This window comes from Kineococcus sp. R86509 (genome assembly GCF_042466365.1).
Lineage (GTDB): Bacteria > Actinomycetota > Actinomycetes > Actinomycetales > Kineococcaceae > Kineococcus.
Genome location: NZ_JAXHCE010000001.1, coordinates 1,833,589 through 1,889,637, shown reverse-complemented (window position 1 = coordinate 1,889,637; position 56,049 = coordinate 1,833,589). Strand labels below are relative to the sequence as shown.

Sequence of the window (56,049 nt, the reverse complement as noted above, 5' to 3'; positions counted from 1 at the left end):
GAAGCTGCTGCGTGAGATGGGCGCCCCCACCCACCAGGGGTTCCTGCACGCCCGGCCCGCACCCCTCGCGGAGGTGCTGCCGTGCATCCGCGAGCTGAGCGAACGGTTGCACCGCTCGGGGGACGAGTACGACGAGCCCGTCCGACCCGCCGTGTCCCCCCGCGTCGAGTCCTGACCGTTCCCGTCGCCGGACCGGCTCAGAAGTACCAGGGGAAGGGCGACCAGTCCGGTTCGCGCTTGCCGAGGAAGGCGTCGCGGCCCTCGACGGCCTCGTCGGTCATGTACGCCAGCCGGGTCGCCTCACCGGCGAACACCTGCTGCCCGACCATCCCGTCGTCGAGGGCGTTGAACGCGAACTTCAGCATCCGCTGCGCCGTCGGCGACTTCCCGTTGATCTCCGCGGACCACTGCAGCGCCGTCGCCTCGAGGTCGGCGTGGGGGACGACGGCGTTGACCATGCCCATGTCGTGGGCCTGCTGGGCGGTGTAGGGACGGCCGAGGAAGAAGATCTCGCGGGCGAACTTCTGCCCGACCTGGCGGGCCAGGTACGCCGACCCGTAGCCGCCGTCGAAGGACCCCACGTCGGCGTCGGTCTGCTTGAACCGGGCGTGCTCGGCGCTGGCCAGGGTCAGGTCGGCGACCACGTGCAGGCTGTGCCCGCCGCCGGCGGCCCACCCGGGGACCACGGCGATGACGACCTTCGGCATGAACCGGATGAGCCGCTGCACCTCGAGGATGTGCAACCGGCCGCCCTCGGCCCGGGCCCGCACGGTGTCGACGCTCTCCGCGGTGTCGCCCTCGGCGTACTGGTAGCCGGACCGGCCGCGGATGCGCTGGTCCCCGCCGGAGCAGAACGCCCAGCCGCCGTCCTTCGGGCTCGGCCCGTTGCCGGTGAGCAGGACGCAGCCGACGTCGGGGGTGCGGCGGGCGTGGTCGAGGGTACGGGCGAGCTCGTCGACCGTCCCCGGCCGGAAGGCGTTGCGGACCTCGGGGCGGTCGAAGGCGATGCGGACCGTCCCGCGGGCCGGGCCCTCGAGCACGCTGCGGTGGTAGGTGAGGTCCTGCAGGTCCTCGAACCCCGGCACCTCCGCCCAGGACGCGGGGTCGAAGGTCTCGCTCACACCGTTCAGGGCCGACACCCTCCGCACCCTAGGCCCACCCCACCCGTGATCCCGCTGGGAATCCCGGCAAGATCACGGATCGGGGGTGGGGGAGGGGGATGCTGGGGACGTGAGCGACCTGCCCCCCGCGTGCCCGCACGCCGCCGACGCCGGCCGGGTGGTCCGGGTCGTCGTCGTGGACAACGAGGCCCTGGTGCGTTCGGGTCTCACCATGATCCTCCAGGCCGGGGGAGACGTGGAGGTCGTGGGGGCGTGCACGGGGACGGAGGCGGTCGACCTCGTCGACCGGCAAGCCCCGGAGGTGGTCCTGCTCGACATCCGGATGCCCCAGGTCGACGGGCTGAGCGTCCTCGCGGCCCTGCTGTGCCGCCCCTCCCACCCCGCGGTGGCGATGCTGACGACCTTCGACGGCGACCAGCACGTGGCGCAGGCGATGCGGGCCGGGGCCGCCGGCTTCCTGCTCAAGGACACCGACCCCCGGCAGTTGGTCCAGGCCGTGCGGACCCTCGCCGCGGGCGGGGTCGTCCTGTCCCCGCGAGCGGCGCGGCAGCTGGTGGCCGAGCACGGCGAGGCGAGCGGGGTGTCGGGGGAGCAGATCGACCGCCTGACCTCGCTGACGGCGCGTGAGCGCCAGGTCCTGGGCCTGCTGGCCGGCGGTCTGCCCAACGCCGAGATCGGGGTCCGCCTCGACCTGGGGGTGGGGACGGTGAAGGACCACGTCAGCTCGATCCTGGCCAAGCTGGGGGTGCGCAGCCGCACGCAGGCGGCCCTGCTGGCCCACCGGACGCCGGTGGAGGAGGCGACGTGAGCCCCGCCGTCCCCGCCGTGCTGACCTCGCCGGTGCAGTGGTTCCGCAGGCACCCTCGCGTCACCGACGTGGTGGTCGTCGTCCTGGCCGCGGCCGACGCCTGGTTCACCTGGCCCGGGCGGGGTCCGCTGGTCGTGGGCTGCACCGTCCTGGGTTTCGTCGGGTTGCTGCTGCGCCGACGGTGGCCGCTGCCCGCCTTCCTGCTCACCCTGCCCGCCGTGCCGGTGAGCGGGGTGCTGGTGGCCGGGGTCGTCGTGCTGTACGTCCTCGCCGAGCGGACCCGCGACCGGCGGATCCTCACCGGCTGCGTGCTGACCTGGGCGGTCCTGGCGAGCGTGCCCTGGGAGGGCGGGCGGTCGTCCTGGAGCGACGACGCCGTCTCCCTCGTCCTCTTCGCCTACGCGGCGGCCACGGCCGCGGCACCCGTCCTGCTGGGCCAGCTGGTCCAGGCCCAGCGCGAGCTCGCCCGCCGGCTGGTGGAGATCGAGCAGGTCACCGCCCACCAGCAGCAGCTGTACGCGGAGAAGGTCCTGGCCCGGGAGCGGACCCGGCTGGCCCGCGAGATGCACGACGTGGTCTCGCACCAGGTGACCCTGATCGTGGTGCACGCCGGCGGGTGGGAGGCGACCGCTCGCGAGGAGGACGTCCGGCAGGCGGCCGGGGTGGTGCGGCGCCTCGGGGTCCGCACCCTGGAGGAGCTGCGCACGATGGTCACGGTGCTGCGGCTGTCGGGCAGCGAGGACCTCGGTCTGACCCCGTCCCCGACCCTGGCCGACCTGCGGGACCTGGTGCGCGACAGCGAGATCGAGGTGGTCCTCGAGGCCCACCTGCCGCCCGCGGACCGCATCGGCCTGCCCCCCCAGCGGGCCGTCTACCGGGTCGTGCAGGAGGCGCTGACCAACGTGCGCAAGCACAGCCCCGGTGCCCGCACGCGCGTGTGCGTGCAGCACGACGACGTGCACGTGACGGTCCTGGTCGAGAACGGTCCGCCGACGTTGCCCGCGCTGTCCCTGCCGGGTTCCGGGACCGGGCTGGTGGGGCTGCGGGAACGGGTGGAGGTCCTCGACGGCCGCTTCGAGGCGGGCCCCGTGCCCGACGGCGGGTTCCGGGTGCGGGCCGTCGTCCCGCTGCAGTCGCCCTGACCCCCCTGACCCCCCTGATCCCCCTGACTCGCTGAACCCGTCTCGCACGGGTGGCCCGGAGTGGCCTGTGCCGTACCCCGGTACGACCTGGGGATGATCGACCCCCGCCGTCGGTAGGGGGCGACGGACCCCGTGATCCCGTACTCCGGTCTGATCCCCCGCGGGAGCCGTTGCGGCACGCTCGATCCGACGCTGTTGGTGAGGGGGAGGACGACGTGAGCACGGTGCAGGTGGTCAGGGCCGGGGAACCGGTGGTGCGCTCGGGGGAGGCCTCGCGCCGCACCCAGGACGGGAACCGGGCCGGGGCGCGGGTGCGGGGCATCGCGGCCCGGGTGGTGACGTGGGTCTTCCTGGTCTCGGGTCTGCTCTCGCTGGCCATGGCGGTGCACGCGCCCCTCTCGGACCGGGCGTACTCGGCTCCCCCGCTGGTCGTCGACCTGGTCTTCGCGACGAGCTGGCCGAGCCTGGGCTACGGGACGGTCCTGCTGCTGCTGGCCCGTTCCCTGGCGCGGCGCAAACGGGCCGCGTGGTGGACGGCGGTCGTGGTGACCGGCCTCAACGCCCTCTTCAACCTGGTCTGGGACGCGAGCGCGGTCGGCGTCCCGGCGCTGGGTCTGCTCGTCCAGCAGGGCGTCGTGCTGGCCCTGCTCGTCCTGGCCCGCCCGCAGTTCCGGGTGCTGCCCTCGCGCCTCGGGGTGCGCCGGGCGGTCTCGTGGGCCGGTGGTGCGCTCGTCGTGTGGCTGGCCGTGGGCACCGCGCTGGTGCTCGCCACCCAGGAGACGTCGGGTGCCTTCCTGTCGCGGATCTGGTACGCCGCCGCGGGCACGCTGTTCTCGGTCGACAGCTTCGTGATCTTCCCCGACGGGGTGCTCGTCCCGGCGTGGGTCGACGTGACGCTTAACTCGGCCGGCACGGTGCTCGTGCTGCTCGTGACGTGGTTCCTGTTCCAGCCGGCCGCGGACCCGGCCGCTCTCGGCGCCGACGAGGAACGGCTCCGGTCGTTGCTGGCCACCGAGGGCGAGGGTGACGCCCTCGGCTACTTCAACCTGCGGCGCGACAAGACCGCCGTCTTCGCCCCGAACGGTCGTGCGGCCGTCGTGCACCGCGTCGTCGGGGGCGTCAGCGTCGTCAGCGGGGACCCGGTGGGCAACGAGACCTCGTGGCCCGCGGCGGTGGCGGCCTGGCGGGCCCAGCTCGCCGAGCACGCCTGGGTACCGGCGGTCGTGGGGGCCTCCGAGTCGGCGGCCGCGGTCTACCACAAGGCAGGGCTGCAGGTGCTCGAGGTCGGTGACGAGGCGGTCCTCGACGTCGAGGCGTTCAGCCTCGAGGGGCGGGCGGTGCGGGGTCTGCGCCAGGCGGTGAACCGGGCCCGTCGCGCCGGGACCGAGGTGTCGATCCGTCGCCAGCGGGAGGTCCCCGCGAGCGAGCTCGCCGAGCTGGCGGCCGCTGCGCAGGAGTGGCGCGACGGGCGGGAGCGGGGTTTCTCGATGGCGCTGGGGCGACTCGGCGACCCGTGCGACCCGGACCTGCTGGTCGCGACGGCACGGACCGCGGACGGTGCCCTCACGGCGGTGCTGACCTTCGTGCCGTGGGGTGCCCGGGGGGTCTCCCTGGACCTCATGCGCCGTGACCGGGAGGCGGTGAACGGAACGGTGGAACTCGTGGTGACCGACGTGGTCGACTTCGCCCGCCGGAACGCGCTGCGCCGCATCTCGCTCAACTTCGCGGTCTTCCGCTCCGTCTTCGACCGCGGGTCGCGGTTGGGGGCCGGGCCGGTGCTGCGGCTCGGGTACCGCGTCCTGGTGGTGTTCTCCCGGCTGTGGCAGCTGGAGCAGCTCTACCGCAGCAACGCCAAGTACCAGCCGCTCTGGGTCCCGCGCTTCGTGTGCTTCGAGCGGACCGCCGACCTGCCGTGGATCGGTCTGGCCGTGGCCCGGGTCGAGCAGTTCCTGCCCCAGCGGCGGGGCTGACGTGCCTCGGTCCCGGACCCGGGTCGTCCCGGTCCTCCTCGTGCTCGCCGCCGCGGCGGTGTCGCTGCTCGTCGTGGGCGTCCTGGTCGTGGGCGGGGCGAGCCCGTCGACGGTGTTCCTCACCGCGTGGGGGTGGTTCGTGGCCGCCCTGCTGGGCGCCTCCTCCCTGCGGGCGCGGGCGCGGGCGCGGGCGCACCGTGCGGAGGTGGGTGGGTCCGGGATGCTGGGGGAGTGACCGACCTGCCCCCGCTCGCCGACCTCCTCGACGCCGCCCACGTCGTCCGGCTGCCGCTGCGCCGGCGGTTCCGCGGGATCCTCCTCCGCGAGGCGGTGCTCTTCGAGGGCCCTGCGGGGTGGGGGGAGTTCTCGCCGTTCCTGGAGTACGGGCCGGGCGAGGCGTCGCGCTGGCTGGAGGCGGGGATCGAGGCGGCCTGGCAGGGGTTCCCCGCCCCGCGCCGCGAGCGCGTCGAGGTCAACGCCACCGTGCCCGCCGTCGAGGCCGACGACGTGCCCGCGGTCCTCGCGGGGTTCCCCGGGTGCCGCACGGCCAAGGTCAAGGTGGCCGAGTCCGGGGCGCCCTTCGCGCACCGCCTCGCCGAGGACGTCGCCCGGGTCGCCGCCGTGCGGGAGGCGTTGGGGCCCACCGGAAGGGTCCGCGTCGACGCGAACACCGGGTGGAGCGTCGAGGAGGCGTACGAGGCGCTGACCGCGCTGGGCGAGTTCGACCTGGAGTACGCCGAGCAGCCCTGCGCGACGCTGGAGGAGATGGCCCTGCTGCGCCGGCGCCTGGCCGCCGCCGGGACCCCCGTGCTGCTGGCCGCCGACGAGAGCGTCCGCAAGGCCGAGGACCCGTTGCGCGTCGCCGGCCTCGAGGCGGCCGACATCGTCGTCCTCAAGGTCGCCCCGCTGTCCGGGGTGCGGACGGCGCTGGCCGTGGCGCAGGCCTGCGGTCTGCCCGTCGTCGTCTCCTCCGCCCTGGACACCAGCGTCGGACTGGCGGCCGGGACGGCGCTCGCGGCCGCGCTGCCGGAGCTCCCGCACGCCTGCGGGCTCGGCACCGCGGCCCTCCTCGCGGCCGACGTGACGAGCGATCCGCTGCTGCCCGTCGGCGGGTCGCTGCCGGTCGGCCCGGTCCGGGTGTCCCCGGAACTGCTGGAACGCCACCGCGCGCCGGCCGAGCGGGAGACCTGGTGGCGCGAGCGCCTGACCAGCGCCCACGGGGTTCTCCGGGGGTGACGAACTGTCCCATCTGTACTAGTGTTGGTGACACAGATGGGAGGCGGCCGTGATCCTCGAGATCGACCCGACGTCCGACGTGGCGATCTACCAGCAGATCCACGACCGCCTCGTCGAGGCGATCGCCCGCGGTGAACTCGTCGTCGGGCAGCAGGTCTCCTCGGTGCGGGCGCTCGCGGGGTCGTTCGGCATCAACGTCGCGACGGTGCAGAAGGCCTACGACCTGCTCCGTCGCGAAGGGCTGCTGCGCACGACGAGCAAGTCCGGTTCGGTGATCGCCCGGGGGCCGGCCAGCGGTCCCCCCGCCGACGCGGTGCTCGTGCAGTGGCGCGAACGGATGTCGACGGTGCTCGCCGAGGCGCGGGCCCAGGGAGTTCCGGACGAGGTCGTCCTGGCGCAGTGCCGGGAGGTCGTCGAAGGTTTCGCTCGAGTGCGGGAGGGATCGTGAACGGTTTCGAGGTGGGGGTCGGGCTGGCGAGCTGTCTGCTGGTCGCGGTCGTCCTGTTCCTGGTGCCGGTGCTGTCGGCGCCGACGCTGCCGCTGGGGGTGTCGGTGCCGCGGGCGCGGGTCGGGGACCCGGCCGTCCACCGGGCGGTGCGCCGGTACCGCGGGGCCGTCGCGGTCCTGTCCGCGCTCGCCCTGGTGGGTGCCGCCGCGGCCGGCTCGGTGAGTGCCGGACCGGGTGTCGTCACGGTCCCCACGTACCTGCTGCTGGTCGGCGGGATCGTGGCGTTCGTCTTGTGCCGCAAGGAGATCCGTGAGGCAAAGACGCACGGCGACTGGTACCGCGACGTGCCGGTCCGGTGGGCGGCGCCGGCCTCGCCGGACGACGTCCCCCGGGCCCCCGTCCCGATCGTCTGGTACGCCGTCGCGGCCGCCCTGCTCGTCGCCACCGCGGGTTTCGGCGTGCTGCGCTACCCCGACCTCCCCGACCCGTTCCCGACCCACTGGGGTGGTGCCGGCGAACCCGACGCGTTCGCCGCGAAGGGCTTCTGGAGCGTGTTCGGTCCGCTGGTCGTCGCCATCGGGCTCCTGGCCCTCCTGGGGGTCCTGACCCGGCTCGTCCACCTCGCCCCGGTCCGCCTCCGCGCGGACGAGGCGCAACCCCTCGCCCGGGCGGTGGCCGCCGGACGGACGGTGCAGGACCTGCTCGCCGTCACCGCGTTCCTGGTGACCGCCCTGGTCTGCACGCTGTGCGTCGACGGCTGGCTGCACCCCGCCCGCCTCGAACTCCTCGTCCCCGCCCTGGTGGTGTTCGGCGCGGGTCTCGTCGTCGCGACCGTCGTGACCACCGTGGGCGCGCGCGGACCGCGGGAAGCGGCCGCCACCGATGCCGTCGACGACGACCGGCACTGGCGCGGCGGGATGCTCTACGTGAACCGGGACGACCCGTCGTTGTTCGTCCCCAAGCGCGTCGGCGTCGGGTACACGATCAACGCCGGCCACCCGGCGGGCCGGGCGATCTCGATCGGCGTCCTGGTCCTGGTGCTCGCCGCGATCGCTCTCCCGCTGCTGACGACCTAGGCCTCCGCCGCCCGCACGTAGTTCGTGATCCGCGCCGTGCACAACCGGCGGCCCTCCTCGTCGGAGATCACCACCTCGTGGCTGGTCAGCGTCCGGCCCAGCGAGATCGCCGTCGCGACCCCGGTGACGATCCCGGAGCGGGTCGAGCGGTGGTGGGTCGCGTTGATGTCGGTGCCGAGGGCGAGGCCGCCCGGCCACACGTGCAGGAACGCGCCGACGGAACCCAGGGTCTCGGCGAGCACGCAGCTGGCGCCGCCGTGCAGGAACCCCGCGACCTGGGTGTTGCCCGCGACGGGCATCGTCGCGACGACGCGGTCGGGGGCCATCTCGAGGAACCGGATGCCCATCCGGTCCACCAGGGAGTCGGCGCTGAAGGTGGCGAGGATCTCGTCCATCGGGGGGAGCGGCTGGGTCACCCGCGGCAGGCTGCCACAGCCGACCTGGCGCACCATGGAGGGGTGAACCCCTCGACCGCCTTCGCGACGGTCCTCGTCGACTCCCTCGTCCGGCTCGGGCTGCGCCACCTCGTGCTCAGCCCCGGATCGCGCAGCGCCCCGCTGGCCTACGCGGCCGCCCGCGCCGCCGACGAGGGCCGGTTGACGTTGCACGTGCGCATCGACGAGCGCAGCGCCGGGTTCCTCGCGCTCGGACTCGCCCGCGCCGGTGAGCTCGTCGCCGTCGTCACCACGAGCGGCACCGCGGTCGCGAACCTGCACCCGGCCGTCCTCGAGGCCCACCACGCCGGGGTCCCGCTGGTGGTCCTCTCCGCCGACCGTCCGCACGAGCTCCGCGGGTCCGGCGCGAGCCAGACCGCCGACGCGCAGGCCCGGATGTTCCTGCCCTCCGTCCGCTACAGCGCCGACCTGCCCGCCCCCGTCGATCCCGAGCGGCAGGCACCGGCCTGGCGGTCGGTGCTCTCGCGCGCCGTCGCGTTCGCGCGCGGTCTGCGCGGGGACGGTCCCGGTCCGGTGCACCTGAACGTCGGGTTCGCGGACCCGCTGACCCCTTCGGCGGGCGAGGTCCCGACCGGTCCGGGACTGACCGAGGTGCACGCCGTCCCGGCGGCGCGGCCCGTCGTCCTGGAGCGGGGCCCGCGCACGCTGGTGCTGGCGGGCGACGCCCCCGACCCGGCGACGGGGCTCGCCGCGCGTGAGCTCGCCGAGGCCGCCGGCTGGCCGCTGCTGGCGGAACCCAGCTCCGGGGCCCGCGGCGGCGAACGTGCCGTCGGTCCCTACCGGCTGCTGCTCGACGCCGTCGACGAGGAGGGGCCGCTCGGCGACGTCGACCGCGTCGTGCTCTTCGGCCACCCGACGCTGTCGCGGCCCGTGACCCGGCTGCTGGCCCGCGACGACGTCGAACTCGTCGTCGTCAGCGCCGCCGGGACCTGGTCGGACGCGGGGTTCCGCGCCGCCCGGGTGGTCGCCGCCGCCGCCGTCGAGGGACCGGCCGGGGCCGCGGAGCAGGAGTTCGCCGCCCGCTGGGACCGGGCGGGCAAGCTCGCCGCCGACACCGTGCACGCGACCCTCGACGCCGAGACCGGCCCCAGTGGGCCGTGGGTGGCGCGGGAGGTCGTGAACGCCTGTGCTGCAGACGGTTCGACGCTCGTCGTGGCGGCCAGCAACTCGATCCGCGACGTCGACCTCGCGGGCCGCCCGCTGGGGGTCCGCACCGTCTCCAACCGCGGGCTGGCCGGGATCGACGGCACCGTCGCGACGGCCGAGGGGGTCGCGCTCGCGAGCGGACCGACCCGCTTGCTGCTGGGCGACCTGGCCTTCCTGCACGACGCCAACGCGTTGCTGCCGGTGCCCGGCGAACCCCGCCCGGACCTGACCGTCGTCGTGGTCAACGACGACGGTGGGGGGATCTTCGAGACCCTGGAGCACGCCGCCGTGGTCGAGCGCGCCACCTTCGAGCGGGTCGTCGCGACCCCGCACGGGGCCGACCTCGCGGCCCTCTGCGCCGCCTTCGGGGTCCCGCACTCGCGCCCCACGAGCCTCGCCGGGGCCCGCGCGGAGATCGGGACCGCACCGCGGGGTCTGCGGGTGGTCGAGGTCTTCGTCGACCGTGCCGGGGTCCGCCCGCGCCTCGAAGCGATCACCGCCGCGGTGCGCGCCGCCGTCTCCTAGGACCGGCGAGCGCCCCGGCCCGCGTGCTGGTCGGGGCGCCCGGCCGGAGCCGGCGCGGGGCGCAGGGCCGGCCAGAGGCCGGCGACCAGAGCGATCGACGCGCCACCCGACATCGTGGCGACCGCGGCGAAGCGCAGGCCGTCGGTGCCGCAGAACGTCGTCGGGAGGTCGGCCGGGGCGGCGGCGGAGCCGCAGCTCAGGCGTGCGCCCTGGATCGTCGTGGAGTGCGGCAGGAAGAGCAGCAGCACCCCGGCCAGGACGACGACGGCGCCGACCAGCAGCGTCCGGGCCCGTGCGGTCGTCACCGCGGCCGGACCTCGCCCATCGGACCCCAGCCGGCCACGTCGGGGGCCTCCACGAAGATGATCTGCGGCTGGGCGCTGACCCGGTCGGGCATCTCCGAGATGGCCTTCCGGAAGTGGTCCGAGGCCACGTGCGCGGCGCCGGCCTCGGCGTCGCGGAAGCACTCGAGCAGGAACCAGGTGTCGGGGTCCTCGGCCGAGCGCGACCAGTCGAAGGAGACGTTGCCGGGTTCCGCGCGCACCGCGGCCGTGAACTCCGCGACCAGCTCGGGCCAGGCGTCGGCCAGTTCGGGCTTCACGGGCCACTTCACGTTGATGACGATCACGGGGCGAGGCTAGTGGTGGCCACGCCTCGTGGCACCCGGTCGTGGCCGGGCTGCGAGGATGGGAGCGTGGGCACCCCGGACGTCACCAACCAGCGCGAGCTGGCCGACCTGAGCAAGCGGCCGCGGCAGGTCTCGGCCATGTTCGACGACGTCGCCGAGAAGTACGACCGCACCAACGACATCCTCTCGGTGGGTCAGGACCGGCTGTGGCGGCGTGCCGTGCTGCGGGCCATCGATGCCCGGCCGGGGGAGAAGGTCCTCGACCTCGCCGCCGGCACCGGGCGATCCAGCGAACCCTTCGCCGACCGCGGTGTCCTCACCGTCCCGTGCGACTTCTCCACCGGCATGGTCCGCACCGGCAAGCGCCGCCGGCCCGACCTCGGCTTCGTCGTCGGTGACGCCACGCGGCTGCCTTTCGCCGACGGGGTCTTCGACGCGGCGACGATCTCCTTCGGTCTGCGCAACGTCGTCGACCCCGACGCGGGCCTGCGCGAGATGGCCCGGGTCGTCCGCCCCGGTGGCCGCCTCGTCGTGTGCGAGTTCTCGACGATGCCGAACCCGTTGCTGCGCAAGGCCTACGACACCTACCTGCACCACGGGCTGCCGCGGGTGGCCAAGCTCGTCAGTTCGCACGCGGACGCCTACGGCTACCTGGTGGACTCCATCGACGCGTGGCCGGACCAGGCCGGGCTCTCGCGCAGGATCGCCGCCGCGGGCTGGGAGCAGGTGGCCTGGCGCGACCTCTCCTTCGGGGTGGTCGCGATGCACCGCGCGGTCCGCTCGGCCGGCGTCGTGACCTGACCCACACCGGGGCCGCTGACCGGGCCGGAGGGGCCGGGGGAGAACTACACTGGACGTAGCCTCGTGAAAACTTTCACGAGCCGGGGATCAGGGGTGACCGTGGACACGCAGGACGCCGACGTGCTGGTCGTCGGGGCCGGCCCGGCCGGTTCGACGCTGGCCCGCCACCTGGCGACCGCGGGACGCCGCGTCCTGGTGCTGGAGAAGTCGTCGTTCCCGCGCGAGAAGGTCTGCGGCGACGGACTCACCCCCCGCGCCGTGCACGAGCTCGACCTGCTCGGCGTGCAGACCCCCGCCGAGGACGGCTGGCGGCAGAACAAGGGCCTGCGCCTGCTCGGTGGTGGGGTGCGCCTGCAGGTGCCGTGGCCCGAGATCTCCGACTTCCCCGGCTACGGGCTGGTGGCGACCCGCGCGCGCTTCGACCAGACGCTGGCCGAGCACGCGCGCGCGGGCGGCGCCACGATCCTCGAACGCACCTCGGTGACCGGCCCCGTCCTCGACGAGCGCACCGGTCACGTCGTCGGCGTCACCGCGCGCCCCGTCGACGAGAAGGGCCGCAAGGCGGGCGAGGAGAGCACCTACCGCGCGCCGGTGGTGGTCGCGGCCGACGGCGTCGGCGGTCGCCTCGCGCTCGCGATGGGTCTGGCCAAGCGCGACGACCGTCCGCTGGGCATCGCCGTCCGCACCTACTTCACCAGTCCCCGTCACGACGACGACTGGATGGAGGCGTGGATGGAGCTGCGCGAGAGCGACAGCTCCACCGGACCGCTGCTGCCCGGCTACGGCTGGGTCTTCGGGGTCGGCGACGGCACCTCCAACGTCGGGCTGGGCGTGCTGGACCCCGGGTCCGGGGCGATCGACTACCGCGACCTGCTGCGCCGCTGGACGGCCGCGATGCCGCCGGAGTGGCGCTTCCGGGAGGAGGACCAGGTCGGCCCGATCCGCGGTGCGGCCCTGCCGATGGCCTTCAACCGCACCCCGCACTACACCCGCGGCCTCGTCGTGGTCGGCGACGCGGGCGGCATGGTCAACCCGTTCAACGGCGAGGGCATCGCCTACGCGATGCAGTCGGCGCGCTTCGCCGCCCACGCCGTCGACGACGCCCTGTCGGCGGGCGATCCGCGGGCGCGCGAGCGGGCGCTGCAGGCCTACCCGGCTGCGGTTCGCGCGGACCTGGGTGGTTACTACACCCTGGGTCGTGTGTTCGTCTCCCTCATCGGCCACCCCGAGGTCATGCGCATCGCGACGCGCTTCGGCCTGCCGCGCCCGGGGTTGATGAAGCTCGTCGTGAAGCTCCTGGCCAACCTGGCCGACCCCACGTCGAAGGACGCCGCCGACCGCGTGGTCGTGGCGCTGAAGCGATTGGCCCCTGCCGCGTGAACACCTCGCTGAACACCCCCACGGCCACCCCCACGGCCACGCCCGCGAACGGGCTCCCCACGACCGACCCCGCGCTGGAGAACGCCCTGCGCGAGGCGCTCGACGTCGTCGAGGACCGGCTGCGACTCGCCGTCGGCAACGCCGACCCGATCGCCGACGCGGCCTCGCGCCACCTCGTCGAGGCCGGTGGCAAGCGCGTCCGGCCGATGCTCACCGTCCTCGGAGCGCACCTGGCCGAGCCGGAACGCGCGGAACTGCCCGGCGAGGTCGTCGACGCGGCGATCGTCTGCGAGCTCACCCACCTGGCCTCGCTGTACCACGACGACGTCATGGACGAGGCCCCCACGCGGCGCGGAGTGCCTGCGGCGCAACACCAGTGGAACAACAACGTCGCGATCCTGACCGGCGACCTGCTCTTCGCCCGCGCCTCCAACGTCGTCGCCGGCCTCGGGCCGGAGGCCGTCCGGGTGCAGGCCGAGACCTTCGAGCGGCTCTGCCTGGGGCAGCTGCACGAGACCGTCGGCCCGCGCGCCGGCGAGGACGCCGTGGCGCACTACCTCGACGTCCTCAGCGACAAGACGGCGTCGCTCATCGCCACGGCCGGTCGCTTCGGCGCGCTGTTCGGCGGTGGGTCGGGCGAGGTCGTGACGGCGATGATCCGCTACGGCGAGGCCGTCGGGGTCGCCTTCCAGCTCGCCGACGACGTCCTCGACCTGACCAGCGACACCGACGAGTCCGGCAAGCGTCCCGGTACGGACCTGCGCGAGGGGGTCCCGACCCTGCCGGTGCTGCTCGTGCGGCGCGCCGCGGCCGACGGCGACCTGGCCGCGGCCCGGATCGTCGCGCTCCTCGACTCCGGCCACCTCGACGACGACGACGTGCTGGCCGAGGCCGTCGCCGCGTTGCGCGCGCACCCCGGCACCGACGCCGCGCGGGCCACCGCGCGGGAGTGGGCGCAGCGGGCCACGAGCCACCTGACCGCGCTGGCGGACTCACCCGCCCGCAGGGCGCTGGAGACCTACGCGGCCACCGTCGCCGACCGCGTGGCCTGAGTCCTCACCGGCCCGGACGGGGTTTCGCGACCACGCCGGCCAGGGAGGCGAGGGCCCGCCGGGGCAGCAGCCTCGTGGCCGCGCCCAGCACCTTGTAGAGCGGGCCGTCGACGACGGAGGGCCCGTCGCCCTCCAGCGCCCGCATCGTCGTCGCCACGACGTGGTCCACCGTGCGCCGGGGCAGCCCGGTGTCGGAGTCCTCACCGGCGACCTCGAAGAACGGGGTGTCCGTGGGCCCGGGGCAGACGGCGAGGACCCGGACCCCGCTACCGCGCTGCTCCGCCCACAGCGCCTCGGTGAAGCTGAGCACGAAGGCCTTCGTGGCCGCGTAGACCGCCAGCCCCGGAACCGGTTGCAGCGCAGCGACGCTCGCGACGTTGAGGATCACCCCGGAGCGGCGTTGCACCATCGCGGGCAGGAACCTGGACGTGAGGTCGACGACGGCGCCGCAGTTCAGCGGCACCTGGGCCAGCAGTCGCTCGGGGTCAGCGCTCGCGACCGGGCCGGACACCGCGAACCCGGCGTTGTTGACGAGCACGTCGATCCGCAGCCCGAGCTCCGCCACCCGTGCCTGCAGGTCCGCGCCGGCGCCGGGGAGGCCGAGGTCGGCGGGCAGGACGTCGACCCGGCGTCCGTGCGCGCTGCGGACCCGGTTCGCGAGGGTGTGCAGGGCCTCGGCCCGGCGGGCCACCAGGACGAGGTCGGCGCCCCGGGCGGCCAGCGCCTCCGCCAGCCCCTCGCCGATCCCCGACGACGCCCCCGTCACCAGGGCCGTGCGTCCTGCGTAGCTCTGCGTCGCGTCCACCGCGCGATCATGCACCCACCGACCCGGGGGCGGGCCGGCGCCGTCCTCGGAACCCCCCGCGCACGCGATCGACAGGACGCTGAACACGTTGCGAGAGCGGTGATTCACCGACGGTGAGTTCCGCGGGACCGTACCGGTGATGTCCCGCCGGGCGGTTCCGCAAGACCGTGGGACTCCGACAGGATCTCCCCGTGATCGACGGCTCCCCGCTGCCCCCGACGTCCTCGCTCGAGGACAGGGCGACCCCGATCCCCCGACCCCGCTCCGGCCGGCACCGGAGCCCGGGGCGGGCCCGCCTCGGCGGCCCCCGGCCGGCGGAACGGATCTGTCTCGCGCTCGCCCTCGTGGGCAGCGTCGTGGCGGTGGTGCTCAGCGTCCAGGGGGTGCGCGTCGCCGCCATCACCGTGGCGGCCCTCGGACTCGTCCTCGCCGTGGCGGGACTCGTCCTCGGGCGGCGCGCGGCGGACCTCAGACGCGGAAGCGGTGCACCAGTTCGCTGAGCTCGCCGGCCATGCGGTGCAGGTCGTCGGTCGCGGCGCGGGTGCCGGAGACGACGGCGGCGGTGGTCTCCGCCGAACCCGTGATCCCGCGGACCGAGTCACAGAAATGTGAGGTTTCTTGTCGACTTCTGTGGATCACCAGTGCGAAGGTGTGCGGGCTGTCGCAGGAGCGACGTGCCGCGGACGGCGAGGTGGCCGTGCGCGATGGACGACGGCCCCGAGGAACTCAACGATGAGACGTTTCACCGCACTGGCGCTCGCGGCAGCGCCGCTCGTGCTCACCGCGACCGCGGTCCCCGCCCAGGCGCAGACGCTGAAGCCGGCCGACCCCACGAGGGCCGCCTTCACCCTGGACGCCGAGGTGCAGGACGGCGGCCAGCAGGTGGTGTCCCTGACGATCGACGCGCGGGGGCTCGGCATCAACCCGAGGAGCCTGTCCGACGACGCCTTCAGCGTCCGGGCGAGCGGCACCAGCCCCGACCCCTCCGTCCCGGGCCCGGTCCTCGGCACCTTCGAGGACGTCGAGCGCCCGGTCGCCGACGTCCGGCTGGAACGTGGCGGCAAGCTCGTCATCGACCTCGAGGACGGCTTCGGCACACCGGGCGCCAGCACGCTCGGCTACTCCCTGGGCGCCGGCCGCAACGTCGAGCTCGACCTGGAGTACACCGTCACGCAGGTCAAGCCCCTCACCGCTCGCGGCGTCACCGACTTCCGCTTCGCCGCCCTCGAGCAGACCCGGGTGGTCGACGAGGAGGTCGAGGCCTTCGCACCCGGGGAGGCGAACGGGCTCGCCTACCGCCTCTTCTCCCCGCGCGAGCGCGGCAAGCGCCCGCTCGTCGTGTGGCTGCACGGCGGCGGTGAGGGCGGCCGGGAAGGCTCCTACGGCAACGACCTCGTGCTGCAGGCCAACCGCGGCGCCCTCGGCTTCGCGACGAAGGAGGCGCAGAAGGCCTTCGGCGGGGCGTACGTCCTCGCGCCGCAGGCCCCCGACTTCTGGCTCAACGACGACGCCCGCGGCTACTCCGCGCAGCTCAAGGGCCTCATCGACGAGGTGGTCGCCTCGCACCGCGTCGACACCGACCGCATCTACGTCGTCGGGGCGTCGAACGGCGGGTACATGACGGCGCAGCTCGTCGCCGACAACCCCGGCTTCTTCGCCGCGGACGTCCCCATCGCCGCCGTCCGGCAGTACGGCGAGAAGCTCGTGCTCACCGACGCCGAGGTCGCCGCGATGAGCGGCACGCCGACGTGGGTCGTCCACGCCGAGAACGACGAGACCGTGCCGTTCGAGCCCAACGGGAAGTACATCGCCGAGCACGTCGACGGCGCGCTGCTGAGCGCCTACCCGGACGTCACGTACGACGGCATCACGTACGACGGGCACTGGTCGTGGGTCTACGTCGGCCGCAACGACCCCGCGACGGCGGACGGCACGCACATCTGGCAGTGGATGGCCGCCCAGAGCCTCTGACGCCCGGTTCCTCCCGCAGGACGAGCGGCCCGCACCTCGTGGTGCGGGGCCGCTCGCTGCGGGGAGGGTCAGACGCGGAAGCGGTGCACCAGTTCGCTGAGCTCGCCGGCCATCCGGTGCAGGTCGTCGGTCGCGGCGCGGGTACCGGAGACGACGGCGGCGGTGGTCTCCGCCGACCCCGTGATCCCGCGGATCCCGTCGGCGATCGAGCCCGAACCCGCGGCGGCCTCGCCGACGCTGCGGCTCATCTCCGCGGTCGTCGCGTACTGCTCCTCGACGGCCGAGGCGATCGTCGTCTGGTGGTTGCTGATCTCGCCGATGACCTCGGCGATGCTCTCGATGGCCCGGACCGCCTCGGCGGTGTCGGTCTGGATGGAGCCGACGCGGGAGGCGATGTCCTCGGTGGCGCGGGCGGTCTGCGCGGACAGCTCCTTGACCTCACCGGCGACGACGGCGAAGCCCTTGCCCGCCTCACCGGCCCGGGCGGCCTCGATGGTCGCGTTGAGGGCCAGCAGGTTCGTCTGCTCGGCGATCGCGGTGATCGCCTTCACGACGTCACCGATCTGGGTGGAGCTCACGCCCAGGCGGGCGACGGTCTCCCCGGCGCGACCGGCGAGGTCGTTGGCCCGGGCGGCGACGGCGGTGGCCTCGGAGGCACCGGAGGCGATGTCGCGGATGGCGGCCTGCATCTCGGTCGCCCCCATCGCGACGGTCGCGACGCTCGCGGAGACGATGGCCGCGGTGTCGGCCGCGCCGGCGGCGACGGCCGCGGTCTGGCCCGCGGTGACGCCGATGCGCTCGCTGTCGGCGGCGAGCTGGGTGGAGGCCAGGGACAGCGACGCCGACGACGTCGCGATCGCCGCGACCGTCCCGCGGACGCTGGCGCGGGCCCGCTCCAGGGAGGCGGCCATCTGGCCGACCTCGTCGGTCGAGTCGACGCGCGCCTCGACGGTCAGGTCCCCGGCGGCCATCGCGTCGAGCGAGGCCGACACCGCGTGCAGCGGCCGGACGATGGAGCGGACGACGGCCAGACCCAGGGCGGTGGCCAGCCCGAGGCCCACCACCAGGCCGATGACGATGGCGTTGCGGGAGTCGTCGGCGTCCCGCTGGGTCGTCACCGCGTAGTCCTTGGCGGCCGCGTCCTCGGCGGCCTCGATGGCGTCCAGCGCGTCGGCCGCCTTGCTCACCAGCGGCTGCGTCACGTCGGCGTTCGCGCTCGCCCAGCCGGCCAGGTCGCCGGAGTTCGACAGCGGGATCAGCTGCGCGTCGCGCGCCTGGCGCCACTGGGCCCAGGTGTCGGTGAAGACCTTCCAGTCGGCCGCGTCGGCCAGCGGCGAGGCGGAGTACTTCGCGGCCCAGTCGTCGAGCTCCGCGTCGCTGGCGGCGATCTTCTCGACGACCTTCGCCTTGCCCTCGGCGTCCGGCGTCGCGGCGTGCGTCGCGACGAGCATGCGCGTCTTGAGCTCCTCCTGGTGCACGCGCCCCAGGGCGGTGAGGCCCACGACGCTGTCCGTGTAGAGGTCGTCGGCGCGCTGGCTGCCGCCGTCCAGCGCCCAGAGGGCCCCGCCGCTGACCCCGACGGTCACCAGGGCCAGCGCACCGAGCGCGCTGAGCACCTTGGTGCGCACGCTGCGGTCGGCGAAGACGCGGGTGGTGCGTGGAGCCGCGGTGCTCGACATCGGGAACCCTTCGGAACGACTGTGGCCCGGCACCCGCCGGGTCCTTCCCCGTGTCCTTCGTCCGGAACGCGCCGTTCCTTGAACGTCTCCCACTCCTTCGTCCCACCCGCCGTGATCGTGCAGGGAAACCCAGCAAGATCGTGGACGACGGAGCAGGGGGTCGGGCGGTCCGGGTCAGGATCGGGCCCTGCCCACCGCGCTCCTCGTCCCACCCCGCCGCACCGTGATTCCGCTGGGGTTCGCCGGCGGGATCACGGGTCGGGCGGGGTGGGGTCCTTGCGGGCGCGGGAGGGCTGGACGCGCTTGGGCTCCCCCGGCATCTTGGGGTAGCTCGGGGGGTAGGGGAGGTCGCCGAGACCGTTCCCCTCGTCGCGGTCGGCGAGCGCGAGCAGCGGTTCCAGGGAGTGCAGGGTCGAGCGGCGCTCGGCCCACAGGTCCCCGACGGCGGCGAAGCGTTCCGGGAACGTCGCCAGGGTGAAGTCGTCCGGGTCCACGTCCGTCCCCAGCTCGGCCCAGGTCAACGGCGTCGAGACCGTCGCGCGGGGGGTGCGACGCAGCGAGTAGGCGCTGGCCATCGTGCGGTCACGGGCGTTCTGGTTGTAGTCCACGAACACCGTCTCGCCGCGTTCCTCCTTCCACCACGCGGACGACACGAGGCCCCCGGCGCGACGCTCGACCTCGCGGGCCAGGGCGATCACCGCGCGACGGACCTCGGTGAACGTCCACCGGGGTTCGATCGTCACGAACACGTGCACGCCCCGTCCGCCGGAGGTCTTGACGAAACCCTCGTACCCGAGTTCCGTCAGCAACGGGTGCAGCACGTCGCGGGCCACCCGCTTCGCCTGCGTGAAACCCGTCCCGGGTTGGGGGTCGAGGTCGACGCGGAACTCGTCGGGGTGGTCCACGTCGGGGGCGGTGCAGTGCCAGGGGTGGAACGTGATCGCCGCCTGTTGCGCGCCCCAGACCACCGTCGCGGTGTTGGTCGGCCGGATCGCGTCCGCGGAACGGCCCGAGGGGAACGTCACGTGCACGGTGTCGACGTAGTCGGGCGCGAACTTCGGCACCCGCTTCTGGTAGACCTCCTCGCCCTCGATCCCGTCCGGGAAGCGCTGCAGGTAGGTCGGGCGTTCGCGCAGCGCGTCCAGCAGGGCGGGGGCCACGAGCCGGTAGTGCTCGACGACGGCACGTTTGGACCCCTGCTCGCCCAGTTCCGGGTAGTACGTCTTGTCGGGGGAGGTGAGCCGCACGGGGATGCCGTCGACGTCGATCTCCTCCGCGGGCGGTTTCGGGCTCACGACCTGCTCCCGGACGCTCCCGACAGCACGTCCGCGAGGTCGTAGTCGGTCGGCGTCTCGAGCTGGTCCAGGCGGCAGTCCTCGGGGGCCTTGTCCGGCCGCCACCGCAGGAACCGCGGGTTGTGCCGGAACCGGTACCCCTCGAGCTGGTCGTACTCGACCTCGCAGACGAGTTCCTGGCGGACCGGGACCCAGGAGTCGTCCACCCGCGCGTTCCACCGGTTCTTCTCGCCCTGGACGTTCTCCTCGCCGGTGCGCAGCTGCGACAACTGCTCCAGGAGTTCCGCGCGCCGGGCCGTCGTGAACGCCGCCGCGCCGCCGACGAAGGCCATCCCGTCGTCGGTGTGCAACCCGAGCAGCATCGACCCGATCCCCGGGAGGCTCTTGTGCGGGCGGTAGCCGACGACGACGCACTCGGCGGTGCGCCGGTGCTTCACCTTCGTCATCACCCGTTCCTTCTGCCGGTACGGGGCGTCCAGCGGTTTCGCGACGACCCCGTCCAGCCCCGCGCCCTCGAACCTCGTGAACCACCGGACCGCGAGGTCGGCGTCGAACGTCGCCGTCGTCACGTGGGTGCTCGGACCGCAGCCGGCGAGCGCCGCCACGAGTCGTTCCCGGCGCACCGACGTGGACTGGGCGGTGAGGTCCTCGTCGCCGAGGGCCAGCAGGTCGAAGGCGACGAACTGCGCGGGGGTCTCCTCGGCGAGCTTGGCGATCCGGCTCGCGGCGGGGTGGATGCGCTGGGACAGCAGTTCCCAGGCCAGGCGACCGCCACCGGGGCGGGGGACGAACAGTTCGCCGTCGACGACGCAGCGCGGGGGCAGTTCCGCGAGCACCGCGGCGACGACCTCGGGGAAGTAGCGGGACAGCGACTTCTCCCCGCGCGACTGCAGCTCGACCTCGTCGCCGTCGCGGAAGACGATGCAGCGGAACCCGTCCCACTTCGGCTCGTAGAGCCAGGCCGGGGGACCGTCGGGCTGGCGCGGGACGCTCTTCGCCGCCTTGGCGAGCATCGGCTCGACGGGCGGGTTCAGCGGCAGGTCCATGGCGTTCACTCTGCCGCAGCGTGACGCCCGCCACGACCCTCCGGCGGGGTCTGGTGTACTTCGGCGGGTGAGCGTGAAGACCGTCGTCCTCGACGACGACCCCACCGGGACCCAGTCCGCGACGGGGGTGCAGGTCCTGCTGGAGTCCGACGCCGACCGCCTCGAGGCGGCCCTGCGCGACGCGGACGGCGTCTACGTGCAGACCAACTCCCGTGCCCTCGACGAGGCGTCCGCCGTCGCGCTGGTCGCCCGGATCCGGGCCGACGCCCTCGAGGCCGGCGCCCGGCTGGGGGTCGAGGTGCGGTTCGTGCTCCGCGGGGACTCCACGCTGCGCGGGCACGTCTTCGCCGAGACCGGGGTGTTCGCGGGCGCCGAGGACGTCGTCCTCTTCGTCCCGGCCTTCCCGGCGGGGGGACGGACCACGATCGGCGGGGTGCACCTCGTCCGCACCGCGGACGCTGACGTGCCCGCGGGGGAGACGGAGTACGCGGGCGACCCCGTCTTCGGCTTCCGCAGTTCCGCGCTGGTCGACTACGTCGCCGAGAAGTCCCCCCGCACCGGCGTCGGGGTCCCGCTCGACGTCGTCCGCGACCCCGCGCGGTTGGCGCAGCGGTTCGCGCAGGCCCCGGCGGGTTCGGTGCTGGTCCCCGACGTCGAGACGGACCGGGACGTGAGCGCCCTCGCCGACGCCGTGCGGGGGGCCGGGCGCGGGATCGTCGTGCGGTGCGCGGCACCGCTGGCCGCCGAGCTCGCGGGGGTCGTGAGCGCCGGGTACCTGCCGCGGCCGCTGGTCGCGGACCGGCCGCGGGTCCTCGTCGTCTGCGGGTCGCACACGGCGGGGGCGCAGGCCCAGCTGGACGTGCTCGGGAAGGAGTGGGGTGCCTTCGAGCCGGTCGCGACCGGCGACGCGCTGGACGACCCCGTCTGGGCGGGTCGGGAGCTCGGCGAGCGCGCGGGACGGGTGCTGGCGCGCCAGGGGCTCGTCGCCATCGCCAGCGAGCGGGTCCGGATGTCCGACCACGGCACCCTCGCCCACGGCGAGGCCGTGATGACCGCGCTGACCACCGCCGTCGCCGACCTGCTGCCGCACGTCGACGCCGTCGTCAGCAAGGGTGGGATCACCGCGGCGGAGGTCGCCCGCACCGGGATTGGCGCGACCAGCGCGTTCGTCGAGGGCCAGGTCGCGGCCGGGATCTCGGTGTGGGTGATGCGGACCCGGGACGGCCGCGAGGTCCGCCAGGTCGTCGTGCCCGGCAACGTGGGCGGCCCGGACGCCATCGCCGACGCGGTCGCCGCCCTCGGTGTCACCGCCCGGTGAAGGGGCGGATCGCGCTGGCGGCCCTCGCGGGCCTCGCGAACGCGAACTTCCTGCTGGCCCCGCTCGTCGGGGCCCGCATCGACCTCACCACCGGCGTCATCAGCGAGCTGTCCGTCCCCGGCGAACCGGGGTCGGTGTGGTTCCGCCTCGGTGACGGCAGCGCCGGGTTGCTGTGCGCGGTGCTCGCGCTCCCGGTCTGGCGCAGCGGGTTGCGCCACGCCCGCTTCCGCGCCACCTGCCTGACCGCGTTCGGGCTGACGACGCTGGTCTCGGCGATCGTCCCGCTGACCTGTGCGCCCTCCCTCGGGGTGTGCCCGGCGTCGTCGGCGGGGCCGGAACTCCTGCACGACGGGGTCAGCGTCATCGGCACCCTCGGGGCCGTCCTCGGTGTCCTGGAACTCGCCTGGCGCGCGCGGGGGTGGGCGTTGAAACCCCTCGCGGTGCTCTCCGCGGCGGTCTCCGGCGGCGCCGGGGTCTACGAGGTCGTGACGTTCCTGCAGGGCGGCAACGGCGGCGGTGGGGACTCCCAGCGCTACCAGGTCCTCGCGGTGTCGGCGTGGGTCCTGCTTGAGGTCGTCAGCCAGTGGCGCGAGCGGGGAACCTCCCGGGAGGCCCAGGTCCCTTCACCGGTGTGACCACGAAGGATCGCAACGCCGGCCAGGGGCCGCCGGGCTTCGCCGAGTTCGCCACGGCCCGCTATCCGGACCTGGTGCGGCTCGGCACCCTGCTGACCGGCGACACCCACCTCGGCGAGGACCTCGCCCAGACCGGGTTGCTCGCCGTGCTGCGGGCCTGGCGTCGCCTGCACCCCGACGGCCACCCCGAGGCCTACGCCCGCGTCGCGATGACCCGGGCCGCCGCGAAGGCCGGTCGGCGACGCTGGCGGGGAGAGACCCCGACCGGGGAACTGCCGGAACGGGCGGACACCGGCGGCGACGTCGACGCCGCCCTCGACGCCCGGCGGATGCTCGCCGCGCTACCGACCCCGCAGCGTCTCGTCCTCGTGCTCCGGTTCTGGCTGGACCTCTCCGAGCAGCAGACCGCCGACGCCCTGGACTGCTCCCTCGGCACCGTGAAGAGCCGCACCTCCCGCGCGCTGAAAGCGTTGCGCGAGAGCACTTCGATCGTGAACGGAGTCCGGTGATGGACGACCTCGACGTCAAGGAGCTGCTCGCCACGGCGGCGCGCACCCGCCCGGTGGAACTCCATCCCGTGCACGCCGTCCTGCGGCGACGGCGCCGCGCCCGGACCAGGGCCGCCGGGTTCGCCGCCGGCGCGCTGGTGATGGCCTCGGTCCTGACCGTGACGGTGGGTCCCGACGTGGTCTCCGGACTCGGACGGGCCGTGCCGGCCGGTCAGGTCACGGCCCGGCCCACCGCGCCCCCGCGGGACAGCGTCGACGCCGACGAGGTGCGCGTCGCCCAGGAGGCCTTCGTCGCGGCCCTGGCGGCCCACCTACCGGGCGCACCCGCCGCGGAGGTGGGCCCGGTCAGCTGGGAACCGACGCCCGGGGTGTCGAGGACCTTCGGGTGGGAGGCCGACCTCACGCTGACGGGCAGCGACCCCGCGGTGCTGCTGACGATCACCGTCGAGGACTCCCGTTCCCCGAACCCACCCGTGGACGGGTGCAGTGGCGACGTCGTGGGCGACTGCTTCGCGGGCGGTGACGACGCCGGGACGACGTGGGCGAGCTGGCGGCAGGCCGTCCACACCGGTCCGGACGACGCGGTCGTCGTGTCCTCGCCGGTGGCCCGCGCGATCCTCCCCGACGGCCGGTTCGTGCAGGCCGAGGGCCGCGTCGTGAGCACCCCCGACCGTCCGCTGCGGGCCGGGGACATCTGGCCGCTCGGGTCCCCGGTGACCCCCTCGGCGCTCGCGGCCCTCGTCACTGACCCACGGCTCGCGGAGGTCCCGCTGCCCTGACGGCCAACCAGCGCTGCACCCATTGCGCGACACACCGGTCGGGATCGTGGATCACCCGGCGTTTCCCACGGTGGGTGCAGCGCTGGTTCACGCCGTGGACTGGGAGTGCTCCTCCGGGATCGCCGGCGACCCGGCGAGCACCACCGAGCACGCCACCACCACGACGAGCGCGACGACCGCCGCCGGCCGCCACCCCGCCCGCACCGAGTCGCCGAGGAGCGCGAACCCCGCGACGGCGGGCACCACGACCTCCACCGACCACAGCAGCGCCGTCGCGGGCCCGACCGCCCCGCGTTGCAGGGCCGCCGCGTAGCCGAGGGTCCCGGCGACCCCGGACACGAGCACGGCCCAGCCGACGGGTTCGAGGGCGACCCGCCACCACTGCTCGGGGATCGTCACCGCCCGCGCGCCGAGGGCGGCGACGGAGTACCCGAGCCCCGCGAGGACGGCCTGCGTCGCGGAGCCGCTGCGACGCAGCGCCAGGACGGCCACGAACAGCAGGACCGCGGCGGCGCACAGTCCGAGGTCCACCGCGGAACCGGGCGAGGGCGAGGGTTGCTCCGTCCCCGAACCGCCGACGACCCCGAGGGCGGCGACGAGCAGCAGCACGGCCGTGGTGTCCCGACCGCGCAACCGCGACCCCAGGAACACCCGGGCCAGCAGCACGGTCAGTGCCAGCGAGCCCGCCAGCAGCGACTGGACCGCGAACGTCGGCAACCGGCGCAGCGCGACCAGCGACAGCAACCAGGCCAGCCCGTCGACCCCGAGCCCGCTCAGGTACAGCGGGGAGCGCAGCCCGGAGCGGCGCACGCCCACGGCCTGCAGCACCGAGCCCGCCGCGTAGCCCAGCGCCGCGAGGACGGCGGTGACGAGGGCCAGCGTCACGGACGCCGGCCGAGGAACCGTCCCACGACGGGGAGTTCCGCGACCCCCTCGGCGTCGGCGATCGTGAACCCCTGCGCCGCGGAGAACTCCACGGAGTCCAGCACGACGTAGCGGGGTCGCCAGTCCGGGTCGTACTTGGCGTTGAACTTCCACAGCGACTCGATCTGCGCGCTGCTCGACAACGCGTGCAGCGCCCGGCGCCCCAGGTCGGCGAAGGTCCCCTCGCGTTCGCCCGACACGATCTCGCGCAGCACGGCGAAGTTGAGGCCCAGCCCGCGCAGCCCGTTCTCCACGAGGTGCTGGGCCGTCGCCACGATGAGGGCGTCGGTCAACCCGTTCGGCACGTCCTCGGCGGTGGAGCGGCGCATGACGTCGAGGGAGTACCCCTGCACCAGGGCGGCCGGGGTCCACTGGATGAAGCCCGCGGCCCGGCCGTCGGCGAACCGGGCGATGCTCACCAGGACGCCGGTGTCGGCGGGGTCGAACAACCGGGACAACGTCATGGAGTAGCCGCGTTCGGCCTCCCCGTGGCGCGACTCCCCGGAGATCGCGAGCAGCTCCTCCTTCACCGCTTCCGGCAGCGTGGGCCCGTCGTGGAACTCCACGGTGATCCCGGCCTTCGCGACCCGGTTCACCGAACCCCGGAGGCTCTTCATGCTCGAGCCCTTCAGCGAGAACTGCGAGCAGTCCAGGACGGCCTCGTCGCCCAGGTACACCGGTCGCAACCCGACCGCCTCGTAGGAGGGCAGCCAGTCGGCGCGGGCCCCGACGACGGCGACCGACCAGCCGTTGCGTTCGACGTGGTCGAGGAACTCCACGAGGAGGGCGCCGCGGCGTTGCGGTGGCCCGATCGGGTCCGGGGAGACGAGGCAGACCCCGTTCCGGACGCTGTGCGCGACGACGCCGGTGCCCTCCTCGAAGGAGGCGAAGAAGAAGTCCTTGTCGTCGCGCAGGGCGAAGTAGTCGAGGGTCTCCCCGCCCCAGCGCAGGACGACCTCACGGGCGCGTTCCCGTTCGGCGCGGCGCTGTTCACCGCTGAGCATGTCCGGGCGGTGCGGGGAGAAGAGGACCCAGCCGAGGACCACCAGCAATGTCAGCCCGAGGGCGAGCAGCGACGGGTTCAGCAGCGGCAGGAAGGCGTGGCCCCCGTCCCCGCGCAGCTTCGGGAACGGCGTGCGCTGGTCACCGACGAGGCGCTGGACGACCGCCTCGATCGTCTCGCCCGGGTGCCGCTCGGCCCCGACGGCCACCACCAGCGCGGCCGAGACGACCAGCGAGACCAGGGCCCCGATCGCCAGCACCCACCCGACCCGCCGGGCCCGGGCCGCGCTCGGCAGCACCGGGAACGACCGCGCGTTCACCGCCAGCCAGACCAGGGCGACGACGTCGAGCACGGCCTCCTCGACGTCGATGCCCTTCAGCACGTGCAGACCGGCCGACGCGGCCAGCAGGCCGATCGTCGTGCCCCAGGCGAGCCGCTGGCCGCGGCGCAGGCCCCGGGCCAGCAGCAGCAGGGCGATCGAGACCGGCACCAGGACCGTCTTCGCCCCCAACGGGACCGCGAGCGGCAGCACGTCCAGCAGCGGGGCGAACCGTTCGCGGAAGGGCGGGGTGATGGCGGAGACGACACCGACGAGACCGAGGAAGGCGACCGCGACGGCGCCGATGCGGCGGATCCGCCCTCGTCGCGCGCGGCCGGCCAGCAGAGGAGGGAGCACGCAGAGCAGTCTGCTGCCTCCGGCACAGCTGACGCACGGTCACGGGTGCCCTCGCGGTCAACTCCCGGTGGACTCCCAGACCCGGGGCCGTCCCCGGCGGCGCACCGCGTCCGTCGTGAGCACCGCCAGCGCCACCCAGACCAGCCCGAACCCGACCCAGCGCGACGCCGGCATCGTCTCGCCCAGCACCAGCGCCGCGACGAACTGCAGCACCGGGGTCAGGTACTGCAGCATCCCGATGACGCTCAGCGGCACCCGGCCGGCGGCCACCGCGAACAGCAGCAGCGGGCCCAGGGTCAGCGGACCGGACAGCACCAGCAGCACGGTGTGCCAGGCGCCGAAGCCGGTGAAGGTCAGCCGGTCCCCGAGGACGAGCAGCGCGGCGGCCGCGGGCAGGGCCAGGAACCCGGTCTCGACGCTCAGCCCCGTCAGCGGGTCCACCCCCGAGCCGTGCCGGGCGAGGCGGTTCTTCAGCAGGCCGTAGCTGCCGAAGGAGACGGCCAGCGTCAGCGCCATCCACGGCAGCCGCCCCAGGTCCGCGGTGATGACGGCGACCGCGGCCAGCCCGATCCCGACGGCGATCCACTGGGTGCGGCGCAGCCGTTCCCGCAGCACCACCACCCCGAGCAGGACGGTCAGCAACGGGTTCACGAAGTAGCCCAGCGAGGCCTCGAGGACGTGACCGGTGACCACGGCGAGGCCGTAGACGCCCCAGTTCACCGCGATCGCGACGGCCGCGACCGCCAGCAGCCCCCGTTGCCGCGGCGAGCGCAGCACGGCCAGGACCGCGGGCCACCGGCGCAACCCGGTCACCACCAGCACCGACAGCGCCAGCGACCAGAGCACCCGCCAGGCCAGCAGCTCCACCGCGCCGGTCGGGGCGAGGGCGTGGAAGAAGAACGGGAAGAGGCCCCAGACGCAGTAGCAGGCGAGGCCGGCGAGGACTCCGGTGCGCGTCCTGTGCTCGGCCGAGGGAGACTCGGTGTGCTCTGCTGCGCGCTGGTCCACGGGGGTCATCGTGGCGTCGGCCGCTCCAGCGGGCCGCGTTAGGCTTGCCTTCCACGTCATCCCAGCGCGCCACCCAGCACGTCACCACCTACGAGAGGGACACCGAGAGCTGTGACCGATTCGAACCGTCCGCTGCGCGTCGCCGTCGTCGGAGCCGGACCGGCCGGGATCTACGCCTCGGACATCCTCTCCAAGGCCGACCTCACGGCCACCGGTTTCGACGGGGTCGGCATCGACCTCTTCGAGCGCCTCCCCGCGCCGTTCGGTCTGGTCCGCTACGGCGTCGCCCCCGACCACCCGCGCATCAAGCAGATCATCGTCGCGCTGGAGAAGGTCCTCGGCCGCGGTGACGTCCGGTTGCTGACCAACGTCGACTTCGGCACCGACGTCACCCTCGAGGAGCTGCGCCACCACTACGACGCCGTCGTCTTCTCCACCGGCTCGATCAAGGACGCGACGCTCGCGATCCCCGGGGTCGAGGCCCCGGAGAGCTACGGCGCGGCCGACTTCGTCTCCTGGTACGACGGGCACCCCGACTACCCGCGCGAGTGGCCGCTGGAGGCCGAGACCGTCGCCGTCCTCGGCGCCGGCAACGTCGCCCTCGACGTGGCCCGCGTGCTGGCCAAGCACGCCGACGACCTGCTGCCGACGGAGATCCCGGCCAACGTCTACGAGGGGCTGAAGTCCTCCAAGGTCAAGGACGTGCACGTCTTCGCCCGCCGCGGTCCCGCGCAGGCGAAGTTCTCGCCGCTGGAGCTGCGCGAACTCGGGCACGTGCCCGACGTCGACGTCATCGTCGACCCCGAGGACTTCGAGTTCGACGAGGGCTCGATGGAGGCGATCGCGAAGTCCAACCAGACCAAGCAGGTCGTGAAGACGCTCACCGACTGGACGCTGAAGGAGGGGGAGTCGAGCGCCTCGCGCCGGCTGCACCTGCACTTCCTGCACGCCCCGGTCGAGGTCCTCACCACCGAGGACGGGCACGTCCGGGGGCTGCGGACCGAACGGACCCGCCTCACCGGCGACACCTCCGTCGAGGGGACCGGCGACTTCCACGAGTGGGACGTCCAGGCCGTCTACCGCGCCGTCGGCTACTTCGGCTCCCCGCTGGAGGGCGTCCCCTTCGACGAGTTGAAGGGCGTCATCTCCAACCACGAGGGCCGCGTGCTGGCCCCCGGGGGCGAGACCGTCGAGGGCGTCTACTGCACCGGCTGGATCAAGCGCGGCCCCGTCGGGCTCATCGGGCACACCAAGTCCGACGCCTCCGAGACGGTCAAGCACCTCCTGGCCGACGCGGCCGCGCTCCAGCGCGCCGAGGAGCCCGACCCGCAGACGATCCTGGACTTCCTGCGGGGCAAGGGCGTCGACGTCCTGACCTGGTCGGACTGGGAGGTCCTCGACGCCCACGAACGCTCGCTCGGCGAACCCCACGGCCGCCAACGCGTCAAGGTCGTGTCCCGCGAGGACATGATCAAGCACTCCCGCGGGACGGTCTGACGTGCGCGTCGTCGTCTGCGTCAAGCACGTCCCCGACATCCAGTCGCCCCGCTCCCTGGGGGACGACGGGCGCCTGGTCCGGGGCGGCGACGACGACACCCTCAACGAGCTCGACGAGGACGCCCTCGAAGCCGGGCTGCGCACGGCCGAGGCCGCGGGCTTCCCCGGTGAGGGCCACGACGTCACCGTCCTGACCCTCGGCCCGGCGCCCGCGGTCGAGGCGCTGCGCCGCGGGCTCGCGATGGGCGCGTCCACCGCCGTGCACGTCAGCGACGAGGCCGTCGCCGGCTCCGACGCCATCGCCACCGCCCGGATCCTCGCCGCGGCGATCGCCAAGCTGCACGCGGAGGACCCCGTCGACCTGGTGGTCGCCGGGATGGCCGCGCTCGACGGGCTCACGTCCCTGGTCCCCGCGGCGCTCGCGGAACTGCTCGGGTGGCCGCAGCTGACCCTGGCCGACGAGATCACCCTCAGCGAGGGTGTGGTGCGGGTGCAGCGCGAGACGTCCACCGACGTCGAGGTCCTCACCGCCCCCGCGCCCGCGGTGCTCTCCGTCACCGACCAGGCCTTCCGCGCCCGCTTCCCGAACTTCAAGGGAATCATGGCCGCCCGCAAGGCACCCGTGACGTCGTGGACGCTCGCCGACCTCGCTCTCGACCCGGCCACGGTCGGGTCCGCCGGCTCCGCCACGACGCTCGTGCACGCGCAGCCGCGCCCCGAACGACCCGACCGGATCGTCGTGACCGGGGACGCGGAGACCGTTCCCGCCCTGGTGGACTACCTGTCGCAGAAGGGTTTCCAGTGAACGTCCTGGTTCTCGTGGACCACGCCGACGGCGCCGTCCGCCCCACCGCGCTGGAACTGCTGACCCTCGCGCGCGACCTCACGAGCGCTTCCGGTGGTGTCGTCGTGCACGCGGTCTGGGTGGGGGAGTCGCCGCAGACGGAGCTCCTCGCCGCGCACGGCGCCGCGACGCTCCACCAGGTCCACGTCGACGGGGCCGACGCCCAGCTGACGGCCTCCGTCGTCGACGCCCTGCAGACGGTGATCACCGCCGTCGAACCGTCGCTGCTGCTCGTCGCCTCGACGTTCGAGGGCAAGGAGGTCGCGGCCCGGCTCGCCGTCCGCGCCGGCGCCGGGGTCGTCACCGGGGCCGCCTCGGTCGCCGTCGAGGACGGTCGGTGGGTCGCCCGCAAGAGCGTCCTCGCCGGGTCCTGGGACACCGCCTGCGCCGCGACGGGCCGGCTCGCCGTCGTCGCGCTGGCCCCGAACGTCGTGCCGGCCGCGCCGCTCGCCGTCCCCGCCGACACGACTCTCGTCGAGCACACCGTCGCGGCCTCCGCGGCGGCCAGGGCGGTCACCGTCGTCTCCCGCACGAAGCGGCCCACCGGCGACCGGCCGGCGCTGGCCGAGGCCGAGGTCGTCGTGGTCGGCGGCCGCGGTGTCGACGGGGACTTCTCCGGGGTCGAGGAGCTCGCCGACGTCCTCGGCGCGGCCGTCGGCGCGACCCGCGTCGCCACCGACGAGGGCTGGATCGGGCACGAGGCCCAGGTCGGGCAGACCGGCGTGACCATCTCGCCCCGCCTCTACATCGGCCTCGGCGTCTCCGGCGCCGTCCACCACCGCGGGGGGATGGACGCGGCCGGCACGGTCGTCGCCGTCAACAACGACCCCGACGCCCCGATCTTCGAGTTCGCCGACTACGGGATCGTCGGCGACCTCGGCGAGGTCGTCCCCGCGCTCGTGGCGGAGCTGCGGGCCCGCCGCCCCTGACCGCGGGGCGGCGTCAGGTCGCCGGCGCGAACCCCGGCGCCGACCCCAGCCAGGTCAGCGCCTGCGGGACGATGCCCGCCCAGATGCTGGTCCGGTGACCGCCCTGCTGCTGGGTGACGAGGGTCATCGTGGTGGGCCCGTGCACCGCGCTCGCGAGCGCCTGGGTGCTCGGCCAGGACAACCCGTCCTCCTTCGACGCCAGCGCCCACAACCGCACGGCCGGCGGGTTCTGCTTCGCGAGGGCGACGAGGTCGTAGCGCTTCGCCGGGGGGCTGTCCGCGGAGAACGGCTTCCAGGACCCCAGGTCGAGGCGTGAGTAGCCGCCGAAGGCGATCGCTGCGCTGAAGCGGTCGGGGTGCAGCATGGCCATCTCGTTGGCGCACCACCCACCCATGGACAGCCCGATGGTGGCCCACGACCTCGCCTGCCTGCTCACCGTGTAGTGCTGTTCGACGTAGTCCGGGACGTCCTGCGACAGCCAGGTCTCCAGCTTCGGCTGCCCGTCCCCACCGTCGACGCACTCCGTGTCGCGCCCGGCGGGCACCTCCAGGGTCGGGATGACCACCACGGACGCGGCCAGCTGGTGCGCGGTGACCGCGGCGTCCAGCGAGGGCAGCAGGTGCATCGCGTCGAGCCACTGCTCCGGGGTCCCCGGGTAGCCGTGGAAGGCCTCGATGACGGGGTACCCCCCGGCCGGGGCGGGAGTGGTGCCGTACCCGGTGGGCAGGACCACCAGGGCTTCGGCCGTGGTGCCGGAGCGGGGACCGGGGACCTGGGCCCGCCAGACCCTCCCGTCGTAGCCGTCGAGACGGACGGGGGCGGCCTCGGACGCCTGGGCGGTGGCCGACCCGCTGGCCTGCGTGGTCGTGACGACCTGCTGGGTCCCGAGGAGGTCCGCCCAGTCCGAGAACAGGCCGAACTGGGCGTTGACGACGAGGAAGACGGCCATGAGGACGCTCACGTTGACCCCGAGCAGGGCCACCGAGCGTCCCAGGACGGCGAGGAACCCCCGCCGGGCCAGCCCCCGCCAGCAGACGACCAGCGCCACCGTGGCCACCACTGCGACGCCGATGGCGATCCACCTCGTCAGCGGATCGTCGAGACCCACCCCACACCCCCCGTGCCAGAACCGGCGCGTGGTGCGCCGGGACCACCATCGGTCACCACAGGCGGAGGAGTGCCCTTTCTCAGCGATCTCCCGGCGAACCGGCAGCACCCTCCGAGCCGGCGAGCACGTCCAGCACGGCGTCCGCGATGGCCCGGTGCCCGGCGGCGTCGGGGTGGTCGCCGTCCGCGGCGAGCAGCGTCGTGGGGTCGCCGGTCCCGTCGACGCCGTGGAACACCGGACGCAGGTCCACGAAGAGCGCCTTGCTCCCCACCGCGGCAGCGAGGCGGTCGTCGAAGGCGTCGGTCAGGGCGACCTGGTCGTGCAGCTCGGCCGGGGTGTACTCCTGCTCGGCGACCTCGCCGTCCAGGCCGACGGCCCAGTAGTCGAGGACCACGACCCGGGCCCCGGTGGCCCTGAGCTCGTCGACGGTTCCCGCCAGCGTCGCCACCACCCGCTCGATCGTCGCGTCGGTGTCGACGGCTCCCGCGGTGGAGGTCGCGAGGTCGACCTGTTGCACGAGGTCGTTGGCCCCGGCCTGCAGGAGCACGACGTCCGGCGCACCGAGCCGGGGTCCCTCGTCCGCCGAGAGCTGCTGCAGGACGGAGTCGACGTCGGTCGAGGTCGCGCCGCCGCTGGCCCGCTGCACCACGTCGGCCTCGCCCTCGGGCGCGAGGCCGTCGGCGACCAGGTCCGGGAACGCGGTGCAGCCGCAGACGTCCCCCGCCGGCACGGAGTCGCCCAGGGACAGCAGGCGCAGGGGGGCGGAGGACGAGGCGGCGTCGTCGGGACCGGCGCAGGCGGCCGCGCAGACGGCCAGCAGGAGGGCGACGGTCCGGGAGGTGCGCGGGGAGCGGGCCCGCGGGAAGCTCACCCGCCCACTGTGGCACCGGCGCGCGCCCCGCGCTCGGGACCGGGTCCCGGTTTGCCTGGTGCGCGCCCCCGTCGTAGGTTCGCCCCAGCCATCCAGAGCGACCGAGAGACCTGGCTCGTCGACGTCGCAGCAACCACCCCGCGGGGAAGGTGCTACCGCCAGGACCGATGGGAGAACCGTTCTGTGAGCACCCTGCACGACACCGTCCTCGCGACGCCCAGCGAACCCCTCGTCCGCCGCCGGGCGGCGCTGGGGAGCTTCGTCGGCACCACCATCGAGTGGTACGACTACTACCTCTACGGCACGGCCGCGGCGATCGTCCTCGGCCCGCTGTTCTTCCCGAACGTCGGTGGCGCGGTCGGCGTGATCGCCGCGTTCGCCACCTACGCCGTGGGTTTCGCCGCCCGCCCCCTCGGCGGTGCGGTGGCCGGTCACATCGGCGACCGGGTGGGCCGCAAGGCGGTCCTCGTGGCCTCGTTGCTGGTCATGGGGATCTCCACGGCGGCCATCGGTCTGCTCCCCACCCACGACCGGATCGGGGTGTGGGCCCCGGTCCTGCTGGTCGCGGCGCGACTGCTGCAGGGTTTCTCGGCCGGGGGTGAGTGGGGCGGGGCCGTCCTGCTCGCCGTCGAGCACGCCCCCACCGGCCGGCGCGGTCTGTTCGGCGCGATCCCGCAGATGGGTTCCGCGGCCGGCATGGTCCTGGCCAGCGGGGGTTTCTGGCTCACCCGCACCCTGAGCTCGAGCGAGGACTTCCTCGCCTGGGGGTGGCGGATCCCGTTCCTGGCCAGCGCCGTGCTCGTCGTCATCGGGTTGGTCATCCGGCTCAAGGTCACCGACTCCCCGGCGTTCACCGCGCTGCGCGAGGCCGACGCCACGTCGCGCCGACCGGTTACCGAGGTGCTGGCGACGAACAAGCGCGGGGTGCTCCTGACGACCGGCATGCGGTTGGGCCAGAACGGCGCCTACGTCCTCTACACGGTGTTCGCGCTGAACTACCTGACCAACCACGTCCGCGAGGACGGGGCCGACGTCGGGCTGCTCGCCGTCCTCGTCGCCTCCGTCGTGAGCCTCGCCGCCACCCCGTTGTGGGGTCTGCTCTCGGACCGGGTGGGTCGCAAACCCGTCTACCTGTTCGGGTCGGTCCTCACCGCGGTGTTCACGGTGCCCGCGTTCCTGCTGCTCGACACCGGCTCCACCGTCCTGATCGTGGGCGCGATGGTCATCGCGATCAACCTCGGTCACGACAGCCAGTACGGCGCGCAGGGCGCGTTCTTCGCCGAGCAGTTCGACAGCCGCACCCGCTACAGCGGTGCGTCCCTCGGGTACTCCATCGGCGCGGTCCTCGGCGGCGGTCTGACCCCGCTCATCGCCGCGTCGCTGCTGGCCGCGGGGAACGGTTCGCCCTGGATCGTCGCGGGGTACCTGAGCTTCCTCGCCGTCCTCACCACCATCTCGGCGGCGCTCACCCGCGAGACCGCGCACCGACCTCTGGAGGGACTGTCCCGTTGAGTTCTGAACCGTTGCGCCTCAACGCCTTCGCCATGGCCTGCGTCGGCCACCAGGCCGCGGGGCTGTGGTCGCGACCGGAGGACCGTAGCGCGGACTACCGGACCCTCGCGCACTGGACGAACCTCGCCCGACTCCTCGAGCGCGGGGGTTTCGACGCGCTGTTCCTCGCCGACGTCCTCGGCACCTACGACGTCCACGGGGGATCGCGCGACGCGGCGGTCCGCGCCGCCGTGCAGGTCCCCGTCAACGACCCGCTCGCCGCCGTGTCGGCGATGGCCGCGGTCACGGAGAACCTGGGTTTCGGTCTCACGGTGACGACGACGTACGAGCAGCCGTACTCCCTGGCCCGCCGGCTCACGACGCTGGACCACCTCACCGGCGGCCGCGTCGCGTGGAACGTCGTCACGGGCTACCTCGACTCGGCCGCGAAAAACCTCGGTCTCACCGCCCAGGTCGCCCACGACGAGCGCTACGAGGTCGCCGAGGAGTACCTGGAGGTCTGCTACAAGCTCTGGGAGGGTTCCTGGGAGGACGACGCCGTCGTCCGCGACGCCGGGCGCGGGATCTACGCCGACCCGGCCAAGGTCCACGACATCGACCACCACGGGAAGTACTTCGACGTCCCCGGGGCGTTCCTCTGCGAACCCTCACCGCAACGGACGCCGGTGATCTTCCAGGCGGGGTCCTCGCCCCGCGGGCAGGAGTTCGCGGCCAGGCACGCGGAGTGCGTGTTCATCATCGCGCCGACCGCGAAGATCGCCCGCAGGTCCGTCGACTCCCTGCGCGAGCAGGTCGAACGCGCCGGTCGCGACCCGCGGTCGGTGCAGGTCCTCGCCGGCCTCACCACGGTCGTCCGCAGCAGCGACGAGGAGGCGCACGCGCTGCTCGCCGACTACCGCGAACACGCCAGCCGCGAGGCCGCCCTCGCGTTGTTCGGGGGGTGGACGGGCGTCGACCTCGCCGGTCGCGCCGCCGACGAGACCCTGCAGCACGTGACCACCGACGCGAACCGGTCCGCCCTGGCGAGCTTCACGAACGACCCCGACCGGGAGTGGACGATCGACGACCTCGCGCAGTTCGTCTCCGTGGGGGGTCGGGGTTCGGTCCTCGCGGGTTCCCCGCAGACGGTCGCCGACCACCTCGAGGAGTTCGCGGCGGAGGCCGACGTCGACGGGTTCAACCTGATGTACGCCACGATGCCCGGGACCTTCGTCGACGTCGTCGACCACCTCGTCCCCGAACTCGACCGGCGCGGTCGCACCGCCCCGAAACCGGCCCCCGGGACGACCCTGCGGGAACGACTCGGCGGCGGGGCCCGGCTGCCGGGCACCCACGTGGGCGCCGGTTTCCGTCGCTAGGTCCTACTAGAAATCGGGTCAGGGTGCCCGAACGGTGGCCGATGGACCACCGTGACCCGTCTACGTGACCTGAACGTCGCTTCCAAGCTGTTCGCCGGCTTCGGCGTCGTCTGCCTGCTGCTCGCCACCGTGGTGGGGGTGGGCTGGGCGAAGCTCAGCTCCTCGCAGGGGAACCTCACGACGATGTCGTCGTCGGGTCTCGCCTCGGTGCAGTCGATCCTCACCGTGCAGGTGGAGTTCCTGCAGGCGCGCATGGACGTGACCAACGTGGCCCTCACCTCCGACGCCGCGGCCAAGCAGAGCGCGCTGGACGCCGTGACCGCCGACGACACGGCGCTGGACGCTGCGTGGGCCACGTACCTCGCCTCCGGCCCGGCCGCGAAGGCCGCCGACCGGGACGCCTTCGTCGCCAGCCTCAAGCAGTACCGCGACGCCCGCGTGCAGCTCGTCGCCCTGGCCAAGGGTGACGACCGGGCCGGGTACATCGCCTACCGCACCGCCAGCATCAGCCCGGTCGCGAAGCAGATCACCGACGAGCTGAAGACCATGACCGCCGGCGAGCAGCAGGCCGCGGTGGACATGGCCGCCGCCGGCGCGTCCGCCTACCGCACGGCCGTCGCGCTGCTGCTGGCCCTCGGCGCCGTCGCGATCGCCGTCGCGGTCGTCGTCGCCGTCGTGGTCTCCCGCTCGGTCGCCCGGCCCCTGGCCCGCACCCTCGTGGTCGTGCAGGGCATGGCCGAGGGCCGCCTCGACCAGCGCGTCGGCATCGTCAGCCGCGACGAGGTCGGCCGCGTCGCCGGTGCGCTGGACACCACCATGGACCGCCTCGCCGACTCCATGCGCCGGATCAGCGCGAACGCCTCCGTCCTCGCGAGCTCCTCCGAGCAGCTCGACGCCGTCGCGACCCGTCTCTCCGCCGGGGCCGAGGAGGCCGCCGTGCAGACGCAGGTCGTCTCGGCCGCGACCGAGGAGATCTCGGCCAACATCGGCACGGTCGCCGCCGCCGGCGAGGAGATGACCGCAGCCATCCGCGAGATCGCCACCAGCACCGCCGAGGCCAGCTCCACCGCCGCGGACGCCGTCTCGGCCGCGGGCGTCGCGGGGGAGACCCTCGAACGCCTCTCGGTCTCCAGCCGGGAGATCGGCGAGGTCGTCAAGCTCATCACCTCCATCGCGGAGCAGACGAACCTGCTGGCGCTGAACGCCACCATCGAGGCCGCCCGTGCCGGGGAGATGGGCAAGGGCTTCGCCGTCGTCGCCGGCGAGGTGAAGGAACTGGCCCAGCAGACCGCGCGGGCCACCGAGGAGATCGTGGCCAAGGTCGGCTCCACGCAGGCCGACGCCTCGGCCGCGGCCACCGCGATCAGCCAGATCACCGACGTCATCGCCCGCATCGACGGGTTGCAGTCGACCATCGCCGCCGCCGTCGAGGAGCAGTCCGCGACGACCTCGGAGATGGTCCGCAACGTCACCGAGGTCTCGTCCGGCTCGCAGGAGATCGCCTCGAACATCTCCGGCATCGCCGCCTCCGCCGACGAGACGACGGCCGGGGCGACCCAGACCGCCGACACCGCCGGCGAGCTCTCCCGTGCCGCCGCCGAGCTGAACGACCTGGTGGGCGCCTTCCGCTTCTGACGCCGACCCGCCCGTGGTCCTGTCGGGGATCGCCGCAGGACCGCGGGTCAGCGGGTGGCGGAGACGTCGCGCACGGCGAGGACCGCGCAGTCGTCCTCGCTGTTGGCGACGTGCTCGGTGACCAGTTCCCCGAGCAGCGTCTCGACGTCCTCGGTGTGGGTCCGCTCCAGGGCGGCGCGCAGCACCACGATGCCGTCGCCGACGTCCCGACCGCGGCGTTCCACGAGGCCGTCGGTGTAGAGGACCAGCGTCGCCCCGGGCGGCCAGGGGATGTCGTGGTCGTGACGGGGCCGGCCGGGGGCCACCCCCAGCGGGAGGTCGGGTTCCGCGACCAGGACCGTGCTGCGCCCGGCCGCGTCGACCAGGACGGGCGGCGGGTGACCGGCCGTCGTCCACCACAGCCGCCGCGTCGGGCCGGGTGGGTCGAGGCGGGCGACGATCAACGTCGCCAGGGTCTCGTCCCCGAGCGCGGACAGGACGTGGTCGAGGCGGCTGACCAGCGCGGCCGGTGGTTCCTCCGGCCGGTCCACCGCCAGGGCCCGGAACATCGACCGCACCCGTCCCATCCGGGCCGCCGCCTCGGTGTCGTGGCCCGCGACGTCGCCGATGACCAGCAGGACCCCGTCGTCCGGCGGGGAGATCGCGTCGTACCAGTCACCCCCGACCTGCTCGTCGGTCGTGGACCAGGGCAGGTAGCGGCTCGCCACCGCGAGGCCCGGCAGCGCGGGCAGTTCCGGCAGCATCGCCGCCTGCAGGGTGTGCGCGACGTCGCGGCGCTCCCGGTACAGCTGGGCCCGCCGGGCCGCCTGCGCGGTCGCGTCGGTCACGGCCGTCACCAGGACCACCTCGTCCTCGGTGAGGGTGCGGTCGACGTCCCACGCGAAGGTCACCGAGCCGATGCGGTACCCGTCGGAGATGGTCATGGGCAGCACGACACCGGAGCGCAGCCGGGCGCGCTCGAACGCGTCGCGCCCGTGCGGGAACATGGCGACGAGGCTCGCCAGGGAGTCGAAGACCAGTCGGCGACCGGCGCGGGCGACGCGGTGCGCGGGGGTGTCCAGGTCGAGGGGGAGCCGTAGCCAGCGCTGCTCGGTGTCGTCGTCGAGCTGGCCGAGGGCCGGCGTCAGCAGCCAGGGCCCGTCGACCAACGACACGGACACGAAGCTCGCCCCGAGGTCCGCGTGCATGACGTCGCGCACCGCGAGGGCGACGTCCTCGACGCTGTCGGTGCGGGCCAGGGCGCTCGCCAGGCTCAGCAACGTGCCGGATCCCCGGTCCTCGCGGACGGGGGTCTCGGACGTGGTCAGGCCCACACGCACCTCCGCCGTCCTCCGTGCGCCCGTGGTGGCCCCCGCGACCCCACCGTCCCTGGCAGTCACTCACAGTCGACCCCCGTCACGCAACCACCGGTCGTCCAGCCGGCGCCCAGCGTGTGAGTCCGAGGCCTACGCTGCGCGCGTGGTCACCACCGAGCAGGTGCTCGCCCTCGCCGCGACGAGCCTCGTCGTCATCGCCGTCCCCGGCCCGAGCGTCCTCTTCATCGTCGGCCGCGCCCTCGCGCACGGGCGGGTGACGGCCCTGGCCGGCGTCCTGGGCAACTCCCTGGGCAGTCTCGTCGCAGCCCTCGTGATCGCCGTCGGACTGGGTCCGGTGCTGCAGCGCTGGGACACCGCGCTGGAGGTCGTGAAGCTCGCCGGGGCCGCGTACCTGGTGTGGCTGGGGGTCCAGGCGCTGCGCGGAGCCGGTCACGCCGGACAGGACACGGTCGCCGGTTCACCGCGGACCCGCGGGCGCGAGGTCCGGGCCGGGCTGGTCGTCGGCCTCAGCAACCCCAAGGTGTTCGTGGTGTTCGCGGCGATCCTGCCCCAGTTCGTGGACCGCTCCGCCGGCTCGCTCGCCGCTCAGATGGTCCTGCTCAGCCTGGTCCCCATCGGCATCGGCCTGGTCTGCGACAGCACCTGGGGTCTGGTCGCGTCCCGCGTGCGGACGGCGTTCGTCGGACGCCCGCAGCGGCTGCGGACGGTGACCCGCGTCGGAGGGGCCTCGATGATCGGACTGGGCGTCCTCACCGCCGTCACCGGCCGGCACCGCTGACGGAACGTCGCGCGACCGGTGCGCGTTGTGCCGGGCAGGTAGGAGAGCGCGGGGGAGAGGGCAGGATGCACCGGCACCACAACGGGCTGAAGACCGCCGTCCTGTTCGGGGTGATCTGGGCGGTCCTGCTGCTCATCGGCGGGTTCCTGGCGACCTCGTTCCGCAGCTCCGGCATCCTCGTCGTCTTCGTCCTCATCGGGCTGGGGACCTCGGCCTACGGCTACTGGAACTCCGCGAACCTGGCCCTGCGCTCGATGCGCGCCCGCCCCGTCTCCGAGGCCGAACAACCCGGGATGCACCGGATCGTGCGCGAGCTCTCCACCGCCGCGCGCCAGCCGATGCCGCAGCTGTACGTCTCGCCCACCATGGCGCCCAACGCCTTCGCGACCGGCCGCAACCCCCAGAACGCCGCCGTCTGCTGCACCGAGGGCATCCTGCAGCTCCTGGACGAGCGCGAACTCCGCGGCGTCCTCGGCCACGAGCTCATGCACGTCTACAACCGCGACATCCTCACCTCCTCCGTGGCGGGGGCGCTCGCGGGCGTCATCACCTCGATCGCGCAGTTCGGGGTGTTCTTCGGGTCGGTGTTCGGGGGCGGACGCGACGACGAGAGCCGCGCGAACCCGTTGGCGCTGCTGCTGCTGTCGCTGATGGCGCCGCTCGCGGCCACCGTCGTCCAGCTCGCCATCTCACGGACCCGCGAGTACGACGCCGACGAGGACGGGGCCAAGCTCACCGGCGACCCGATGGCGCTCGCCTCGGCCCTGCGCAAGCTGGAGCTGGGTACGCGTCAGTTGCCGCTGCCGCCCGAGCGGGAGCTCGTCAACGCCAGCCACATGATGATCGCGAACCCCTTCCGCGCGCAGGGCGTCGCGAAGCTGTTCTCGACGCACCCGCCGATGGCCGAGCGGATCGCCCGCCTCGAGGCCCTCGCCGGCTACCGCCGCTGACCTGCCCGTCACCGAGCCGGCCCGGGTCAGCCGAGGCGGGCCTCCAGCCAGGTCCGGAACAGCGGGAAGACCTGCCCGTCCGGGTCCTGCGGGTCGGTGTGCGAGACGCCGTCGAGCAGGTGCAGCTCCACCGCGTCCCCGGCGGCGCTCGCGGCGGCGTCGAACTCCTGGGCCTGGGAGTACGGGACCGTCTGGTCGCCCGTCCCGTGCGCGACGAACAGCGGGAAGCCGAAGGGCACCCGCCGCGTCGGGTCGCCGATCGCGTAGCGGTCGTCGACCTCGTCCGGGGTTCCCCCGAACAGCGTCCGCACGTTGACGTCGCCACCGTCGCCACCGAGCGCGGTGGGGTGCAGCACCCCGGACATCGACGCCGCGAACGCGGGCACGACCCCCGGTGACGCCCCCGGGGCGTCGGCGGGCAGACCGGCCCGGGCGGCCGCCCACATCGCCAGGTGACCGCCCGCGGAGTGCCCGACGAAGCACACGCGCCCGGTCGGCAGCGAGTGCTGGGCGGCGGCCTCGGCGGCCATGTCGACGGCGGTGGCGACGTCGCTGAACGTGCCCGTCCAGCCGCCGCCGTCGCCGTTGCCGCGGTAGTCGGTGTTGAGCACCGGCCAGCCGCCGCCGACGAGGTCCGCCACCAGGTCGTTCAGGTCGCGGCGGTCGGTGGCGGCGTCCCAGCCACCCCCGTGCACGACGACGACGATCGCGTCGCGGTGCTCGCCCGGCGGCAGCCACAGGTCGCTGACCTGGCGGGGGTGGTCGCCGTAGCGGTACTCGCTGCGCTGGGAGACGTCGAGCCCGGGCGGGACGAAACCGGCGTCCGTCTCCGCGTCCGGCGTACCCGTGTCCGTGGGCGTGGCGGTCTCCGTGGGGGTGGCCGTGGTGGTGCTCGCCGGGGTGGTGGGGGAGTCGTCGCTGCACGCGCCCAGCGCGCCCCCGCTCAGCGCGAGGCCGATCACTGCCCGGCGGCGCAGCGGACCCACCTCAGCGGTAGTTGACGAACTGGAGGGCGACGTCGAGGTCGGAACCCTTGAGCAGCGCGATGACCGCCTGCAGGTCGTCGCGGTCCTTGGAGCTGACCCGCATCTCGTCGCCGGTGATCTGCGACTTCACGCCCTTGGGGCCCTCGTCGCGGATGATCTTGCCGATCTTCTTGGCGACGTCCTGGGCGAGGCCCTCCTTGAGCTCGGCGGTGATCCGGTACTCCTTGCCCGACGGGACCGGGTCGGAGGTGTCCAGCGCCTTCAGCGACACGCCGCGCTTGATGAGCTTGGTCTGCAGCACGTCCAGGACGGCGTTCACGCGGTCCTCGGAGTTGGCGACCATGAGGATCGACTCCCCGCTCCACCGGACGTCGGCGCCGACACCCTTGAAGTCGTAGCGCTGGGCGATCTCCTTGGCGGCCTGGTTGAGGGCGTTGTCGACCTCCTGGCGGTCGATCTTGCTGACGACGTCGAACGACGACTCGCTGGCCACGCGGGGTTCCTCCTGGGGTTCGTGGGGGGCTCGGTTTCCGAGCACCGCTCATGTCTTGCTATCGTCTCACCGTCGCCAGCTCGCTGGTGGCACTGGCGGGTTGCCCGAGTGGCCAAAGGGAGCGGATTGTAAATCCGCCGGCGTAGCCTACGTTGGTTCGAATCCATCACCCGCCACGTCGCGAGTCCGCGACCCGGTGCCGGTCTCCGGCACCGGGTCGCGTCATGTAGGGTCGTCACCGGCCGTACACGCGGCAGCACAACCAGTTTGGCCCCGGTAGCTCAGTGGTAGAGCACTTCCTTGGTAAGGAAGAGGTCTCGAGTTCAATCCTCGATCGGGGCTCGCAACCGGCGGCTGGGCCCGCCGGACGCGGCGGGGTAGCTCAGTTGGTAGAGCAAGCGGCTCATAATCGCTGTGTCGCCGGTTCAAGTCCGGCCCTCGCTACAGCGCACGACACGTACCGAGCGGCCGCCCTCCGTGGGCGGTCGCTCGTCGCGCGTTCGGGCGCTTGCCGCACGTCGCGTACCCTGGTGGGGATCGGCGGAGCGCGCGCCCGCCCGTACGTCCGCAGTGCGACGAACCTTGTCGTACGACGAATCCTGAGGAAGAGGCACCCGCCGTGGCCAAGACCACCGACGTCCGCCCGAAGATCACCATGGCTTGCACCGAGTGCAAGGAGCGGAACTACATCACCAAGAAGAACCGCCGCAACGACCCGGACCGCCTGGACCTGGCCAAGTTCTGCCCGCGCTGCGGCAAGAAGACCACGCACCGCGAAACCCGCTGACACCAGCACGTCCGTTCCGGATCGGGGAGCACGCACCTGTGACGACCGTCAACGTCGACGAGTCCTTCGCGGGGCGTGTCTACCCGGCCTCCGGGACCACCACGGTGAGCGCCGACACGGTCCGGGCCTTCGCCCGGGCCGTGCGGGCCGCCCACCCGGTCCACCACGACACGGCGGCCGCCCGCGACCTCGGCTACGCCGACGTCGTCGCCCCGCCGACCTTCGCGGTCACGCTGGCCCAGGTCGCGGAGAAGCAGTTCGTGGCCGACCCGGCCGCGGGCATCGACTTCTCCCGCGTCGTCCACGGCGAGGAGCAGTTCCGCCACCACGCCCCCATCGTGGCCGGTGACGAACTCACCGCCGAGGTGCACGTGGACCGCGTCCGCGTCGTGCGCGGCAACGCGATGATCACCACCCGCACCGAACTCGCCCGCACCGATGGCACCCCCGTCACGACGGTGACGTCGATGCTGGTCGTCCGCGCGGAGGACCCGGCGTGAACTTCGAGGACACCGAGGTCGGCACCGAACTCCCCGCCGCCCGCTACGAGCTCTCCCGCGACGACCTCCGCGCCTACGCCGAGGCCTCCGGGGACCACAACCCGATCCACCTCGACGAGGCGACCGCGACGTCCGTCGGCCTGCCCGACGTCATCGCCCACGGGATGCTGACCATGGGTCTGGCCGGTTCCGTCGTGGCCGACTGGGCCGGGGACCCGACCGCGGTGGTCTCCTTCGGCACGAGGTTCACCGCCCCCGTCGTCGTGCCCTCCGGTGAGCCGGCCGTCGTCGAGGTCGCCGGCACGGTGCTCACGCGCGACGAGTCCGCCCGCACGGTCGAGGTCGACCTCACCGTGACCCACGCGGGGACGAAGGTCCTCGGGCGCGCCCGGGCTGTCGTCCGCCTGCCGTGAGCTCCCCCTCGCCCGCAGCCCCGCGGGCGAGGACGGCCGTGTACGCGGCCTTCGTCCTCAACGGCTTCTTCATGTCGACGTGGGTGGCCCGGATCCCCTCCGTCCGCGACACCCTGGGCCTGTCCAACGGCGGGATGAGCCTGCTGCTGCTGGCCTTCTCGCTCGGCTCCGTCCTCGCCATGCCGATCGCCGGGGCGGTCGTGCTGCGCTTCGGGCGGGCCCGCACCGTCCTCGGCGGCTCCGTCGTCGTGGCCCTCGGCCTGCTCGTGGTCTCCGTCTCCGTGGACGGCTTCGGCTCCGTGCCCCCGACCGCGCTGGGGTTGTTCGCCGCCGGGGCGGGCGTCGCCTCCTGGGACGTCGCGATGAACGTCGAGGGATCGGCCGTCGAGCGGCGCCTGGACCGCGCGATCATGTCCCGCTTCCACGCGGCCTGGAGCCTCGGCAGCGTGGCCTCCGCCGGGATCTCCGTGCTGCTGCTGAAGGTCGGGGTGCCGACCTGGGCGCACCTCTGCGCCGTCGGGGTCCTCGTCGTGCTGGGGACGACGGTCTCGACCCGGTCCTTCCTCGGCGACGCCGCCCCGGCGACCGCCGGGGAGCAGCCGCGGGCGGGGATCTCGCTGGGGCAGGCGTGGCGCGAACCGCGCACCCTGCTCATCGGCGTCCTGGTGCTCTGCATGGCCTTCGTCGAGGGCACCGCCAACGACTGGCTGGCGCTCGGCCTCATCGACGGTCACGACGTCTCGCACTCGGCGGGCGTCGCCGGGTTCACCGTCTTCGTCGTCGCGATGACCTGCGGGCGCCTCGTCGGGCCGGTCGCCCTGCAGCGCCTCGGCCGGGTGCCGGCCCTGCGGCTCAGCGCGGGCGTCGCCGCCGTCGGCGTCGGCGTCTTCGTCCTCGCCCCGAACGTCACGGTGGCCGTGGTGGGTGCGCTGCTCTGGGGCCTGGGCGCCGCGCTCGGGTTCCCGACCGGGATGAGCGCCGCCGGTGACGAGGAGGCCAACGCGGCCGTCCGCGTCAGCGTCGTCTCCTCCGTCGGGTACACCGCCTTCCTCGCGGGCCCGCCGTTGGTGGGTCTGCTCGCCGACCGCACCGGGGTCGTCCACGCCGTGACCGCGGCCGCGGTGGCCTCGGTCGTCGCGCTCTTCGTCGCCGCGGCGGCCCGCCCGCACGCCGACGGCGTCGCCCTCGGCGCGGGCGGCGCGGCCGCGGAGGGCAAGCTGTCCTCGTGACCCACCTGCTCGCCGACCTGACCACCCTGCGCGTGGGGGGACCCGCCCGGAAGCTCGTCGAGGCCCGCACCGACGCGGAGCTCGTCGAGGCCGTCGTCGCGGCGGACGCCGCGGGGGAGCCCCTGCTGCTGGTCGCCGGCGGGTCGAACCTCCTCGTCGCCGATGCCGGTTTCGACGGCACCGTCGTGCACGTCTCGACGCAGGGCGTCAGCGTCGCCAGCGAGGACGCCTGCGGTGGCGGTGTCGTGACGGTCGCCGCCGGCCACTCCTTCGACGCCTTCGTCGCGACCGCGGTGCAGCGCGGGTGGGCGGGGGTCGAGGCGCTGTCCGGCATCCCCGGGTCCGTCGGCGCGACGCCCGTGCAGAACGTCGGCGCCTACGGCCAGGACGTGGCGCAGACCATCGAGACCGTCCGCACCTGGGACCGGGTCGAACGCCGGCAGCGCACGTTCGTGGCCGCCGAGCTGGAGTTCGCCTACCGCACGTCCCTGCTCAAGCGGTCGAGGGTCGCGCTGAACGGCCCGCACCCCGAGAGCCGCTACGTGGTCCTCGACGTGACGTTCCAGTTCCCCCTGCGGGCGGCCGCCTCCGAGGTCGCCTACCCCGAACTCGCGCGTCGGCTCGGGGTCGAGGTCGGGGCCCGGGTGTCCTCGGCCGCGGTCCGCGCGGCGGTGCTCGAACTCCGCGCCGGCAAGGGGATGGTCTGGGACCCGGCCGACCGCAGCGACCACGACACCTGGAGCGCCGGGTCGTTCTTCACCAACCCGCTGCTGCGCCCGGACCAGGCCGACGCGCTGCCCGCCGACGCCCCGCGCTTCCCGGGGGGCGACGGGCTGGTGAAGACCTCGGCCGCGTGGCTGATCGACCACGCCGGGTTCGGCAAGGGCTTCGGCGCTCCCGGCCCCGCGACGTTGTCGACCAAGCACACCCTGGCGATCACCAACCGGGGTGAGGCGACCGCGGCCGACCTGCTGGCGCTGGCCCGGACGGTCACCGACGGGGTCGAGGCACGGTTCGGGATCCGCCTGGTCAACGAACCCGTCCTGGTGGGCACCTCGCTCTGAGCCCGGCCCGGAAGACGTCACCCGGACGGGCTACAGGAGGTCGTGGACCGCGCCGATGGCCGTGGAGTAGTCGACAGGTCGAACACCCGGCCTCCTGCCTCGTGGGGAACCCGTACGGCCACGTCCACCCCCCGGAAGGCCGTCGCCATGAAGTCCCTGCGTGATCTGAAGGTCGCCTCCAAGCTGTTCGCCGCGTTCGGGGTCGTGTGCCTCCTGCTGGCCGCGGTGGTGGCCCTGGGCATCTCGCGGCTGGGTTCGTCGCAGGCCAACCTGGACACCGTGTCGACCTCGGCCCTGGCCTCCGTGCAGACCATCGGCGTGGCCAAGAACGACTTCTCCGACGCCCGCATCGACCTGCTCAACGCGGCCGTGGCTCCCGACGTGACCACCACCGACGCGGCGCTGGCGGCGATGAAGGACGACGACGCCGCCTACGACGCCTCCTGGGCGGCCTACCTGAAGACCGCGCCGACCGCCACCGCCGCCGACCGCGCCGAGGCCCAGGACCTCATGGTCCAGTACCGCACGGTCCGCGAAGAGCTGGTCCCGCTCGCGCTCGCCAACGACGTGGCGGGCTTCTACACCACCCGGGACCGCACCTCCACCCCGGTGGTCAAGGCCCTGAACGCCCAGCTCGACGCGATCGCCACCACCGAACAGGACGCCGCCACGACGTTGGCCGCCGACGGTGGCCGCGACTACCGCAGCGCCGTCACCCTGCTGCTGGCCATCGGTGTCCTGGCGCTGGTGATCGCCGTCGTCGTCGCCGTCGTCGTCGCCCGCTCCATCGCCGGTCCCCTGGCCCGCACCCTCACCGTCGTCCTCGGCCTGGCCGACGGCCGCCTGGACCAGCGCGTGGGCATCGACACACAGGACGAGGTCGGCGAGCTCGCCGGCGCCCTGGACACCACGATGGACAAGCTGACCGCGACGATGCGTGCCATCAGCGCCTCGGCCGCGACTCTCGCCGCCTCCTCCGAGGAACTGACCACCGTGGCCACCCAGCTCTCCTCCGGTGCCGAGGAATCCGCCACCCAGACCCAGGTCGTCTCCGCCGCCACCGAGGAGATCTCCGCCAACATCGGCACCGTCGCCGCTGCCGCCGAGGAGATGACCTCCGCCATCCGCGAGATCGCCACCTCCACCGCCGAGGCCTCCTCGGTCTCCGCCGACGCCGTCTCCAGCGCGTCGCAGGCCTCGGAGATCCTGGACCGCCTCTCCGCCTCCTCCCGCGAGATCGGCGACGTCGTCAAACTCATCACCTCCATCGCGGAGCAGACCAACCTCCTCGCCCTGAACGCCACCATCGAAGCCGCCCGCGCGGGGGAGATGGGCAAGGGCTTCGCCGTCGTCGCCGGGGAGGTGAAGGAACTGGCCCAGCAGACCGCCCGGGCCACGGAGTCCATCACCACCCGGGTGGCGGCCACCCAGGCTGACGCGACCGAGGCCGCGTTCGCCATCGGCGGCATCAGTGAGGTCATCGCCCGCATCGACGGCCTGCAGGCCACGATCGCGGCGGCGGTGGAGGAGCAGTCGGCGACGACGTCGGAGATGGTGCGCAACGTCACCGAGGTGTCCTCCGGCAGTCAGGAGATCGCGCTGAACATCTCCGGCATCGCCGCTGCGGCGGATCAGACCACGGCGGGGGCGACTCACACCGCCACCACCGCCGGGGAGGTCTCGCGCGCCGCGGTCGAGCTCAGCGGACTCGTGGCGGCGTTCACCCTTCCCCGCTGACCCACGTGGACGATCGCCGTCCTCCGCGCCTCGGGCGCGGAGGACGGCTTCCTACTGGGCCTTCACCCGGGCCGGGGGCTTCGGCGCCGGAGGACCGGAGCGACCCCGGCCGACGCTGACCAGCGCGGCGCGCACGACGTCGAGCGCCTGCTCGGGGCTCAACCCCGACCCCAGGGCCCGTTCGACGAACCCCTCCGCCGCCCAGCGGACGTCCTCCTCGACGGTGACCTGCGCCGCGACGACCGTCCCCGTCCGCCGTCGTGACGTGACGGTCCCGGCCGCCTCGAGCTCGCGGTAGGCGCGTTGGACGGTGCCGACCGCGAGGCCGAGGTCCGCGGCGAACGTCCGTGCCGCGGGGAGGCGGTCGCCCTCGCGCAGGGCGCCGGTGGTGGCGAGGGTGGTGATCTGCTCGCGGATCTGCTCGTAGGCCGGGATCGCGGACTGGGTGTCGACCACGACGCGCAGCCCGCTCACCGTCGCACCCCGCGGGCCGGGACGAGCAGGACGGCGAGGGCGGCGAGGGCCAGCAGGAAGCCGCTGATCGCGATACCGGCAGCGATCGCGTCCCAGACCGGTCCTGGGCCCGCGTCGTGCCGGACGAAGACGCCGGCCACCTCCTCACCCCAGCTCCCCCCGATCCCGTGGGCGGCCGTCCCGCCGAAGAACACCAGGGCCGCCGTGGTGCCGAGCAGCGCCGAGGTCGACACGCGCAGCGCCCGGTGCGCAGCAGCCCGGCGCAGGGTGCCGTCGGTCGCTGCGTCCGCCCCCGGGACGGCCGGTCGTCGCGGCACCCGGAGCAGCACGGTCCATGTGAGGGCGACCACGAGGACGCCCGCCAGCGCGATGGGCCCGGAGTAGAACGCACCGGGGAAGGGACTGGCGGAGCTGGTCATCGGGGGTGCGGAGAACTCCAGAGCCCTCCCGGTGTCGTCGGCCATGACCGTGCCCACCGCACAGACCACCCAGGTCAGGACGCAGCTGATCGCGAAGAGGGTCACCATCCCGCGCGGTGCGTCCTGGCGCACCGACCGCACGGCCAGCCGTGCCGAGCGGATGCGCTGCGCCGGCCTCGGCCAGCTCAGCTCCCCGACGAGCAGGACGGCTGCGTGCAGGGCTGCCGCCGCGAGGGGGACGACGGCGATGAGCTGCGTGCGGCGCAGGCTCGTCTGGGGCATCGACGTCCCGAGCACGAGAAGGGCGACCGCGAGCGTCAGCCCCACGGCGGCCACGGCGAAGCCGCGGCGACGGGCCCGCACCACGGGTGCGGTGAGCTCGTGCGAAGGCACCCGACGGACCAGCACGACCACGCCGACGACGACGGCGGCGATGAAGAACGCGGACAACGGGAGAACGGCGAGCGCCGGACCGAACACGGACCCTCCAGGTGGACTCAATGAATCAACTCATTGAGTCAATCACACCGCGAGGGATTCAGAGGTCTCTTCGCGCGACGAACTCAGCAGCCAGTCGTCCACCTCCGCGTGCAGGGCCCGCTTCACCTCCGCCGGGGCTCGCGAGGCGCTGATCGACGCCTTCGCGAGCCCGGCCAGCCCATCGTCGTCGAACCCGTGGTCCTCCCGCGCGCTGCGGTACTGGGCGGCGAGGCGGGGCCCGAACAGCAGCGGGTCGTCGGCTCCGAGCGCCACCGTGGCTCCCGCGGACACCAGCTGCCGCAACGGAACCCGCTCGAGGTCGGGGTAGACCCCGAGGGAGACGTTGCTCGTCGGGCAGACCTCCAGGGCCACCCCGGCCGCGATGACCCGCTCCAGCACCGCCGGGTCCTCGCCGCTGCGGACGCCGTGGCCGAGCCGGTCCGGCTGCAGCTCCCGCAGGGTCTGCGCGACGTGGTCGGGGCCCAGCAGCTCCCCGGAGTGCGGGACGCAGGCGAGCCCGGCGTCGCGGGCGATGTCGAAGGCCCCGGCGAACTCCGAGGTGTCCCCCCGGCGTTCGTCGTTGGACAGCCCGAACCCGACGACCGTGCCCGGCCCGTCGCCGGCGTGGCGGGCGGCCAACCGGGCCAGGGTCCGCGCGTCCAGCGGGTGGCGGATCCGGCTCGCGGCGACGACGACGGCCACCGCGGTCCCGGTCAGCGCGGTGGCGTCGCGGGCGGCCTCGAGGACGATCTCCAGCGCCGGGGTGATCCCGCCGACGTGCACGGCGTAGGAGGTCGGGTCCACCTGCAGCTCCAGCCACCGCGACCCCTCGGCCGCGTCGTCGGCGGCGGCCTCCAGCACGATCCGGCGCATGTCGTCCGCGGTCCGCACGCAGGCGCGGGCGGCGTCGTAGAGCCGTTGGAAGCGGAACCAGCCGCGTTCGTCGGGGGAGAGGGTGATCATCGAGGACGAGCTCAGCTGGGTGGGCAGCCGGATCCGGTGGCGCTCGGCCAGGTCGAGCAGGGTCTGGGGGCGCATCGACCCCGTGAAGTGCAGGTGCAGGTGCGCCTTGGGCAGGGACTCGACCGTGCGTGTCACGCTCCGTGAGTCTGCCAGGACGAACCGCCATCCGTCCTGGTCAGGGGGTCCTCACGGCGGTGGCAGCAGTCCACGCTGGATCGCGACCGTCACTGCGTGGGTGCGGTCGTCCACGCCGAGCTTCGCGAAGGTCCGCAGCAGGTGCGTCTTGACCGTCGCCTCCCCGATGAAGAGCTCCCGGCCGATCTCGGCGTTCGTCGACCCGTGCGACACCGAGCCCAGGACCTGCAGCTCCCGCGGGGTCAGCGACTCCTGCACCGGCCCCCGCAGGCGCGCCCTCAACTTCGCCGCGACCGGCGGGGCCAGCACGGTCTCGCCCCGCGACGCCGCGCGGACGGCGTCGAGGAGCTGGGCCAGCGGGGTGTCCTTGAGCAGGTAGCCGGTCGCCCCGGCCTCGACGGCCCGGACGATGTCGGCGTCGGTCTCGTACGTCGTCAGCACCAGCACGTGGACCTCCGGGTGGGCGCGCCGGATCTCCTCCGTGGCCGTGGCGCCGTCCACGACGGGCATCCGCAGGTCCATCAGCACGACGTCCGGCCGGAGTCCCGCCACGGCCTCCACAGCTTCCCGACCGTCCGCGGCGCCGCCGACGACCTCGAGGTCGTCGGCCGTCGCGAGCAGCCCCTCGATGCCCCCGCGCACGACGGGGTGGTCGTCGACCACGAGCACCCGCACCGGCCTCACGCCGGGACCTCCGCCGGCACGGCGACCAGCAACCGGGTACCGCCACCGGGTCCGCCGACGACCTCGAACACCCCGCCGGCCTCCTCGACCCGGCGTCGCATGCCGGCGAGGCCGAAACCGGTCGCGGCGACCACGTCCTGCTCGGTGATCCCCACCCCGTCGTCGTGCACCTCCAGCGTCGCCCCCCCGTCCGCGCTGACGAGGCGCACCCGGACCCTGCGCGCCCTGGCGTGCTTGCGCACGTTGCCCAGCGCCTCCTGCGCGGCCCGCAGCAGCACGACCTGGCGGCCCGCGGACAACCCCCGGAGGTCCTCCGCCACGACCACGTCCACGGCCACACCGCTCTCCCGGGACACCCGCTCGGCGAGACGGCGCAGCGCCTCGGCCAGCGTCGTGCCCTCCAGGTCGACCGGGCTCATCGCCGCCACCAGGGTCCGGGCCTCCGCCAGCCCCGCCCGCGCGGAACCCTCGATCAGTTCCAGCTGCGCGCGGGTCGGGCCCGGCGGGGCGGTCGCGGCGGCCGACTGGGCCAGCAGCACGATGCCGGTGAACTCCTGGGCGAGGGTGTCGTGGATGTCGGCGGCCAGCCGGGCCCGCTCGGCGGCGACCCCTGCCGCGTGGTGCGCCGCAGCCAGTTCCACCCGGGTGCTCTCGAGCTCGGTGATGAGGGCAGCCCGTTCCTCGCTCTGCGAGACGACCTGCCAGATCCAGATCCCGAGGACGCACGTGAAGGCGGTGCTGACGAGCATCGACACCGCGATGTCGACCGTGCGCGCCGAGTCGCCGTAGCCCAGGGTCATCCCGGTCAGGCCGGCCAGTGCGACAGCCACCGTCCACAGCGTGCCCTCGCGGCGGGAGCCGGTGAGGAACCAGGTCTGCGGGAAGGCGACGAAGAGCAGGAAGCTCAGCGTCGGGGCGCCGGTCAGGGCGACGGTGAGACCCACGACCAGCACGGCGAGGTAGATCCGCGAGCGCCGGTCCCGCACGCGGGCCGCCCGGGGCCCGAGCAGCACGTACGTCAGCGCGACGACCCCCACCGCGACGGCGGCGCGGAGCCGGTGCTCGTCGTCGCCGATCAGCAGCACCAGGGCGGCGATGACCACGAACAGGCCGAAGGCGGCGTGCCAGCCGGGCACGCTGCGCACCCACCACGAGGTGGTCGTGGGGTTCCTGCTCACCGACCAGCGCTCCTGAGGTGTCCCCACCCGGTCATCGTGCCCGCTCACCGGTCCTTGCGGGTCCAGCGGAAGGACCGCAGGCACAGGAGCAGGCCCAGCAGGACCCAGGCGGCCATGATCAGCGCTCCGGTGCCCAGTCCCCAGCTCCCGCCCGGTTCCGCCGCCGCGGCGCTCTCCGGCAGCAGCGCCGCCCGCAGGCCCTGGGCCATCCACTTCAGCGGGAAGACCTCCGCGACGGCGAGCATCCAGCCCGGCAGCGACGCGAGCGTGAAGAAGACCCCCGAGAAGAACTGCAGCACGATGACCACCGGGGCCGTCACCGCGGTCGCCGACCGGGCCGAGGCCGGGACGGCCGAGAACGCCACGCCCAGCACCGTGCCGGCCACCGTCCCCAGCGCGAACACCCACCCGAACCGGGCCCAGTGCGTCAGGTCGCCCGGCCACGGCACGCCGTAACCGACTCGGGCCACCACCAGCAGCAGGGCCACCTGGACGATCGAGGTGGTCAGCACCATCCCGACCTTGCCCAGGACGTAGGCCAGCGCGGGGACGGCCATGCCCCGCAAGCGCTTCAGGGTGCCGTCGTCGCGTTCGCCCGCGATGCCGACGGCGAGGCTCTGGAAGCTCGTGAGCATGATCCCGGTCGCGACGATGCCGGCCAGGAAGTAGTGCGAGAACGGCGTCCCGTCGGGCAGTTCCTGGCCGCCGAAGATCGACCCGAAGATGACCAGCATGACGATCGGGTAGGCGAAGACGAAGGCCATCGCGTCGCGCTCGCGGACGAACTGCCGGATCTCCAGGCCGGTGCGCGCCAGTGCGATGCGGGCCGTCGAGGGGCGACCGTGGACGCTGCCGACCCGGAGCCGGCCGGCGCGGACCTCGGGGGCGCTCACCGCCGGACCCCGTCCACGAGGGCCAGGTAGGCGTCCTCCAGCGTGGGCCGGTGGACCTCCAGACCGGGCAGCTCGCCGTCGACGAGGAGCTCGGGGCGCGCCAGCAGGTGCCGCACCAGGTCGCCGGGCCGGTCGGTGCGCTCGACCCGCGCGGATCCCGACTCGTTCCAGTGCACCGTCGCCCCCAGTCGCAACCGTCCGCCGAGGGTGGACGGGGTGGAGGTCTCCACCACCCGGCCGCCCACGACGACGGCGACGCGGTCGGCCAGCGCGGCGGCCTCGTCGAGGTAGTGGGTGGTCAGCAGGATCGTCGTGCCCTCGGCCTGAACACCGCGGACGAGGTCCCAGAAGTGGCGTCGCGCCTCGGGGTCGAAACCCGTCGTGGGCTCGTCCAGGAAGAGCAGCTCGGGGCGGCCGAGGATGCCCAGCGCGACGTCGAGCCGTCGGCGCTGCCCGCCGGAGAGGGCTCGGATCCGTTGCCGTGCAGAGCCTTCGAGTCCGACGAGGGCGACGACCTCGTCGGGGTCCCGGGCGTCGAGGTGGTAGAGGGCGAAGTGGCGTACGGCCTCGCGCACCGAGAGGTCGGCGGCGTCGGTCGCCTCCTGCAGCACGATGCCGAGCCGTGCCCGCCAGGCGAGGCCGGCGGTGGCCGGGTCCTCGCCGAGGACGTCGACCTCACCGCCGTCGCGCGAGCGGTGCCCCTCGAGGACCTCGATGGTGCTCGTCTTGCCGGCCCCGTTCGGGCCGAGCAGGGCCACGCACTCGCCGGGATCGACGTCGAGGTCGATCCCGGCGAGGGCGAGCGTGCCGTTGGGGTAGCGCTTGGTGAGTCCGCGGACTCGGACGGCGGGCAGGGGGTTCACCCCCCGAGGGTGACGGCTCGAGCGTCCCCGCGGGTCCACCGGACGGTGTACCCGCGCTCAGCGCACCTCGGCGAGGAGGGCCTGGATGCGCTCGACCCCGGTCACGAGGTCGGCGTCGGCGAGGGCGTAGGACAGGCGCAGGAACCCGCTCGGACCGAACGCCTCACCCGGGACGACGGCCACCTCGGCCTCGCTGAGGATGAGTTCGGCCAGCACGGTGGACGAGGTGATCTCGGTGCCCCGCAACGTCTTCCCGATCAGGTCCTCGACGCTGGGGTAGGCGTAGAACGCGCCCTGCGGCAGGGGGCAGCGCACGCCCTCGATCGCGTCGAGCATCCGCACCATCGTCGTGCGACGTCGGTCGAAGGCCTCCCGCATCGCGGCGACGGCGGTCAGGTCACCGGTGAGCGCCTGGACGGCTGCGCGCTGCGACACGTTCGCGACGTTGGAGGACAGGTGCGACTGCAGGTTCGCGGCGCCCTTGACCACGTCGGGCGGCCCGATCAGCCAGCCCACGCGCCAGCCCGTCATGGCGTAGGTCTTCGCGACCCCGTTGACGACGATGCAGGTGTCGGCGAGCTCGGGGACCTCCACGGGCATCGAGGCGGCGCGCACACCGTCGTAGACGAGGTGCTCGTAGATCTCGTCGCTGACGACCCAGACGCCGTGCTCGAGGGCCCAGTGACCGATCGCGCGGACCTCCTCCGGGGAGTAGACCGCGCCGGTCGGGTTCGAGGGGGAGCAGAACAGCAGCGCCTTGGTGCGGGGCGTGCGGGCCGCCTCGAGCTGGTCGACGGTCACCTTGTACCCCTGCTCCAGGCCGGCGAAGACCTCCACGGCGACCCCGCCGGCGAGGCGCGCGGCCTCGGGGTAGGTCGTCCAGTACGGCGCCGGCAGCAGCAGCTCGTCACCCGGGTCGAGGATCGCGGCGAAGGCCTCGTAGACGGCCTGCTTGCCACCGTTGGTGACCAGGACCTGGGCGGGGGAGACCTGGTAGCCGGAGTCGCGCGCCGTCTTGGCCGCGATCGCCTCCCGCAGGACGGGCAGCCCGCCGGCGGGGGTGTAGCGGTGGTTGGCAGGGTCGGTGCAGGCCGCGACGGCCGCCTCGACGATGGCCTGCGGGGTCGGGAAGTCCGGCTCGCCCGCACCGAAGCCGATGACCGGGCGACCGGCGGCCTTCAGCGCCTTCGCCTTGGCGTCCACGGCGAGGGTCGCGGACTCGGCGATGCCCGCGATGCGGGCCGAGACGCGGTGGCGCGCACCGGTGGGGGCAGTGCCGGGCGGAGGACTCGTCTGGGCGGTCACGCAGGTCATCCTTCCACCCCTCGGCGTGCGGCCGTGGAGCCTCGGAGCCCGGACGGGTTCGACGGTGAGCCCCGGCGTCACCTATGGTGGTCGTGGCGGTTCTCGAACCGTCGAGGTTTCGCACGCCCTCCGGGGCGGGCGCATCCGTTCAGGGCAGTGGCGCAATTGGTAGCGCACCGGTCTCCAAAACCGGCGGTTGTGGGTTCGAGTCCCTCCTGCCCTGCGAGCACCACCCGTGCTCCCGGTCCCCGGGAGGCACGTCCGTACGTGAGCGACACACGACAGAAGCGGGGCAGCGCGAGGTGAGCCAGACGACGAAGGCCACGGCGGAACCCGCCGAGGCCAAGAAGCGCAACGGTCTCCTGCTGTTCCTGCGTCAGGTCATTGAAGAGCTGCGCAAGGTCGTCTGGCCCACCCGCCGGGACCTGCTGAGCTACACCGGAGTCGTGCTCGTCTTCGTCGTGGTGATGATGCTCTTCGTGTCCGCGCTGGACTACGGCATCGGCAAGCTCGTCCTGCTGGTGTTCGGGTCCTGACGAACGTCAGCGCGCGCCAGCCTGGTGCGTTGCGAGTCCCGATCCCGAAGGAAGCAGGTCAGCACGTGTCGGAGCAGTGGGGTCCCTCGGACGACGACAAGTCGGACGAGCAGTACGTCGCGACCCAGACCTACGACGCCGCGGACGTCCAGGCGGACGCCGAGGCCGACGTGGAAGCCGACGCCGAGCAGGCCGCGGACACCCCCGACGAACCGGTCGCCGACGCGATCGGTGCCGTCGAGGGCGACGAGGGTGACGAGGCCGGCGACCTGAACGCCGAGGTCGAGGACGTCGCGGAACCGGTCGGGGGCGAGTCGCCTGACGGTGCGTCCGTGGACGCCGAGGGCGCAGAGGTCGAGGTCACCGAAGGCGAGGCTGCCGGAGGTCTCGACGCCGGTGAGGGCGAGGTCGACGAGGTCGAGGAGTTCCGCAAGAAGCTCCGTCGTGCACCCGGTGAGTGGTTCGTCATCCACTCCTACGCCGGCTACGAGAACCGCGTGAAGACCAACCTCGAGACCCGCATGACCTCCCTCAACATGGAGGACTACATCTTCCAGGTCGAGGTGCCCATGGAGGAGGTCGTCGAGGTCAAGAACGGCACCCGCAAGAACGTGCGCCGCGTCCGGATCCCCGGCTACGTCCTCGTCCGCATGGACCTGACCGACGAGTCGTGGGG

59 protein-coding genes, 4 tRNA genes and 1 riboswitch (2 of these 64 cut by a window edge) are annotated in these 56,049 nt (G+C 73.7%); of the genes, 38 read left to right on the top strand and 25 right to left on the bottom strand.

Going from position 1 to position 56,049, the window contains the following annotated elements:
• Positions 1–175, top strand: partial view of a putative bifunctional diguanylate cyclase/phosphodiesterase gene (locus SJY07_RS09080; protein ID WP_380158529.1) — the 3' end only. The gene continues 1,337 nt to the left of window position 1, outside the view; only the last 175 of its 1,512 coding nucleotides appear in the window; the start codon falls outside the window, past its left edge; it ends in the stop codon at positions 173–175.
• Positions 176–197: 22 nt separating this feature from the next.
• Here SJY07_RS09080 and SJY07_RS09075 read toward each other — a convergent pair whose 3' ends face one another.
• Complete coding sequence (locus SJY07_RS09075; protein WP_380158527.1) at positions 198–1,139, bottom strand: 1,4-dihydroxy-2-naphthoyl-CoA synthase; 942 nt, start codon at positions 1,137–1,139, stop codon at positions 198–200.
• A 91-nt stretch (positions 1,140–1,230) separates the two neighbouring features.
• Between SJY07_RS09075 and SJY07_RS09070 the strand changes: the two genes are divergently transcribed.
• The 7 genes from SJY07_RS09070 (at position 1,231) to SJY07_RS09040 (ending at position 7,801) form a co-directional block, all read left to right on the top strand.
• The gene (locus SJY07_RS09070) at positions 1,231–1,929 is read left to right on the top strand and encodes a response regulator (RefSeq protein ID WP_380158525.1); all 699 of its coding nucleotides are present in this window, start codon (positions 1,231–1,233) and stop codon (positions 1,927–1,929) included.
• Positions 1,926–3,071, top strand: a complete 1,146-nt coding sequence (locus SJY07_RS09065; protein WP_380158524.1) for a sensor histidine kinase — start codon at positions 1,926–1,928, stop codon at positions 3,069–3,071. Before SJY07_RS09070 ends, SJY07_RS09065 begins: the two co-directional genes overlap by 4 nt.
• A 215-nt stretch (positions 3,072–3,286) precedes the next feature.
• Positions 3,287–5,041, top strand: a complete 1,755-nt coding sequence (locus tag SJY07_RS09060) for a phosphatidylglycerol lysyltransferase domain-containing protein (RefSeq protein WP_380158523.1) — start codon at positions 3,287–3,289, stop codon at positions 5,039–5,041.
• Position 5,042: 1 nt separating this feature from the next.
• Positions 5,043–5,276, top strand: a complete 234-nt coding sequence (locus tag SJY07_RS09055; protein WP_380158521.1) for a hypothetical protein — start codon at positions 5,043–5,045, stop codon at positions 5,274–5,276.
• A complete protein-coding gene (locus SJY07_RS09050; protein ID WP_380158519.1) occupies positions 5,273–6,277 on the top strand; it encodes an o-succinylbenzoate synthase in 1,005 nt (334 codons plus the stop codon). Before SJY07_RS09055 ends, SJY07_RS09050 begins: the two co-directional genes overlap by 4 nt.
• Before the next feature lie 49 nt (positions 6,278–6,326).
• A complete protein-coding gene (locus SJY07_RS09045) occupies positions 6,327–6,725 on the top strand; it encodes a GntR family transcriptional regulator (RefSeq protein ID WP_328294585.1) in 399 nt (132 codons plus the stop codon).
• Positions 6,722–7,801: a DUF1648 domain-containing protein gene (locus SJY07_RS09040; RefSeq protein ID WP_328294586.1), complete on the top strand. Its 1,080-nt coding sequence runs from the start codon at positions 6,722–6,724 to the stop codon at positions 7,799–7,801. Before SJY07_RS09045 ends, SJY07_RS09040 begins: the two co-directional genes overlap by 4 nt.
• Here SJY07_RS09040 and SJY07_RS09035 read toward each other — a convergent pair.
• Complete coding sequence (locus tag SJY07_RS09035) at positions 7,798–8,196, bottom strand: hotdog fold thioesterase (RefSeq protein WP_380162242.1); 399 nt, start codon at positions 8,194–8,196, stop codon at positions 7,798–7,800. The two genes, SJY07_RS09040 and SJY07_RS09035, sit on opposite strands and share 4 nt — an antisense overlap.
• Positions 8,197–8,259: 63 nt before the next feature.
• Between SJY07_RS09035 and menD the strand changes: the two genes are divergently transcribed.
• Entirely contained in the window at positions 8,260–9,927 is a 1,668-nt protein-coding gene (gene menD / locus SJY07_RS09030; protein ID WP_380158516.1) for a 2-succinyl-5-enolpyruvyl-6-hydroxy-3-cyclohexene-1-carboxylic-acid synthase, read from the top strand.
• Here the strand turns inward: menD and SJY07_RS09025 are convergent.
• Both SJY07_RS09025 and SJY07_RS09020 read right to left on the bottom strand, forming a co-directional pair.
• On the bottom strand, positions 9,924–10,232 hold the full coding sequence (locus SJY07_RS09025; protein ID WP_328294589.1) for a hypothetical protein: 309 nt from the start codon (positions 10,230–10,232) through the stop codon (positions 9,924–9,926). The genes menD and SJY07_RS09025 overlap by 4 nt on opposite strands.
• Positions 10,229–10,555, bottom strand: coding sequence for a putative quinol monooxygenase (locus SJY07_RS09020; protein WP_328294590.1), 327 nt, complete (start codon positions 10,553–10,555; stop codon positions 10,229–10,231). The genes SJY07_RS09025 and SJY07_RS09020 overlap by 4 nt, the downstream gene beginning before the upstream one ends.
• Positions 10,556–10,621: 66 nt before the next feature.
• On the opposite strand from SJY07_RS09020, the gene SJY07_RS09015 reads away from it, so the two are divergent.
• From SJY07_RS09015 to SJY07_RS09005, 3 genes are all read left to right on the top strand, one after another.
• Positions 10,622–11,356, top strand: a complete 735-nt coding sequence (locus SJY07_RS09015) for a demethylmenaquinone methyltransferase (RefSeq protein WP_328294591.1) — start codon at positions 10,622–10,624, stop codon at positions 11,354–11,356.
• A 93-nt stretch (positions 11,357–11,449) separates the two neighbouring features.
• Complete coding sequence (locus tag SJY07_RS09010; RefSeq protein WP_380158513.1) at positions 11,450–12,736, top strand: geranylgeranyl reductase family protein; 1,287 nt, start codon at positions 11,450–11,452, stop codon at positions 12,734–12,736.
• Positions 12,733–13,788, top strand: a complete 1,056-nt coding sequence (locus SJY07_RS09005; protein WP_380158511.1) for a polyprenyl synthetase family protein — start codon at positions 12,733–12,735, stop codon at positions 13,786–13,788. Before SJY07_RS09010 ends, SJY07_RS09005 begins: the two co-directional genes overlap by 4 nt.
• A 4-nt stretch (positions 13,789–13,792) precedes the next feature.
• Here SJY07_RS09005 and SJY07_RS09000 read toward each other — a convergent pair whose 3' ends face one another.
• The gene (locus SJY07_RS09000) at positions 13,793–14,593 is read right to left on the bottom strand and encodes an SDR family NAD(P)-dependent oxidoreductase (protein ID WP_380158509.1); all 801 of its coding nucleotides are present in this window, start codon (positions 14,591–14,593) and stop codon (positions 13,793–13,795) included.
• A gap of 191 nt (positions 14,594–14,784) precedes the next feature.
• Between SJY07_RS09000 and SJY07_RS08995 the strand changes: the two genes are divergently transcribed.
• The gene (locus SJY07_RS08995) at positions 14,785–15,093 is read left to right on the top strand and encodes a hypothetical protein (RefSeq protein WP_328294595.1); all 309 of its coding nucleotides are present in this window, start codon (positions 14,785–14,787) and stop codon (positions 15,091–15,093) included.
• Here the strand turns inward: SJY07_RS08995 and SJY07_RS08990 are convergent.
• A complete protein-coding gene (locus SJY07_RS08990) occupies positions 15,062–15,232 on the bottom strand; it encodes a hypothetical protein (protein ID WP_380158506.1) in 171 nt (56 codons plus the stop codon). The genes SJY07_RS08995 and SJY07_RS08990 overlap by 32 nt on opposite strands.
• Before the next feature lie 93 nt (positions 15,233–15,325).
• On the opposite strand from SJY07_RS08990, the gene SJY07_RS08985 reads away from it, so the two are divergent.
• Positions 15,326–16,564, top strand: a complete 1,239-nt coding sequence (locus SJY07_RS08985; RefSeq protein WP_380158504.1) for a prolyl oligopeptidase family serine peptidase — start codon at positions 15,326–15,328, stop codon at positions 16,562–16,564.
• Positions 16,565–16,632: 68 nt separating this feature from the next.
• Here the strand turns inward: SJY07_RS08985 and SJY07_RS08980 are convergent, their stop codons facing one another.
• The 3 genes from SJY07_RS08980 to SJY07_RS08970 all read right to left on the bottom strand — a co-directional run bounded on the left by SJY07_RS08980 (position 16,633) and on the right by SJY07_RS08970 (position 20,584).
• Positions 16,633–18,243, bottom strand: coding sequence for a methyl-accepting chemotaxis protein (locus tag SJY07_RS08980; protein WP_380158502.1), 1,611 nt, complete (start codon positions 18,241–18,243; stop codon positions 16,633–16,635).
• Positions 18,244–18,494: 251 nt separating this feature from the next.
• Positions 18,495–19,538, bottom strand: a complete 1,044-nt coding sequence (locus tag SJY07_RS08975) for a DNA primase small subunit domain-containing protein (protein WP_328294599.1) — start codon at positions 19,536–19,538, stop codon at positions 18,495–18,497.
• Positions 19,535–20,584: an ATP-dependent DNA ligase gene (locus SJY07_RS08970; protein ID WP_380162240.1), complete on the bottom strand. Its 1,050-nt coding sequence runs from the start codon at positions 20,582–20,584 to the stop codon at positions 19,535–19,537. The genes SJY07_RS08975 and SJY07_RS08970 overlap by 4 nt, the downstream gene beginning before the upstream one ends.
• 67 nt (positions 20,585–20,651) lie before the next feature.
• On the opposite strand from SJY07_RS08970, the gene SJY07_RS08965 reads away from it, so the two are divergent.
• From SJY07_RS08965 to SJY07_RS08950, 4 genes are read left to right on the top strand one after another with little or no spacing between them, the layout of a single operon-like run.
• The gene (locus SJY07_RS08965; RefSeq protein WP_380158499.1) at positions 20,652–21,902 is read left to right on the top strand and encodes a four-carbon acid sugar kinase family protein; all 1,251 of its coding nucleotides are present in this window, start codon (positions 20,652–20,654) and stop codon (positions 21,900–21,902) included.
• A complete protein-coding gene (locus tag SJY07_RS08960) occupies positions 21,899–22,537 on the top strand; it encodes a DUF998 domain-containing protein (protein ID WP_380158497.1) in 639 nt (212 codons plus the stop codon). The genes SJY07_RS08965 and SJY07_RS08960 overlap by 4 nt, the downstream gene beginning before the upstream one ends.
• Complete coding sequence (locus SJY07_RS08955; RefSeq protein WP_380158495.1) at positions 22,534–23,046, top strand: SigE family RNA polymerase sigma factor; 513 nt, start codon at positions 22,534–22,536, stop codon at positions 23,044–23,046. The genes SJY07_RS08960 and SJY07_RS08955 overlap by 4 nt, the downstream gene beginning before the upstream one ends.
• Positions 23,046–23,825 carry a hypothetical protein gene (locus SJY07_RS08950; protein ID WP_380158493.1) on the top strand — a complete coding sequence of 260 codons (780 nt, stop codon included), beginning with the start codon at positions 23,046–23,048 and terminating at the stop codon, positions 23,823–23,825. Before SJY07_RS08955 ends, SJY07_RS08950 begins: the two co-directional genes overlap by 1 nt.
• Positions 23,826–23,912: 87 nt before the next feature.
• Here the strand turns inward: SJY07_RS08950 and SJY07_RS08945 are convergent, their stop codons facing one another.
• From SJY07_RS08945 to rarD, 3 genes are read right to left on the bottom strand one after another with little or no spacing between them, the layout of a single operon-like run.
• The gene (locus SJY07_RS08945; protein WP_380158491.1) at positions 23,913–24,710 is read right to left on the bottom strand and encodes a hypothetical protein; all 798 of its coding nucleotides are present in this window, start codon (positions 24,708–24,710) and stop codon (positions 23,913–23,915) included.
• Positions 24,707–26,428: a bifunctional lysylphosphatidylglycerol flippase/synthetase MprF gene (locus SJY07_RS08940; RefSeq protein WP_380158489.1), complete on the bottom strand. Its 1,722-nt coding sequence runs from the start codon at positions 26,426–26,428 to the stop codon at positions 24,707–24,709. Before SJY07_RS08940 ends, SJY07_RS08945 begins: the two co-directional genes overlap by 4 nt.
• A 57-nt stretch (positions 26,429–26,485) precedes the next feature.
• Entirely contained in the window at positions 26,486–27,445 is a 960-nt protein-coding gene (gene rarD, locus SJY07_RS08935; RefSeq protein WP_328294606.1) for an EamA family transporter RarD, read from the bottom strand.
• Between the two features lie 102 nt (positions 27,446–27,547).
• On the opposite strand from rarD, the gene SJY07_RS08930 reads away from it, so the two are divergent.
• Genes SJY07_RS08930 through SJY07_RS08920 form a run of 3 tightly spaced genes read left to right on the top strand, consistent with a single transcriptional unit; the run spans position 27,548 to position 30,706 of the window.
• Positions 27,548–28,933, top strand: a complete 1,386-nt coding sequence (locus SJY07_RS08930; RefSeq protein ID WP_380158486.1) for an FAD-dependent oxidoreductase — start codon at positions 27,548–27,550, stop codon at positions 28,931–28,933.
• A 1-nt stretch (position 28,934) separates the two neighbouring features.
• Entirely contained in the window at positions 28,935–29,738 is an 804-nt protein-coding gene (locus SJY07_RS08925; protein ID WP_380158484.1) for an electron transfer flavoprotein subunit beta/FixA family protein, read from the top strand.
• Complete coding sequence (locus SJY07_RS08920) at positions 29,735–30,706, top strand: electron transfer flavoprotein subunit alpha/FixB family protein (protein ID WP_380158482.1); 972 nt, start codon at positions 29,735–29,737, stop codon at positions 30,704–30,706. Before SJY07_RS08925 ends, SJY07_RS08920 begins: the two co-directional genes overlap by 4 nt.
• Positions 30,707–30,719: 13 nt before the next feature.
• On the opposite strand, the gene SJY07_RS08915 is transcribed toward SJY07_RS08920, so the two are convergent.
• Positions 30,720–31,814: an alpha/beta hydrolase gene (locus tag SJY07_RS08915; protein ID WP_380158480.1), complete on the bottom strand. Its 1,095-nt coding sequence runs from the start codon at positions 31,812–31,814 to the stop codon at positions 30,720–30,722.
• 79 nt (positions 31,815–31,893) lie between these two features.
• Complete coding sequence (locus SJY07_RS08910; RefSeq protein ID WP_328294611.1) at positions 31,894–32,685, bottom strand: SGNH/GDSL hydrolase family protein; 792 nt, start codon at positions 32,683–32,685, stop codon at positions 31,894–31,896.
• Positions 32,686–32,770: 85 nt separating this feature from the next.
• A riboswitch (SAM riboswitch) is annotated at positions 32,771–32,859 on the top strand.
• Positions 32,860–32,868: 9 nt separating this feature from the next.
• On the opposite strand from SJY07_RS08910, the gene SJY07_RS08905 reads away from it, so the two are divergent.
• From SJY07_RS08905 to SJY07_RS08895, 3 genes are read left to right on the top strand one after another with little or no spacing between them, the layout of a single operon-like run.
• A complete protein-coding gene (locus SJY07_RS08905) occupies positions 32,869–34,197 on the top strand; it encodes an MFS transporter (protein WP_380158478.1) in 1,329 nt (442 codons plus the stop codon).
• Positions 34,194–35,555 carry an LLM class flavin-dependent oxidoreductase gene (locus tag SJY07_RS08900; protein WP_380158476.1) on the top strand — a complete coding sequence of 454 codons (1,362 nt, stop codon included), beginning with the start codon at positions 34,194–34,196 and terminating at the stop codon, positions 35,553–35,555. Before SJY07_RS08905 ends, SJY07_RS08900 begins: the two co-directional genes overlap by 4 nt.
• 51 nt (positions 35,556–35,606) lie before the next feature.
• Positions 35,607–37,190 (top strand): methyl-accepting chemotaxis protein, encoded by a 1,584-nt coding sequence (locus SJY07_RS08895; protein ID WP_380158474.1) that lies wholly within the window; start codon positions 35,607–35,609, stop codon positions 37,188–37,190.
• Between the two features lie 47 nt (positions 37,191–37,237).
• Here the strand turns inward: SJY07_RS08895 and SJY07_RS08890 are convergent, their stop codons facing one another.
• A complete protein-coding gene (locus SJY07_RS08890) occupies positions 37,238–38,509 on the bottom strand; it encodes a PP2C family protein-serine/threonine phosphatase (protein ID WP_380158472.1) in 1,272 nt (423 codons plus the stop codon).
• Between the two features lie 139 nt (positions 38,510–38,648).
• Between SJY07_RS08890 and SJY07_RS08885 the strand changes: the two genes are divergently transcribed.
• Positions 38,649–39,284, top strand: coding sequence for a LysE family translocator (locus tag SJY07_RS08885; RefSeq protein ID WP_380158470.1), 636 nt, complete (start codon positions 38,649–38,651; stop codon positions 39,282–39,284).
• 65 nt (positions 39,285–39,349) lie between these two features.
• The gene (gene htpX, locus SJY07_RS08880; protein WP_380158468.1) at positions 39,350–40,234 is read left to right on the top strand and encodes a zinc metalloprotease HtpX; all 885 of its coding nucleotides are present in this window, start codon (positions 39,350–39,352) and stop codon (positions 40,232–40,234) included.
• Between the two features lie 26 nt (positions 40,235–40,260).
• Here the strand turns inward: htpX and SJY07_RS08875 are convergent, their stop codons facing one another.
• Together SJY07_RS08875 and SJY07_RS08870 are read right to left on the bottom strand one after the other, a co-directional pair.
• Positions 40,261–41,220 carry an alpha/beta hydrolase family protein gene (locus tag SJY07_RS08875; protein WP_380158466.1) on the bottom strand — a complete coding sequence of 320 codons (960 nt, stop codon included), beginning with the start codon at positions 41,218–41,220 and terminating at the stop codon, positions 40,261–40,263.
• Position 41,221: 1 nt separating this feature from the next.
• A complete protein-coding gene (locus tag SJY07_RS08870) occupies positions 41,222–41,713 on the bottom strand; it encodes a YajQ family cyclic di-GMP-binding protein (RefSeq protein WP_328294619.1) in 492 nt (163 codons plus the stop codon).
• 94 nt (positions 41,714–41,807) lie between these two features.
• Here SJY07_RS08870 and SJY07_RS08865 point away from each other — a divergent pair.
• The 9 genes from SJY07_RS08865 to SJY07_RS08825 all read left to right on the top strand — a co-directional run bounded on the left by SJY07_RS08865 (position 41,808) and on the right by SJY07_RS08825 (position 47,443).
• Positions 41,808–41,889 (top strand) — tRNA-Tyr (locus tag SJY07_RS08865).
• A 94-nt stretch (positions 41,890–41,983) separates the two neighbouring features.
• Positions 41,984–42,055 (top strand) — tRNA-Thr (locus SJY07_RS08860).
• A 29-nt stretch (positions 42,056–42,084) separates the two neighbouring features.
• Positions 42,085–42,157: transfer RNA gene (locus tag SJY07_RS08855), tRNA-Met, on the top strand.
• A 175-nt stretch (positions 42,158–42,332) separates the two neighbouring features.
• Positions 42,333–42,500: a 50S ribosomal protein L33 gene (gene rpmG, locus SJY07_RS08850; RefSeq protein WP_012085006.1), complete on the top strand. Its 168-nt coding sequence runs from the start codon at positions 42,333–42,335 to the stop codon at positions 42,498–42,500.
• Positions 42,501–42,538: 38 nt separating this feature from the next.
• Positions 42,539–43,000 carry a MaoC family dehydratase N-terminal domain-containing protein gene (locus SJY07_RS08845; protein WP_380158464.1) on the top strand — a complete coding sequence of 154 codons (462 nt, stop codon included), beginning with the start codon at positions 42,539–42,541 and terminating at the stop codon, positions 42,998–43,000.
• Positions 42,997–43,413, top strand: coding sequence for a MaoC family dehydratase (locus SJY07_RS08840; RefSeq protein ID WP_380158462.1), 417 nt, complete (start codon positions 42,997–42,999; stop codon positions 43,411–43,413). Before SJY07_RS08845 ends, SJY07_RS08840 begins: the two co-directional genes overlap by 4 nt.
• Positions 43,410–44,642, top strand: coding sequence for an MFS transporter (locus SJY07_RS08835; RefSeq protein WP_380158460.1), 1,233 nt, complete (start codon positions 43,410–43,412; stop codon positions 44,640–44,642). The genes SJY07_RS08840 and SJY07_RS08835 overlap by 4 nt, the downstream gene beginning before the upstream one ends.
• A complete protein-coding gene (locus SJY07_RS08830) occupies positions 44,639–45,706 on the top strand; it encodes a UDP-N-acetylmuramate dehydrogenase (RefSeq protein WP_380158458.1) in 1,068 nt (355 codons plus the stop codon). The genes SJY07_RS08835 and SJY07_RS08830 overlap by 4 nt, the downstream gene beginning before the upstream one ends.
• Before the next feature lie 147 nt (positions 45,707–45,853).
• Positions 45,854–47,443, top strand: coding sequence for a methyl-accepting chemotaxis protein (locus SJY07_RS08825; protein WP_380158456.1), 1,590 nt, complete (start codon positions 45,854–45,856; stop codon positions 47,441–47,443).
• Between the two features lie 51 nt (positions 47,444–47,494).
• On the opposite strand, the gene SJY07_RS08820 is transcribed toward SJY07_RS08825, so the two are convergent.
• The 8 genes from SJY07_RS08820 to SJY07_RS08785 all read right to left on the bottom strand — a co-directional run bounded on the left by SJY07_RS08820 (position 47,495) and on the right by SJY07_RS08785 (position 54,846).
• On the bottom strand, positions 47,495–47,917 hold the full coding sequence (locus SJY07_RS08820) for a GntR family transcriptional regulator (protein WP_380158454.1): 423 nt from the start codon (positions 47,915–47,917) through the stop codon (positions 47,495–47,497).
• Positions 47,914–48,816 (bottom strand): hypothetical protein, encoded by a 903-nt coding sequence (locus tag SJY07_RS08815; protein WP_380158452.1) that lies wholly within the window; start codon positions 48,814–48,816, stop codon positions 47,914–47,916. The genes SJY07_RS08820 and SJY07_RS08815 overlap by 4 nt, the downstream gene beginning before the upstream one ends.
• Before the next feature lie 42 nt (positions 48,817–48,858).
• Positions 48,859–49,914 carry an adenosine deaminase gene (locus SJY07_RS08810; RefSeq protein WP_380158450.1) on the bottom strand — a complete coding sequence of 352 codons (1,056 nt, stop codon included), beginning with the start codon at positions 49,912–49,914 and terminating at the stop codon, positions 48,859–48,861.
• A gap of 51 nt (positions 49,915–49,965) precedes the next feature.
• On the bottom strand, positions 49,966–50,598 hold the full coding sequence (locus tag SJY07_RS08805; protein WP_380158448.1) for a response regulator: 633 nt from the start codon (positions 50,596–50,598) through the stop codon (positions 49,966–49,968).
• Positions 50,595–51,776 carry a sensor histidine kinase gene (locus SJY07_RS08800; RefSeq protein ID WP_380158446.1) on the bottom strand — a complete coding sequence of 394 codons (1,182 nt, stop codon included), beginning with the start codon at positions 51,774–51,776 and terminating at the stop codon, positions 50,595–50,597. The genes SJY07_RS08805 and SJY07_RS08800 overlap by 4 nt, the downstream gene beginning before the upstream one ends.
• A gap of 44 nt (positions 51,777–51,820) precedes the next feature.
• Entirely contained in the window at positions 51,821–52,669 is an 849-nt protein-coding gene (locus SJY07_RS08795; protein WP_380158444.1) for an ABC transporter permease, read from the bottom strand.
• Positions 52,666–53,523, bottom strand: a complete 858-nt coding sequence (locus tag SJY07_RS08790) for an ABC transporter ATP-binding protein (RefSeq protein WP_380162238.1) — start codon at positions 53,521–53,523, stop codon at positions 52,666–52,668. The genes SJY07_RS08795 and SJY07_RS08790 overlap by 4 nt, the downstream gene beginning before the upstream one ends.
• Before the next feature lie 66 nt (positions 53,524–53,589).
• Positions 53,590–54,846 (bottom strand): pyridoxal phosphate-dependent aminotransferase, encoded by a 1,257-nt coding sequence (locus SJY07_RS08785; RefSeq protein ID WP_380158442.1) that lies wholly within the window; start codon positions 54,844–54,846, stop codon positions 53,590–53,592.
• A gap of 141 nt (positions 54,847–54,987) precedes the next feature.
• Here SJY07_RS08785 and SJY07_RS08780 point away from each other — a divergent pair.
• From SJY07_RS08780 to nusG, 3 genes are all read left to right on the top strand, one after another.
• A tRNA-Trp gene (locus tag SJY07_RS08780) sits at positions 54,988–55,060 on the top strand.
• Between the two features lie 79 nt (positions 55,061–55,139).
• A complete protein-coding gene (secE, locus tag SJY07_RS08775) occupies positions 55,140–55,373 on the top strand; it encodes a preprotein translocase subunit SecE (RefSeq protein WP_328294633.1) in 234 nt (77 codons plus the stop codon).
• Positions 55,374–55,438: 65 nt separating this feature from the next.
• Positions 55,439–56,049, top strand: the 5' portion of a protein-coding gene (gene nusG, locus SJY07_RS08770) for a transcription termination/antitermination protein NusG (RefSeq protein WP_380158439.1). It continues 340 nt past the right edge of the window; the window shows 611 of its 951 coding nt (coding positions 1–611); it begins with the start codon at positions 55,439–55,441; its stop codon lies beyond the right edge, outside the window.

Bases quoted from the DNA above. Each gene is read 5' to 3' on its own strand.
- SJY07_RS09035 (WP_380162242.1), bottom strand. From the start codon at position 8,196: ATGGACGAGATCCTCGCCACCTTCAGCGCCGACTCCCTGGTGGACCGG.
- SJY07_RS08985 (WP_380158504.1), top strand. From the start codon at position 15,326: ATGAGACGTTTCACCGCACTGGCGCTCGCGGCAGCGCCGCTCGTGCTC.
- SJY07_RS08980 (WP_380158502.1), bottom strand. From the start codon at position 18,243: ATGTCGAGCACCGCGGCTCCACGCACCACCCGCGTCTTCGCCGACCGC.
- SJY07_RS08970 (WP_380162240.1), bottom strand. From the start codon at position 20,584: ATGGACCTGCCGCTGAACCCGCCCGTCGAGCCGATGCTCGCCAAGGCG.
- SJY07_RS08950 (WP_380158493.1), top strand. From the start codon at position 23,046: ATGGACGACCTCGACGTCAAGGAGCTGCTCGCCACGGCGGCGCGCACC.
- rarD (WP_328294606.1), bottom strand. From the start codon at position 27,445: ATGACCCCCGTGGACCAGCGCGCAGCAGAGCACACCGAGTCTCCCTCG.
- htpX (WP_380158468.1), top strand. From the start codon at position 39,350: ATGCACCGGCACCACAACGGGCTGAAGACCGCCGTCCTGTTCGGGGTG.
- SJY07_RS08825 (WP_380158456.1), top strand. From the start codon at position 45,854: ATGAAGTCCCTGCGTGATCTGAAGGTCGCCTCCAAGCTGTTCGCCGCG.
- SJY07_RS08785 (WP_380158442.1), bottom strand. From the start codon at position 54,846: ATGACCTGCGTGACCGCCCAGACGAGTCCTCCGCCCGGCACTGCCCCC.